At 74.2% G+C, this 57,201-nt stretch carries 56 protein-coding genes and 1 riboswitch (1 of these 57 only partly in view); of the genes, 50 read left to right on the top strand and 6 right to left on the bottom strand.

Annotated elements, in window-relative coordinates; all coding sequences use genetic code 11:
- The 4 genes from aspS to KJS59_RS19085 all read left to right on the top strand — a co-directional run.
- Positions 1–186, top strand: partial view of an aspartate--tRNA ligase gene (gene aspS, locus KJS59_RS19100; protein WP_213454285.1) — the 3' end only. Its footprint begins 1,623 nt before the window's first position; the window shows 186 of its 1,809 coding nt (coding positions 1,624–1,809); its start codon lies off the left edge, out of view; it ends in the stop codon at positions 184–186.
- Complete coding sequence (locus KJS59_RS19095) at positions 183–494, top strand: sugar nucleotide-binding protein (protein ID WP_213454284.1); 312 nt, start codon at positions 183–185, stop codon at positions 492–494. Before aspS ends, KJS59_RS19095 begins: the two co-directional genes overlap by 4 nt.
- A gap of 155 nt (positions 495–649) precedes the next feature.
- Entirely contained in the window at positions 650–856 is a 207-nt protein-coding gene (locus tag KJS59_RS19090) for a hypothetical protein (protein WP_213454283.1), read from the top strand.
- A 115-nt stretch (positions 857–971) separates the two neighbouring features.
- Positions 972–2,405, top strand: a complete 1,434-nt coding sequence (locus tag KJS59_RS19085; protein WP_213454282.1) for a replication-associated recombination protein A — start codon at positions 972–974, stop codon at positions 2,403–2,405.
- Positions 2,406–3,430: 1,025 nt separating this feature from the next.
- On the opposite strand, the gene KJS59_RS19080 is transcribed toward KJS59_RS19085, so the two are convergent.
- Positions 3,431–4,429, bottom strand: coding sequence for a hypothetical protein (locus KJS59_RS19080; RefSeq protein ID WP_213454281.1), 999 nt, complete (start codon positions 4,427–4,429; stop codon positions 3,431–3,433).
- Positions 4,430–5,695: 1,266 nt separating this feature from the next.
- Between KJS59_RS19080 and KJS59_RS19075 the strand changes: the two genes are divergently transcribed.
- From KJS59_RS19075 to nusB, 14 genes are all read left to right on the top strand, one after another.
- Positions 5,696–6,475 (top strand): hypothetical protein, encoded by a 780-nt coding sequence (locus tag KJS59_RS19075; RefSeq protein WP_283775805.1) that lies wholly within the window; start codon positions 5,696–5,698, stop codon positions 6,473–6,475.
- A gap of 210 nt (positions 6,476–6,685) precedes the next feature.
- Positions 6,686–7,153, top strand: coding sequence for a DUF948 domain-containing protein (locus KJS59_RS19070; RefSeq protein ID WP_213454280.1), 468 nt, complete (start codon positions 6,686–6,688; stop codon positions 7,151–7,153).
- A 45-nt stretch (positions 7,154–7,198) separates the two neighbouring features.
- The gene (locus KJS59_RS19065) at positions 7,199–7,492 is read left to right on the top strand and encodes a hypothetical protein (protein ID WP_213454279.1); all 294 of its coding nucleotides are present in this window, start codon (positions 7,199–7,201) and stop codon (positions 7,490–7,492) included.
- The gene (gene alaS, locus KJS59_RS19060; RefSeq protein ID WP_213454278.1) at positions 7,489–10,173 is read left to right on the top strand and encodes an alanine--tRNA ligase; all 2,685 of its coding nucleotides are present in this window, start codon (positions 7,489–7,491) and stop codon (positions 10,171–10,173) included. Before KJS59_RS19065 ends, alaS begins: the two co-directional genes overlap by 4 nt.
- Positions 10,174–10,302: 129 nt before the next feature.
- Positions 10,303–10,848, top strand: a complete 546-nt coding sequence (ruvX, locus tag KJS59_RS19055) for a Holliday junction resolvase RuvX (RefSeq protein ID WP_213454277.1) — start codon at positions 10,303–10,305, stop codon at positions 10,846–10,848.
- Positions 10,845–12,038, top strand: a complete 1,194-nt coding sequence (gene mltG / locus KJS59_RS19050; RefSeq protein WP_213454276.1) for an endolytic transglycosylase MltG — start codon at positions 10,845–10,847, stop codon at positions 12,036–12,038. Before ruvX ends, mltG begins: the two co-directional genes overlap by 4 nt.
- A complete protein-coding gene (locus KJS59_RS19045) occupies positions 12,035–12,892 on the top strand; it encodes a shikimate dehydrogenase (protein WP_376771208.1) in 858 nt (285 codons plus the stop codon). The genes mltG and KJS59_RS19045 overlap by 4 nt, the downstream gene beginning before the upstream one ends.
- 104 nt (positions 12,893–12,996) lie before the next feature.
- Positions 12,997–14,175, top strand: coding sequence for a chorismate synthase (gene aroC / locus KJS59_RS19040; protein ID WP_213454275.1), 1,179 nt, complete (start codon positions 12,997–12,999; stop codon positions 14,173–14,175).
- On the top strand, positions 14,175–14,681 hold the full coding sequence (locus KJS59_RS19035; RefSeq protein WP_213454274.1) for a shikimate kinase: 507 nt from the start codon (positions 14,175–14,177) through the stop codon (positions 14,679–14,681). Before aroC ends, KJS59_RS19035 begins: the two co-directional genes overlap by 1 nt.
- 85 nt (positions 14,682–14,766) lie before the next feature.
- Positions 14,767–15,744, top strand: a complete 978-nt coding sequence (locus KJS59_RS19030; RefSeq protein ID WP_213454273.1) for a helix-turn-helix transcriptional regulator — start codon at positions 14,767–14,769, stop codon at positions 15,742–15,744.
- 3 nt (positions 15,745–15,747) lie between these two features.
- The gene (gene aroB, locus KJS59_RS19025) at positions 15,748–16,824 is read left to right on the top strand and encodes a 3-dehydroquinate synthase (protein WP_213454272.1); all 1,077 of its coding nucleotides are present in this window, start codon (positions 15,748–15,750) and stop codon (positions 16,822–16,824) included.
- Positions 16,821–17,270 carry a type II 3-dehydroquinate dehydratase gene (aroQ, locus tag KJS59_RS19020; RefSeq protein ID WP_213454271.1) on the top strand — a complete coding sequence of 150 codons (450 nt, stop codon included), beginning with the start codon at positions 16,821–16,823 and terminating at the stop codon, positions 17,268–17,270. The genes aroB and aroQ overlap by 4 nt, the downstream gene beginning before the upstream one ends.
- 45 nt (positions 17,271–17,315) lie before the next feature.
- Positions 17,316–17,873, top strand: a complete 558-nt coding sequence (gene efp / locus KJS59_RS19015) for an elongation factor P (protein ID WP_213454270.1) — start codon at positions 17,316–17,318, stop codon at positions 17,871–17,873.
- 40 nt (positions 17,874–17,913) lie between these two features.
- Positions 17,914–18,324 (top strand): transcription antitermination factor NusB, encoded by a 411-nt coding sequence (gene nusB, locus KJS59_RS19010; RefSeq protein ID WP_213454315.1) that lies wholly within the window; start codon positions 17,914–17,916, stop codon positions 18,322–18,324.
- A 157-nt stretch (positions 18,325–18,481) separates the two neighbouring features.
- On the opposite strand, the gene KJS59_RS19005 is transcribed toward nusB, so the two are convergent.
- Positions 18,482–19,276: a ribosomal RNA small subunit methyltransferase A gene (locus tag KJS59_RS19005; protein ID WP_213454269.1), complete on the bottom strand. Its 795-nt coding sequence runs from the start codon at positions 19,274–19,276 to the stop codon at positions 18,482–18,484.
- 327 nt (positions 19,277–19,603) lie between these two features.
- Positions 19,604–20,092, bottom strand: coding sequence for a transcriptional regulator BldD (gene bldD / locus KJS59_RS19000; protein ID WP_213454268.1), 489 nt, complete (start codon positions 20,090–20,092; stop codon positions 19,604–19,606).
- A 362-nt stretch (positions 20,093–20,454) separates the two neighbouring features.
- Here bldD and pyrR point away from each other — a divergent pair, with 362 nt between their 5' ends.
- The 23 genes from pyrR to ribH all read left to right on the top strand — a co-directional run bounded on the left by pyrR (position 20,455) and on the right by ribH (position 46,151).
- A complete protein-coding gene (gene pyrR, locus KJS59_RS18995) occupies positions 20,455–20,979 on the top strand; it encodes a bifunctional pyr operon transcriptional regulator/uracil phosphoribosyltransferase PyrR (RefSeq protein ID WP_249714433.1) in 525 nt (174 codons plus the stop codon).
- Positions 20,976–21,899, top strand: a complete 924-nt coding sequence (locus tag KJS59_RS18990) for an aspartate carbamoyltransferase catalytic subunit (RefSeq protein ID WP_213454266.1) — start codon at positions 20,976–20,978, stop codon at positions 21,897–21,899. Before pyrR ends, KJS59_RS18990 begins: the two co-directional genes overlap by 4 nt.
- Positions 21,896–23,179 (top strand): dihydroorotase, encoded by a 1,284-nt coding sequence (locus KJS59_RS18985; RefSeq protein ID WP_213454265.1) that lies wholly within the window; start codon positions 21,896–21,898, stop codon positions 23,177–23,179. Before KJS59_RS18990 ends, KJS59_RS18985 begins: the two co-directional genes overlap by 4 nt.
- Entirely contained in the window at positions 23,176–24,351 is a 1,176-nt protein-coding gene (gene carA, locus KJS59_RS18980; protein WP_213454264.1) for a glutamine-hydrolyzing carbamoyl-phosphate synthase small subunit, read from the top strand. Before KJS59_RS18985 ends, carA begins: the two co-directional genes overlap by 4 nt.
- Positions 24,335–27,796 (top strand): carbamoyl-phosphate synthase large subunit, encoded by a 3,462-nt coding sequence (gene carB, locus KJS59_RS18975; RefSeq protein ID WP_213454263.1) that lies wholly within the window; start codon positions 24,335–24,337, stop codon positions 27,794–27,796. The genes carA and carB overlap by 17 nt, the downstream gene beginning before the upstream one ends.
- 9 nt (positions 27,797–27,805) lie before the next feature.
- A complete protein-coding gene (locus KJS59_RS18970; protein ID WP_213454262.1) occupies positions 27,806–28,816 on the top strand; it encodes a quinone-dependent dihydroorotate dehydrogenase in 1,011 nt (336 codons plus the stop codon).
- Positions 28,813–30,102 carry an adenosylmethionine--8-amino-7-oxononanoate transaminase gene (locus tag KJS59_RS18965; protein WP_213454261.1) on the top strand — a complete coding sequence of 430 codons (1,290 nt, stop codon included), beginning with the start codon at positions 28,813–28,815 and terminating at the stop codon, positions 30,100–30,102. The genes KJS59_RS18970 and KJS59_RS18965 overlap by 4 nt, the downstream gene beginning before the upstream one ends.
- A 46-nt stretch (positions 30,103–30,148) precedes the next feature.
- The gene (gene pyrF, locus KJS59_RS18960) at positions 30,149–30,985 is read left to right on the top strand and encodes an orotidine-5'-phosphate decarboxylase (RefSeq protein WP_213454260.1); all 837 of its coding nucleotides are present in this window, start codon (positions 30,149–30,151) and stop codon (positions 30,983–30,985) included.
- A 173-nt stretch (positions 30,986–31,158) separates the two neighbouring features.
- Positions 31,159–31,476, top strand: a complete 318-nt coding sequence (mihF, locus tag KJS59_RS18955; protein WP_213454259.1) for an integration host factor, actinobacterial type — start codon at positions 31,159–31,161, stop codon at positions 31,474–31,476.
- Positions 31,477–31,508: 32 nt separating this feature from the next.
- Positions 31,509–32,108 carry a guanylate kinase gene (gene gmk / locus KJS59_RS18950; protein WP_213454314.1) on the top strand — a complete coding sequence of 200 codons (600 nt, stop codon included), beginning with the start codon at positions 31,509–31,511 and terminating at the stop codon, positions 32,106–32,108.
- A 14-nt stretch (positions 32,109–32,122) separates the two neighbouring features.
- Complete coding sequence (rpoZ, locus tag KJS59_RS18945) at positions 32,123–32,389, top strand: DNA-directed RNA polymerase subunit omega (protein WP_213454258.1); 267 nt, start codon at positions 32,123–32,125, stop codon at positions 32,387–32,389.
- On the top strand, positions 32,386–33,639 hold the full coding sequence (gene coaBC, locus KJS59_RS18940; RefSeq protein ID WP_213454313.1) for a bifunctional phosphopantothenoylcysteine decarboxylase/phosphopantothenate--cysteine ligase CoaBC: 1,254 nt from the start codon (positions 32,386–32,388) through the stop codon (positions 33,637–33,639). The genes rpoZ and coaBC overlap by 4 nt, the downstream gene beginning before the upstream one ends.
- A 30-nt stretch (positions 33,640–33,669) precedes the next feature.
- Positions 33,670–34,863: a methionine adenosyltransferase gene (gene metK / locus KJS59_RS18935; protein WP_213454257.1), complete on the top strand. Its 1,194-nt coding sequence runs from the start codon at positions 33,670–33,672 to the stop codon at positions 34,861–34,863.
- 139 nt (positions 34,864–35,002) lie between these two features.
- Positions 35,003–37,030 carry a primosomal protein N' gene (locus KJS59_RS18930; RefSeq protein WP_213454256.1) on the top strand — a complete coding sequence of 676 codons (2,028 nt, stop codon included), beginning with the start codon at positions 35,003–35,005 and terminating at the stop codon, positions 37,028–37,030.
- 376 nt (positions 37,031–37,406) lie between these two features.
- Positions 37,407–37,979 (top strand): peptide deformylase, encoded by a 573-nt coding sequence (def, locus tag KJS59_RS18925; protein ID WP_213454255.1) that lies wholly within the window; start codon positions 37,407–37,409, stop codon positions 37,977–37,979.
- A 4-nt stretch (positions 37,980–37,983) separates the two neighbouring features.
- Entirely contained in the window at positions 37,984–38,925 is a 942-nt protein-coding gene (gene fmt / locus KJS59_RS18920) for a methionyl-tRNA formyltransferase (protein WP_213454254.1), read from the top strand.
- A complete protein-coding gene (locus KJS59_RS18915) occupies positions 38,922–40,394 on the top strand; it encodes an RsmB/NOP family class I SAM-dependent RNA methyltransferase (protein WP_213454253.1) in 1,473 nt (490 codons plus the stop codon). The genes fmt and KJS59_RS18915 overlap by 4 nt, the downstream gene beginning before the upstream one ends.
- A gap of 81 nt (positions 40,395–40,475) precedes the next feature.
- Positions 40,476–41,186, top strand: coding sequence for a ribulose-phosphate 3-epimerase (rpe, locus tag KJS59_RS18910; protein ID WP_376771205.1), 711 nt, complete (start codon positions 40,476–40,478; stop codon positions 41,184–41,186).
- Between the two features lie 2 nt (positions 41,187–41,188).
- On the top strand, positions 41,189–42,208 hold the full coding sequence (locus tag KJS59_RS18905; RefSeq protein ID WP_213454312.1) for a response regulator: 1,020 nt from the start codon (positions 41,189–41,191) through the stop codon (positions 42,206–42,208).
- Positions 42,209–42,276: 68 nt separating this feature from the next.
- Positions 42,277–42,426, top strand: a riboswitch (FMN riboswitch).
- Positions 42,427–42,566: 140 nt separating this feature from the next.
- Complete coding sequence (gene ribD / locus KJS59_RS18900; RefSeq protein ID WP_249714431.1) at positions 42,567–43,613, top strand: bifunctional diaminohydroxyphosphoribosylaminopyrimidine deaminase/5-amino-6-(5-phosphoribosylamino)uracil reductase RibD; 1,047 nt, start codon at positions 42,567–42,569, stop codon at positions 43,611–43,613.
- Complete coding sequence (locus KJS59_RS18895; RefSeq protein ID WP_213454251.1) at positions 43,613–44,209, top strand: riboflavin synthase; 597 nt, start codon at positions 43,613–43,615, stop codon at positions 44,207–44,209. The genes ribD and KJS59_RS18895 overlap by 1 nt, the downstream gene beginning before the upstream one ends.
- Positions 44,210–44,481: 272 nt before the next feature.
- Positions 44,482–45,684 carry a bifunctional 3,4-dihydroxy-2-butanone-4-phosphate synthase/GTP cyclohydrolase II gene (locus tag KJS59_RS18890; RefSeq protein WP_213454310.1) on the top strand — a complete coding sequence of 401 codons (1,203 nt, stop codon included), beginning with the start codon at positions 44,482–44,484 and terminating at the stop codon, positions 45,682–45,684.
- Positions 45,684–46,151: a 6,7-dimethyl-8-ribityllumazine synthase gene (ribH, locus tag KJS59_RS18885; protein ID WP_213454250.1), complete on the top strand. Its 468-nt coding sequence runs from the start codon at positions 45,684–45,686 to the stop codon at positions 46,149–46,151. The genes KJS59_RS18890 and ribH overlap by 1 nt, the downstream gene beginning before the upstream one ends.
- On the opposite strand, the gene KJS59_RS18880 is transcribed toward ribH, so the two are convergent.
- From KJS59_RS18880 to KJS59_RS18870, 3 genes are read right to left on the bottom strand one after another with little or no spacing between them, the layout of a single operon-like run.
- The gene (locus KJS59_RS18880) at positions 46,148–46,891 is read right to left on the bottom strand and encodes an amino acid ABC transporter ATP-binding protein (RefSeq protein ID WP_283775803.1); all 744 of its coding nucleotides are present in this window, start codon (positions 46,889–46,891) and stop codon (positions 46,148–46,150) included. The genes ribH and KJS59_RS18880 overlap by 4 nt on opposite strands.
- Positions 46,888–47,730 (bottom strand): amino acid ABC transporter permease, encoded by an 843-nt coding sequence (locus tag KJS59_RS18875; protein WP_249714417.1) that lies wholly within the window; start codon positions 47,728–47,730, stop codon positions 46,888–46,890. Before KJS59_RS18875 ends, KJS59_RS18880 begins: the two co-directional genes overlap by 4 nt.
- A complete protein-coding gene (locus KJS59_RS18870; protein ID WP_249714415.1) occupies positions 47,727–48,599 on the bottom strand; it encodes an ABC transporter substrate-binding protein in 873 nt (290 codons plus the stop codon). Before KJS59_RS18870 ends, KJS59_RS18875 begins: the two co-directional genes overlap by 4 nt.
- A 183-nt stretch (positions 48,600–48,782) precedes the next feature.
- Between KJS59_RS18870 and KJS59_RS18865 the strand changes: the two genes are divergently transcribed.
- The 9 genes from KJS59_RS18865 (at position 48,783) to pheT (ending at position 56,778) form a co-directional block, all read left to right on the top strand.
- Positions 48,783–49,046, top strand: coding sequence for a phosphoribosyl-ATP diphosphatase (locus KJS59_RS18865; protein WP_213454248.1), 264 nt, complete (start codon positions 48,783–48,785; stop codon positions 49,044–49,046).
- A 42-nt stretch (positions 49,047–49,088) separates the two neighbouring features.
- A complete protein-coding gene (gene hisG, locus KJS59_RS18860) occupies positions 49,089–49,934 on the top strand; it encodes an ATP phosphoribosyltransferase (protein WP_213454247.1) in 846 nt (281 codons plus the stop codon).
- Positions 49,935–50,116: 182 nt separating this feature from the next.
- A complete protein-coding gene (locus tag KJS59_RS18855; RefSeq protein WP_213454307.1) occupies positions 50,117–50,551 on the top strand; it encodes a PH domain-containing protein in 435 nt (144 codons plus the stop codon).
- Between the two features lie 337 nt (positions 50,552–50,888).
- Positions 50,889–51,530 carry a translation initiation factor IF-3 gene (infC, locus tag KJS59_RS18850; protein WP_213454306.1) on the top strand — a complete coding sequence of 214 codons (642 nt, stop codon included), beginning with the start codon at positions 50,889–50,891 and terminating at the stop codon, positions 51,528–51,530.
- A gap of 180 nt (positions 51,531–51,710) precedes the next feature.
- Entirely contained in the window at positions 51,711–51,905 is a 195-nt protein-coding gene (gene rpmI / locus KJS59_RS18845; protein WP_213454246.1) for a 50S ribosomal protein L35, read from the top strand.
- Positions 51,906–51,938: 33 nt separating this feature from the next.
- Complete coding sequence (gene rplT, locus KJS59_RS18840; RefSeq protein ID WP_213454245.1) at positions 51,939–52,331, top strand: 50S ribosomal protein L20; 393 nt, start codon at positions 51,939–51,941, stop codon at positions 52,329–52,331.
- Positions 52,332–52,377: 46 nt separating this feature from the next.
- Positions 52,378–53,217 carry a TrmH family RNA methyltransferase gene (locus KJS59_RS18835; protein ID WP_283775801.1) on the top strand — a complete coding sequence of 280 codons (840 nt, stop codon included), beginning with the start codon at positions 52,378–52,380 and terminating at the stop codon, positions 53,215–53,217.
- A complete protein-coding gene (gene pheS, locus KJS59_RS18830; protein ID WP_213454244.1) occupies positions 53,217–54,299 on the top strand; it encodes a phenylalanine--tRNA ligase subunit alpha in 1,083 nt (360 codons plus the stop codon). Before KJS59_RS18835 ends, pheS begins: the two co-directional genes overlap by 1 nt.
- Before the next feature lie 4 nt (positions 54,300–54,303).
- Entirely contained in the window at positions 54,304–56,778 is a 2,475-nt protein-coding gene (gene pheT, locus KJS59_RS18825; protein ID WP_213454243.1) for a phenylalanine--tRNA ligase subunit beta, read from the top strand.
- Positions 56,779–57,201 lie beyond the last annotated feature (423 nt).

Here is a 57,201-nt window from a genome sequence, read left to right as displayed (position 1 = left end):
GCCGATTCGATCCGCGAGGTCATCGCGTTCCCGAAGACCCGCGGCGGCTTCGACCCGCTGACCGGCGCCCCGACGCCGATCACCGCGCAGCAGCGCGCCGAGGCGGGGGTGGACGCCAAGCCCAAGCCCCCGGCCCCCGCCGCCGGCACCACCGGGGAGGCGGCGCCGGTCGAGATGACCCGGTGAGGCTGCTGGTCATCGGCGCGAGCGGCTACCTCGGCGGCGAGGTGGCCGCCCGCGCGGCGACCGCCGGCTGGGCGGTGACCGGCACGGCGTTTCGCGGCGCCGGCGTCCCGCTGGATGTCCGGGACGCCGCCGCCGTGCGCGAGCTGGTCGCGCAGGTGCGGCCGGACGCCGTCGTCAACACCGCCTACGCCGTCGACGATTGGGCGGTCACCGCCGACGGGCCGAGGTGGGGCGGATCGCTCCCGGCGAGGTCCGGCTGGACGTCTCGCTGGCCGGCCGCGTGCTCCGGAGCCGGCCGCGCGGGGTGAGCGAGGTGCTCGCCGGGCCAGCCTGATCGAGGTGCGGCCGATCGGTCCGGGGTGGCCGAGCCGCGGATCGGGTCCACGGTAGACGATTCGCGGCCCGGCCGGTGGGGTACTTCTCCCGGCGTCAGACATCCCTCTGCCACCCCTCGGAGGATTCGATGCTCGCCATGGCCGCCGCGATCGTCTTCGGCTTCGCGCTGCTGCTCGACCTGTTCAACACCCACCTCGGCGCGCCGGACCTGTTCAACTGGAACACCCTGGTGCTGATCGGCCTGTTCCTGCTCGCGCTGTACCTGGCCGGTGTCGGCGGCCGCGCCCGTACCGGCGGCCGCTGGTACCGGGGCCGCCGGCCGGGTCGCGGGTAAGCCCCGCTTCCGTTGGCGGATCCGTCCGGCACCGGGCCCTCGCGCCCGCCGAAGGACCCGGCCCGGTTTCGTCGCATTTCGGGCAGGCGGGGCCGGGCCGGTACTGTTCTGCCTGATGGACTCCGACGGCCTGTTCCCTCTCGCGGATACCGCGGCGCTGCGCACCGCGCCGCCCCCGCCCGCCGACGGCGCCTTCACCCCGCCGGGGCCGGACAGCCCGCTCGCCGTGCGGATGCGCCCGGCCAGCCTGGACGAACTGATCGGCCAGGATCACCTGCTCGCGCCCGGCGCGCCGCTGCGTCAACTGGTCACCGGCACGACGCCGATGTCGGTGATCCTGTGGGGACCCCCGGGTAGCGGCAAGACCACCATCGCGCACCTGGTCGCCACCGCCACCGACCGCCGGTTCGTCGCCATGTCGGCGCTGTCCGCCGGGGTCAAGGACGTGCGGGCGGTCATCGACACCGCCCGCCGCCAGCGCCGGTCCGGCGGCGCGCAGACCGTGCTGTTCATCGACGAGGTGCACCGCTTCAGCAAGACCCAGCAGGATTCGCTGCTGGCCGCCGTGGAGGACCGCACGGTCACGCTGCTCGCCGCCACCACGGAAAACCCATACTTTTCCGTCATCTCCCCGCTGCTGTCGCGCTGCGTGCTGCTCACCCTCCAGCCGCTCACCGAGGACGCCGTGCGCACCCTGCTGCGCCGGGCGGTGGCCGACGAGCGCGGCCTGGCCGGCTCGGTCCGGCTGGCGACCGAGGCCGAGGACCACCTGGTCCGGCTCGCCGGGGGCGACGTGCGCAAGGCGCTCACCGCGCTGGAGGCGGCGGCGTCCAGCGCGGCGGCCCAGTCCCGCCCCGAGATCGACGTGGCCACCGCCGAGCAGGCGGTGGACGTGGCCGCGCTGCGCTACGACCGGGACGGCGACGCCCACTACGACGTGGTCAGCGCGTTCATCAAGAGCATGCGCGGCTCCGATGTGGACGCGGCCCTGCACTACCTGGCCCGGATGCTGGTCGCCGGCGAGGACGCCCGGTTCATCGCCCGGCGCATGGTCATCTTCGCCAGCGAGGACGTGGGCATGGCGGACCCCACCGCGCTCAGCGTGGCCACCGCCGCCGCCCACGCGGTCGAGTACGTCGGGCTGCCCGAGGCGCAGCTCACCCTCGCCCACGCGGTCATCCACCTGGCCACGGCCCCCAAGTCGAACTCGGCCACCGCCGCGATCGGCAAGGCCATGGCGGACGTCCGCGCCGGCCGGGGCGGCCCGGTGCCGCGCCACCTGCGCGACGGGCACTACTCCGGCGCGAAGGGCCTCGGCCACGGCCTCGGCTACCGGTACCCGCACGACGACCCGCGCGGCGTGGTGGCACAGCAGTATGTTCCGGACGAACTCGTCGGCGTCGACTACTACGAACCCCGGGATCTGGGCGCCGAGCGCGCGGTCGCCGAGCGCCTCGGCAAGCTGCGCCGGGCGGTCCGCGGGGAGGGTCGGGTGAACGGCGGCGCCGCGGATGGGCGAGCTTCGGGGGCGAGCGAGGTGACGGCGTGACGGACACCAGCGGCGGCGGCCGCGGCAAGGGGCGCCGCTGGGGTCGCGGCGGTAAGCCGGACGGCCCGGAGGACGCGCCACCCGCCGAGGAGGTCAGCGGCGAGGAACTCGGCTGGCTGGCGGATCTGCGCAGCGCCAAGGAGAAGCGCGCTGAGATCGGCGACGGTGACGCCGGCGCCGCCTCCGCGTACGGCGGCCTGGGCGGCCTGGCGGACGAGCCGGACGACACACCCCTCCCCGGCGCGCCCCCGGGTGGACGGCGTGGCGGTGCCGGCCCCGCGCCGGCGCCGCCGGCCGGTGGACGGCGTGGCGGCGGTGGCCCGGCACAGGGGCCGCCGGCTGAGGGCCGGCACGGTCCGGAGCCGGTCTCCGGTGGTGGCTGGCGTAGCCCCGAGCCGGTGTCGGGTGCCGGGCGGCGTGGTCCCGAGCCCGCGCCCGGTGTCGGACGGCGTGGCCCTGGTGCCGTCGCACCGGTGTCCGGTGCTGGCCGGCACGGCTCCGACGCCGTGGCGCCGGTGTCACCGGGTGTTCCCCGGCACAGCGCACCCCCGGCACCACCCGGCCCCTGGCGCGACGAGGACGGCGTCCCCGGCCCGCGCGGTGCGGAGGGCGCCCCCGGCGGGCGGCGGCGCGGCGGCCCCGCGCCCGCCTCCTCCCCGCCCGGTGGGCGTGAAGCGATGGGCGGTCCCCGCCCGGTGTCGTCCCCGCCCGGTGGGCGTGGGGCGATGGGCGGTCCCCGCCCGGTGTCGTCCCCACCTGGTGGGCGTGGGGCGGTGGGTGGTCCGGGCGCGGTGTCGTCCCCGCCTGGTGGGCGTGGGGCGGTGGGTGCTCCCGGTCCGGTGTCGTCCCCACCTGGACCTCGCGGTCAGGGCGGCCCCGGCGGGTCGTGGGGCGAGGGCCCCGGGCGGCCGCCGTCGGATCCGCCCGGCCGGCTGGGCCAGAGCGGGCGCGCCTCCGCCCGCCCGCCGGCCCCCGACGAGCCGGTGGTCGTGCCGCGCACGGGCAACGCCCCGCCGCCGCCCGCGTCACCCACCTCCGACGCGTCCGGGGCAAGGGGCCGCGGCTTCGCCGCCGGCCGCCCCGACGGCCCTGGCCGTGCCGATCTTCCTGGCCCCGCCGGTGAGTCTGTCCGGCCCGAGTTTCCCGGCCGGCCGGACGCTCACGGCCGTCCTGGTGAGCTTGGCCGTCCTGGCGAGCACGGCCGTTCTGGTGAGCTTGGCCGTCCCGATGTACCTGCCCGGTCGGATGGTCGCGGTCGGGCCGAGGAACCGGGCCGGGCCGGTGCGTACGGCCGGCCCGAGGGGCCTAGGCGGCCCGACCTGCCCGGCCAGGGCCAAGCTGTGAGCAGGTCCGGCGGGGCCGGTGCGGCAGGCGGCCCGGGCCACGAATTTGATCGGCAAGGCGGCCCGGAGCCGGCCGCGGGAGCGCCCGGCCGGCACGGCCAGCCGGAGCGTGCCCCCCGGCAGGCGGGCGGGGGCCGCCACGGTCGGCCGGATCCCACCGCCGGGCCGAGTCCCGCCCTGGGGCCCGGGCCGGATCCCGGCGCCCCCGGCCCGGCGAGCGGTGGCCGCCACTCCCGCGCCGCCGGCGGCGATCCCGGCACCGGCCCGATCGGAGTTGGCCCCGCCGCCGGCATCCCCGCAGGCGGGCTCGGCGCTCGGCCCGGCGGCGGCCCGGTGGGCGGTGACCGAGCCGGTGGTGACCCGCCAGGTAGGGGCCGAGCCGGCGCTGGCGAAGCCGGCACCGCGGCCAGTGGTCGCCCGGCCGGCATCGGTCCAGCCGGCGTTGGTCCAGCCGTGAGTGGTCCAGTCGGTGGTGGTCCGGCCGGTGGTGGCCCGGTCGCTGATGGCCCGGTCGGTGGTGGCCCGGTCGGTGGTGCGGCCGGCGGTCGCCGAGGCGCCGGTGGTGAGGCCAGGGGCGGCCGTCGTGGCGCGCCGGGTCCGGTTCCGCCGCCGCCCGCCGGGCGGCACGGCGCCGCGCCCGCGTCGGTCGTGCCGGGTGGTCCGAACGCGGCCGGTGTGCACTCGCTGCCTGGGGAGCCGCCGCACCGTGTGCCGGGCGGTCCGAACGCGGGCGGTGTGCACTCGCTGCCTGGGGAGCCGCCGCACCGTGTGCCGGGGGGGCCGAACGCGGCCGGTACGCACTCGCTGCCCGGCGAGCCGCCGCACCGCGTGCCGGGCGGGGAGGCGGGCCGTGAGCGAGGCCAGATGCCGGGCCGCGAGCCGGGTCAGATGCCGCGCCAGGCGCCGGGCTGGTCAGCGGCGCAACACCGGCCGGGTCCGGAGGGCGGGCCCGTTGGGCTGGGGCGGCCGGGCGTCGAGGGTGATGGCCCCGGTCCGGAGCGCCCGGGCGGCGAGGGCCGCCCGGCGGGGCACGAGCGTTTCCGCTCCGAGGGGCGCCCGGCGCCGCACGAGCGCCCCGATCCGGAGGGCCGCCGCGCGCCACACGACCGTTTCGGCCCGGACGGGCACGGCCCCGACGACCGACGACCGGATGTCGGTCCGGGCCCGGCCGCGGACGGCCCACGCACACCGGCGCCGGGGCGTGGACCGACGCACACCGATGACGTGCCTGGCGGCAGGCGTCGCCCGGGCCTCTTGTCACCGTCGCCGGGTACCGGTCGTCCCGGCCCCGTCTCGCCGGCCGCTGGCGGGCCGCTTCGTCCCGGTCCGGTGTCCGGGGCTCCGGCCGGAGGAACGGGTGCTCCGGTTCCCGGACGCCCGGATGCCGGGCCGGCCGGCAGCGGCGAACCGGGCATCCACGCACCGCGCGGCTTCGCGTCGGCGCCGCCGGACGCGCCGGGCCGCACTCGCCCGCCGGCCGGCCACGACGGCCCGATGCCGGGCCGCACTCGCCCGTCGGCGGGTCCCGATGGCCCGATGCCGGGCCGTCCGGTCGGCCCCGATGGGCCGAGGTCCGGTCGTGCGCCCGCCGGCCCCGGTGGCCCGATGGCGGGGCATCCAGTGGCCGGTCCCGATGGCCCGAGGCCCGGTCGTGTGCCCGCTGGCCCCGATGGTGCGATCTCTGGCCGTCCGCCGGCGGGTCCCGATGGCCCGATGCCGGGCCGCCCAGCCGGCCCTGACGGGCCGAGGTCCGCCGCCCCAGACGGCCCCGTGCCGGGCCGTGTGCCCGCCGGGCGTGATGGCCACAGGTCAGGGTCCGACGAGGCCGGGCCGGGCGGGCCCGCCGGCAGGGCGGGTCGCGCGTCCGGGCCGGAGCCGGGGCCACGCCAGCCACGCCAGCCGCAGGAGCCACCGGCCCGCGCGGTAGCGGCGGCTGCCCCGCAGGCCGTGAGCGCGGTGGCCGCGGCGCCGGTCGCGGGTCGCCCGACCGAGGGCGGCGGCGAGGTTCGGCCCGCGTTCGCCGGGGGGGTCGAGGGCGGGCGGGAGGACGCCGCCACGGCCGGGCAGCGGTTGCGGGCCGCCCGGGTGGACCTGCGCCGGCAGTTGCGGGAGCAGAAGCGGCTGCGGATCGCCACCCTCGTCGCCGTGGCGCTGCTGCTGGCCGGGGCACTGCCGCTGTATTTCGCCATCCAGGCGGCGACCCGGGACCCGGTGCTGCGGTCGCTGGACGCCCTCTCGGTACCGGCCTGGGCCGAGGCGAACGTGCAGGACCGCACCAGCGGCAGCCGGTGGTGCTTCATCGAGTGCCGGTTCCGGGAGCGGACCGTGCAGTCCAGCCGCGACCCGAAGCAGACCGCGCCGGTGTACCAGGACGCGCTGGAACGGGCGGGGTGGGTGCGCTGGTCGGTGCAGGAGTGCCCGGGCGAGAAGGTGGACGGCTCGTTCACCTGCTGGCGGCGGGACGAGCTGACCCTGGACCTGTGGGTGCGCAAGCCGCAGTGCACCCAGGACCCGCTGGCCCTGCGCCCGACGGTCGCGCCGACGGACGGCGGCACGCCCGCCCCGCCGACCGACCCGAACTGCACCGGCTCGGTGATCACGCTCAAGGTCCGCAACTACATCGACGACGAGCGGCGCCACGGCCCCTTACCGGCCAACCAGCCCGGCCTGACCGGCGAGGTGCCGGACCCGCTGTTCACCGACCAGCCCACGCCCGGCCCGACGTAGGCGGTGCCCGGAGGCGGCCGCCGGGCGGGGCCGGGCGCGGTGCGTAACCGTGCCGGCCGGGGCCGGGATGACGCCGATTTCGGCCCGGATCGGCGGCGCCACCCGCGACACAGGCCCTAACCGCGCCGGAATCGGTCACGGACGGTAGGGTCATCAACGGCCGCGCCGGGGGATATGAGCGCGGCTGAATGGTCGACCTGAGGGGACACGGTGGACGGTGGACAGATCGCGGCGCTGATCGCGGCCGGCGCTTTCGTGATGCTCGTGCTCTTGCTGGCGGTGCCGATCCTGCGGCTGCGGCACACCGTGGACGCCGCGACCCGGGCGATCAACGACCTGAACGACCGCAGCGAGCCGCTGCTGGGGCAGGTCACCGAGTCGGTGGTGAACGTGAACACGGCACTGACCCAGGTGCACACCACCCTCGATGGGGTGAACCTCCAGCTGGCCAAGGTGGACACGGTGACCGGGCACGCGGCGCACGTCAGCGCGAACGTGGCGAACCTGGCGACGATCGTGACCGCGGCGGCGACGAACCCGTTGGTGAAGGTGGCCGCGTTCACGTACGGGGTGCGCAAGGCCGCCGTCGCGCGCCGGAACGCCGAGACCGAGCGCGAGGTGCGGGACGAACTCAAGCAGCGCCGCAAGGCCGGCCGCCGCGGCCGGGCCGCCCGGTAGGCCGCGCAGCGTCGACACGGCGGCGACAGGGAGAGGATGGCGGGCATGAGGCGGTTGCTGTGGCTGGGCATCGGGCTGGCCGTCGGGGCGCTGGTCGTGCGCAAGGTGGCGCAGAAGGCGCGGGTGTTCACCCCGGAGGGGATCGCCGGCTCGGTGCGGGAATCGACTGGCGGGGCCCTGGAGTCGCTGCGTAGCTTCGTGGATGACGTGCGCGCCGGGATGGCCGAACGCGAGGAGCAGATCCACACGGCGATCGCGGACGGCGTCATGTTCGACGAGGAAGACGACGAGGGGGAGCGCGACGGTCGCCACCCCGATCACCCGGAAGGTCTGCGATGAGAACGGCGGAGATCAAGCGACGGTTCCTGGCGCACTTCGAGGCCAATGGCCACGCCGTGGTGCCGTCCGCTCCGCTGCCCGCCATCGAGGACCCGAACCTGCTGTTCATCAACGCGGGCATGGTCCAGTTCGTGCCGTTCTTCCTCGGCCAGCGCACCCCGCCGTACGAGCGGGCGGCGAGCGTGCAGAAGTGCCTGCGCACGCCGGACATCGACGAGGTCGGCAAGACCAGCCGGCATGGCACGTTCTTCCAGATGAACGGCAACTTCTCGTTCGGGGACTACTTCAAGGAGCGGGCGATCCCGCTGGCCTGGGAGCTGAGCACGAAGCCGGTCGAGCGGGGCGGCTTCGGGATGGACCCGGAGCGGATCTGGGCGACGGTCTACCTCGACGACGACGAGGCGATCGAGATCTGGAAGAAGACCGGCCTGCCCGCGGAGCGGATCGTGCGCCGGGGCAAGAAGGACAACTTCTGGTCGATGGGCATCCCCGGTCCGGCGGGCCCCTGCTCCGAGCTGTACTTCGACCGTGGCCCGCAGTACGGGCCGGAGGGCGGCCCCGAGGTCGACGAGGACCGGTACCTGGAGTTCTGGAACCTGGTCTTCATGCAGTACGAGATCACCAACGTGGTCTCCAAGGAGGTGTTCGACATCGTCGGCGAGCTGCCGGCGAAGAACATCGACACCGGCATGGGCCTGGAGCGGATCGCCTCGATCATGCAGGGCGTCGACAACCTGTACGAGATCGACGAGGTCCGCCCGATCCTGGCCCGGGCGGCCGAGCTGACCGGCAAGCGGTACGGCGCGCAGTCGGGGCGCGCGGCCAGCCAGTCACACCCGGACGACGTGCGGCTGCGGGTGATCGCGGACCACGTGCGCACCGCGCTGATGCTCATCGGTGACGGGGTGACCCCGTCCAACGAGGGGCGCGGGTACGTGCTGCGCCGGATCATGCGCCGGGCGGTCCGGGCGATGCGGCTGCTGGGCTGGCAGGAGGGCCCGTCCCTGCCGGAGCTGCTGCCGGTCGCGCGGGACTGCATGGCGCCGTCGTACCCGGAGCTGGCGGAGGACTTCGACCGGATCTCCCAGTACGCGTACGGCGAGGAGGAGGCGTTCCTCACCACGCTGCGGTCGGGCACCACGATCCTGGACACCGCGATCAGCCAGACCAGGAGCGCGGGCGGGGGCAGCCTGTCCGGCGCGAAGGCGTTCCAGTTGCACGACACGTACGGCTTCCCGATCGATTTGACCCTGGAGATCGCGGCGGAGCACGGCCTGGACGTGGATCAGGCGGGCTTCCGCCGGCTGATGGCCGAGCAGCGGGCCCGGGGCAAGGCGGACGCGCAGGCGCGCAAGACCGGGCACGCGGACCTCTCGGCGTACCGGGGGGTGCTGGACGACGGCGGTCCGACGCACTTCACCGGGTACAGCGAGGTGACGCGCGAGTCGACGGTGCGCGCGCTGCTCAGCCGGGCGGGCGGTGAGCTGCGCGCGGCGGGCGAGGGCGACGAGGTCGAGCTGGTCCTGGACCACACGCCGTTCTACGCCGAGGGCGGCGGCCAGCAGCCGGACCAGGGCACGGTCACCGTGGGCGGTGGCGAGCTGGAGGTGTACGACGTCCAGCAGGTGGTGCCGGGGCTGATCGTGCACCGGGCCCGGGTGCTGCGCGGCGAGGTGCGCCCGGGGGAGTCCGCGTACGCCAGTATCGACGTGACCCGGCGCCGGGCGATCTCCCGGGCGCACACGGCGACGCACCTGGTGCACCAGACCATGCGGGAGTTTCTCGGCGAGTCGGCGACCCAGGCGGGTTCGCTGAACGCGCCCGGGCGGCTGCGGTTCGACTTCAACACGCCCGGCGCGGTCCCGTTCAGCGTGCTGAACGACGTTGAGCAGCAGGTCAACGAGGTGCTGCTGAGCGACCTGGAGGTCCGGGCGTTCGTCACCAGCCTGGACGAGGCGCGGCGGCTCGGCGCGATGGCGCTGTTCGGCGAGAAGTACGGCGACGAGGTGCGGGTCGTCGAGGTCGGCGACTACGCGCGGGAGCTGTGTGGCGGTACCCACGCGGCGCGTTCCGGCCAGCTCGGCCTCGTGAAGATCCTCTCCGAGGCGTCGATCGGTTCCGGGGTGCGCCGGGTGGAGGCGCTGGTCGGCATCGACGCGTTCAGCTACCTGGCCCGGGAGCACGTGCTGGTCTCCCGGCTGGCGGAGCTGTTCCGGGTGCCGAACGAGCAGGTGGCGGAGCGGGTCGAGCAGACCGTCGGCCAGCTGCGCGACGCGGAGAAGGAGCTGGAGAAGCTGCGCGCGCAGCTGGTGCTGGGCGGCGCGGCGGCGCTGGCGGCGCAGGCGAAGGAGCTGCGCGGCGTTGCCTTCGTGGGCACCGAGGCGCCCGAGGGGGCGGCCGGCAACGACGTGCGCACGCTGGCGCAGGAGATCCGCGGCAAGGTGGATCCGGCCCGGCCGGCCGTGGTCGCGGTGGCGGCCCGGGCGAACGGCAAGGCGTCGTTGGTGGTCGCGGTGAACCCGGCGGCGCGCCAGCGGGGCCTGGCCGCGGCGGATCTGGTCAAGGGCGCGCTGTCCGGTCGCGGCGGCGGCAACGCCGACCTGGCGCAGGGCGGCGGGCTGCCGGCGAACGAGGCGGCGAACCTGCTGCTGGCCGTGGAGAAGGCGGTCGCGGAGAGTTAGGGCCGCGTCCGGAATGGTCGCAATCATGGCCGGCGTCCCCCGGGACGCCGGCCATGTCGTGTCCGGTGCCGCCCCGGCTGATCGACGCTGGTCGCAGCGGCCGGCGGCGACGGTGGGTAAGGTGACCCGGTGAGCGACGGCGAGACCGGCTTCCGGCGCGGTGTGCGGCTGGGAGTCGACGTCGGACAGGTGCGGGTGGGCGTGGCGGTGTGCGATCCGGATGGGCTGGTCGCGACGCCGCTGGCGACGCTGGCGCGGGACCATCCCGAGCGGAACGGCCCCGCCCGGGACCGCACCGAACGGAATGGCACCGAACGGAATGGCACCGAACGGGACGGCGTGGACCGCGACGGTGCCGCCCCCACCGATATCCAGGATCTCGCCCGCCTGGTGGCGGAGCGGGAGGTCGTGGAGGTCGTGGTGGGCCTGCCGGTGAATCTCGCCGGGAGGGAGGGACCGGCGGCGGAGCAGGCGCGGGCCTACGCGAGGCGCCTGGCCGGGGCGATCGCCCCGGTGCCGGTCCGGTTGGCCGACGAGAGGATGTCGACGGCCGTGGTTAGTCGTAGGCTGTCCGAGCGAGGCGTCCGGGGTCGGCGCCAGCGTGCGGTGGTGGATCAGGCTGCGGCGGCGGAGATCCTGCAAGGCTGGCTAGACGCGCAGCGGAGGCGCACGTGACTATCGAGGAACTTGACCTCGCGTTCGAGGAGACCGGGGAGAAGGGTCGACACCGCCGACGCCGGCGCTCGGGCAAGAAGCGGGGACGCGGCCGTTCAGTAATGGCGTTGTTCATGGCTCTGGTGCTGCTCGGTGCCCTGGGCGGGGGCGTCTGGTACGGGTTCGACCGGATCCGTGGCTTTTTCGTCGCCCCCGATTACACCACAGCCGGTAGCGGTCAGGTGACCATTGAGGTCAAGAACGCGGATACCGCGACGGACATCGGGAACACCCTCGTCAAAGCCGATGTCGTCAAGAGTGCCGGGGCGTTCATCAAGGCGGCGCAGGGCAACCCGCTCAGCAAGAACATCCAGCCCGGCTTCTATCAGCTGCGGCACCAGATGCGGGCGGCGGACGCGCTCACCGCGCTGCTGGACCTGAAGAACAAGATCGTTTCTAAGGTGACGATCCCCGAGGGCGCCACCTACAAGGAGGTCTACGCGGCGCTGTCCAAGGCCACGAAGATTCCGGTGGCCGAGTTCGAGAAGGCCGGCAAGGACCCGATCGGCCTGGGCGTGCCCGAGTGGTGGTTCAACCGTACGGACAAGAAGCCGGCGAACAAGACCATCGAGGGCTTCCTGTTCCCGAAGACGTACGAGTTCCCGCCCGGCACCACGGCGGAGAGCGCGCTGAAGACGATCGTGGAGCAGTTCAATACCGAGATGGCCGATCTGGACTTCGTCAACGTGGTCCAGACACAGCGGCGCATCTCCCCGTACGAGGCGCTGATCGCGGCCTCCATCGCGCAGGCCGAGGCGCTCAAGGACGAGGACATGGGCCCCGTGGTGCGGGTCCTCTACAACCGCGCGTACACCGGCAAGTTCCCGTGCAGCTGCCTGGGCCTGGACAGCACGGTCAACTACTGGCTGAAGATCACGGGGAAGGGTGGCAAGGCGTCGGAGCACCTGTCCAAGTCCGAACTGCACAACCCGAAGAACCCCTACAACACGCACGACGTCGGGGGCATGCCGGTCGGCCCGATCGGCAATCCCGGCGTCGCCGCCCTGAAGGGCGCGATGAACCCCCCGCAGACGGACTACTACTACTTCGTGAGTATCGACACGAAGGGCACGATGGCCTACGCCAAGGACTACGCGGGGCACAAGGCGAACATCCGCAAGGCGTGCGACAACGGGATTCCCCTGTGCTGACGGCACCGGTCGACCGGCGGGCCGCGGTGCTCGGCAAGCCGGTCGACCACTCGCTCTCGCCGGTCATCCACAACGCCGGGTACGCGGCGGCCGGGCTCGCCGGCTGGTCGTACACGGCGATCGAGTGCGTGGAGGCGGAACTGGCCGGGCGGGTGGCGGCGCTCGGCCCGGAGTGGGTGGGCCTGTCCCTGACCATGCCGCTGAAGGAGGTGGCGCTCGCGGTCGGGGACGAGGTCTCGGCCACGGCGGCGGCGGTCGGGGCGGCGAACACGCTGGTCCACCGCGCCGATGGCACCTGGCTCGTGGACAACACGGATGTTCCGGGCATGGTCTCGGTCCTGTCCGTGGCCGGAGTGGAGCCGGGCCGGCACGTCACGGTGCTCGGCGCCGGCGGTACCGCGCGGGCGGCGTTGGCCGCGGCCGGCGCGCTGGGCGCGCCCGGCGTCACGGTGGTGGCCCGCCGCCGCCCGGCGGTCGAGGCGCTGCGCCCGGTCGCCGAGGCGGTCGGGGTGGACCTGACCGCCGCGCCGTGGGCGGACGCGCCCGCCCACCTGCGCGCCCCGGTGGTCATCTCCACGGTGCCGAAGGGCGTCGCCGACCCGCTCGCCGGCGGTGTCTCGTGGTCGCCCCGCGCGGTGTTCTTCGACGCCCTCTACGACCCGTGGCCCACCCCGCTGGCCGCGGCCGCGCGGGCCGCCGGCTGCCGCGTCGTCTCGGGGCTGGACCTGCTGCTGGCCCAGGCGCTCGGCCAGTTCGAGGCGTTTACCGGGCTCCCCGCGCCGGCCGGGGCGATGGCCGCGGCCCTGCGCGACGCGGCCGCCGCGCGCGGCGGCCCACCCGCCGCGGGCGGCTGAGGGGTCGCGTTCGGCTCGATGTCCCGGCCCGGCCGCCGCGTCCGAGGGGCGGGACGCCGCCGGCCGTGGCAGTGCCGGGGAGCACCCCGTGACAGACTGGTCGCGTGTTGCGCTGGTTGACCGCGGGTGAGTCGCACGGACCCGCGCTCGTGGCGATCCTGGAGGGCGTGCCCGCCGGCATCGCGGTAACGAGCGCCGAGATCGGTCGGGAGTTGGCCCGCCGCCGGCTCGGCTACGGCCGGGGCGCGCGGATGTCGTTCGAGCAGGACGCCGTCGAGGTGATCGGCGGGCTCCGGCACGGGCGCACGCTGGGCAGCCCGGTCGCGATCCGGGTGGGTAACTCCGAGTGGCCCAAGTGGCAGACCGTGATGGCCGCCGACCCGGTTGACCCGGAGGAGTTGGCCAGCCAGGCACGCAACGCCCCGCTCACCCGCCCCCGCCCCGGTCACGCCGACCTGGCGGGCATGCAGAAGTACGGGCACACGGACGCGCGGCCGATCCTGGAGCGGGCCAGCGCACGGGAGACGGCCGCCCGGGTGGCCGTGGGCACCGTGGCCAAGGCGCTGGTCGAGCAGGCGATCGGCATCCAGATCGTGTCCCACGTCGTGGAGTTGGGTCCGGTGGCGGTCAAGGCCGGGCTCCAGCCGCGCCCGGAGGACGCGGACCGGATCGACGCGGACCCGCTGCGCTGCCTGGACCCGGAGGCCAGCGCGCGGATGGTCGCCGAGGTGGACGCCGCGAAGAAGGACGCGGACACGCTCGGCGGCATCGTCGAGGTGCTCGCCTACGGGGTGCCGCCGGGGCTGGGCAGCCACGTGCAGTGGGACCGCAAGCTGGACGCCCGGCTCGCCACGGCGCTCATGTCGATCCAGGCGATCAAGGGCGTGGAGATCGGCGACGGGTTCACCCAGGCCCGGTCCCGGGGCTCGAAGGCGCACGACGAGATCGTCGCCACGGCGACCGGTGTGCGGCGGCTGACCGACCGCGCGGGCGGCCTGGAGGGCGGCATCACCACCGGCGAGCCGCTGCGGGTCAGGGCGGCGATGAAGCCGATCTCCTCGCTGAACCGGGCGCTGTCCACGGTGGACGTCGCGACCGGGGAGCCGGCCACCGCGATCAACCAGCGCTCGGACGTGTGCGCGGTCCCCGCCGCGGCCGTGGTCGCCGAGGCGATGGTGGCGCTGGTGCTGGCCGAGGCGGCGATCGAGAAGTTCGGTGGCGACTCGCTGGCCGAGCTGCGCCGCAACCACGCGGCCTACCTGGACGCCCTGGTGATCCGCTGATGGCCCCGGTCTGTGTGCTGGTCGGCGCGATGGGCGCCGGCAAGACATCGACCGGTACCGAGCTGGCCGACCTGCTCGGTGTCGAGTTCCGGGACACCGACGCGGAGATCGAACGGGTGGCCGGCAAGCCGATCCCGGAGATTTTCGTGGACGACGGCGAGGACCACTTCCGGGCGCTGGAGCGCGACACGGTCGCCGGTGCCCTGGCGGAGTTCGGCGGCGTGCTGGCGCTCGGCGGTGGGGCGATCCTGGCCCCGCAGACCCGGGCCGCGCTCGCCGGCCACCCCGTCGTGTACCTGTCGGTGGAGTTCGCCGACGCGATGAAGCGGGTCGGCCTGGGCGCCGGCCGGCCGCTGCTGGCGATCAACCCCCGGGCCACCCTCAAGCACCTGCTGGATCAGCGCCGCCCCCTCTACCAGGAGGTGGCGACGCTGACCGTGGTCACCGACGGGCGCACCCCGCAGGAGGTGGCCGCCGAGATCGCGGGAGCATTGAAAGCCGGGTAACTCCCGTTTGGCCTCCTCGCAACATCCGGGACCGGACCCTAAGATCCAATCCGGACGCCCCCGGTCCGAATGAGGAGTGTGGTCCGTGTCACATCCCGCGTCCCGGGTCCTGGCCATGCTGGAGCTGCTCCAGTTGCAGCACCGGCTCACCGGCAACGACCTCGCCGCCCGCCTCGGCGTGGACGAACGCACCGTCCGCCGGTACGCGACCATGCTCCAGGAGCTCGGCATCCCGGTCACCGCGGCGCGGGGCCGGTACGGCGGGTACCGGCTGGCCCCCGGGTACAAGCTGCCACCGCTGATGCTGACCGACGAGGAGGCGGTGGCCGTGGTGCTCGGCCTGCTCGCCGCGGAGCGGCTGGGCCTGGCGACCGAGGCGCCGGCGACCGCGGCCGCGCTCGGCAAGATCACCCGGGTGCTGCCGACCAGGCTCGCCGACCGGCTCGCCGCCGTGCAGGAGACCCTCGGCTTCACCCTGCACCGGCGCGAGGACCCGCCCCGCCCGGCCACCGCCACCCTGCTCGCGCTCGGCCAGGCCAGCCGCGAGCGGCGCCGGGTCGCCCTGACGTACCGGTCCTGGAAGGGGGCGCTGACCCTGCGCGAGGTCGACCCGTACGGCATGGTCTTCCACGCCGGGCGCTGGTACCTCACCGGGCACGACCACCGGACCGGCGAGACCCGCACCTTCCGGCTCGACCGGATCGTGTCGGTGGACGTGACCGAGGAGTTCTTCCCGTCCCCGCGCGGGTTCGACCCGGTCGCCCACGTGGTGCGCTCGCTCGCCGGCGTCCCGTACACCTGGGACGTCGAGGTGCTCATGGAGACCGACCTGATCCAGGCCCGGCGCCGGGTACCGGAGAGCCTGGTCACGCTGACCGAGACCGCGGACGGGGTGCTGCTGCGCACCCGGGCGCAGAGCCTGGACGGGATGGCGCAGATGCTCGCCAGCCTCGGCTGGCCGTTCACGATCCTGCGCCCGGACCAGTTGCGCGCGGCGCTCGCCCGGCACGCCGAGCGGCTCGCCGCGATCGCGGCCCGGCAGGGCACCCCGGTCTCGCATTAAGGTATGCGCGTGCAGCGGATCAGCGTGGGCGGCGACCGCCCGTACGAGGTGGTGGTCGGCCGCGACCTGCTCGGGGCCCTGCCGGGGCTGCTGCCCGGCGCGGCGCAGGTGGCCGTGGTGCATACGGCGCCGCTGAAGGGCCTCGCCGACGAGGTGGCCGCGGTGCTGCGCGGGGCCGGCGTCGCCCCGCTGCCGGTCGAGGTGCCCGACGCCGAGGCCGGCAAGAGCGCCGAGGTCGCCGCGCGCTGCTGGGACGAGCTGGGCGCGGCCCGGTTCACCCGCACCGACGCGGTGGTCGGCGTCGGCGGCGGCGCGGTGACCGACCTGGCCGGTTTCGTCGCGGCCACCTGGCTGCGCGGGGTGCGCTGGGTGCCGGTCGCCACCAGCCTGCTCGGCATGGTCGACGCCGCGGTCGGCGGCAAGACCGGCATCAACACCGCCGCCGGCAAGAACCTGGTCGGCTCGTTCCACCCCCCGGCCGGCGTGCTCGCCGACCTGTCCACGCTGGACAGCCTGCCCCCGGCCGACCTGGCCGCCGGCCTGGCCGAGGTGGTCAAGTGCGGCTTCATCGCCGACCCGGCGATCCTCGAGGCCATCGAGCCGGACCCCGCGGCCGCCGCCGACCCCCGCGGCGCCGTCCTGCCCGAGCTGATCGAGCGGTCGGTACGCGTCAAGGCGCGCGTCGTCGCGGACGACCTCCGCGAGTCGGGGCTGCGCGAGATCCTCAACTACGGGCACACGCTCGGCCACGCCATCGAGAAGGTCGAGGGGTACACGTGGCGGCACGGGCACGCCGTCTCGGTGGGGCTCGTCTACGCCGCCGCCCTGGCCCGGCTCGCCGGCCGGCTGGACGCCACCACGGCCGGGCGGCACCGCGCCGTGCTCACCGCGTTGGGCCTACCGGTGTCCTACCGCCCCGCCGCGTGGCCGGATCTGCTCGCCGCCATGCGCGTCGATAAGAAGGCGCGCGGCGCCCAACTGCGCTTCGTCGTGCTCGACGGGCTCGCCCGGCCGGGCATCCTCGACGGCCCCGGCGACGACCTGCTGCGCGCGGCCTATCAGGAGGTTTGCGCACCGTGAAGGTCTACGTGCTCAACGGCCCCAACCTGGGCCGGCTCGGCACCCGGCAGACGGACATCTACGGCACCATCTCGTACGCCGGCCTGGTCGACCTGTGCAGGGCCGCCGGCAAGGAGTTGAACCTCGACGTCGAGGTGCGCCAGACCGACGCCGAGCACGAGATGATCGCCTGGCTGCACCAGGCCGCCGACGAGCAGGCCACGGTCGTGCTCAACCCCGGCGCCTGGTCGCACTACTCGTACGCGCTGCGCGACGCCTGCGCCCTGCTGCGCGCCCCGCTCGTCGAGGTGCACATCTCCAACATCCACACCCGCGAGGAGTTCCGGCACCACTCGGTGGTCTCCGCCGTCGCCACCGGCGTGATCGCCGGCCTCGGCGTGGACGGGTACCGGCTGGCGCTGCTGCACGTCGCTGCCCGTTCGGGGCGGTCCGCCGACGACCGGTAGACTTGCTCGGTCTGGTTCCGGTTCACTCATCGATCAAGGCAGGTCATGGCCACGACGAACGACCTCAAGAACGGTCTGGTTCTCAATCTCGACGGCGAACTCTGGTCGGTGGTCGAGTTCCAGCACGTCAAGCCCGGCAAGGGCGGCGCGTTCGTGCGCACCACCCTGAAGAACGTGCTCAGTGGCAAGACCGTGGACAAGACCTTCAACGCCGGTACCAAGGTCGACACGGCCACCGTCGACAAGCGGACCATGCAGTACCTGTACGCCGACGGCGAGGACTACGTCTTCATGGATCTGGAGACGTACGACCAGATCACGGTGCCCGGCGGCACGGTCGGCGAGGGCGCCAGCTACCTGCTCCCGGAGGCCGAGGTCACGGTCGCCACGCACGAGAGCGTGCCGCTGTACATCGAGCTGCCGGCCAGCGTGATCCTCGAGATCACCTACACCGAGCCGGGCCTGCAGGGCGACCGCTCCACCGGCGGCAACAAGCCGGCCACGGTCGAGACCGGCGCCACGGTGCAGGTGCCGCTGTTCATCACCACGGGCGAGAAGATCAAGGTTGACACCCGGGACGGCCGTTACCTGGGTCGCGCGTGAGGCCCCGGGTCCGCTGATGCCGGAGGGTCCGAAGACATCCATGCCCGCCCGCCGCAAGGCGCGCAAGCGGGCGCTGGACGTGCTCTACGAGGCCGACCTGCGCGACCTCGACCCGGTGACCGTGCTCGCCGACTACGAACGCCGCCTCGACCAGCCCCGTCCCGAGCACATGGACTACGCGGTGGGCCTGGTCGAGGGCGTCGCCCGGTACCGCGACCGCATCGATGAGCTGATCTCCAGCTACGCCGAGGGCTGGACGCTGGACCGGATGCCGCCGGTGGACCGCAACCTCGCCCGGATCGCCGTCTACGAACTGCTGTACGTGGGGGAGATCGACGACCCGGTCGCGATCAGCGAGGCTGTCGAGTTGGCCCGCCAGCTCTCGACCGAGGACTCGCCCCGCTTCCTCAACGGCCTGGTCGCCCGCATCGCCGAGTACACCACGCACTGACCGAGGCCAACCCCCACCCGGTTACGAGATCTTGGTATCGACACGCCGGATTTCCGGCCAGATCCATACCAAGATCTCCCGCCGGGCCCTCCGCGGTGCGGGCGTCGGGCAGTTCCGGTATCGGCGGCGGGTGCCGTGTGCGTGCGGATGTCTGACGTTACTGGGTGTAGAGGCGGCGCCAGTCGGCGGCGGTGAGCGAGGCGACCGGGGCGTGGGGGTCGAGGCCGGCGGCGCGGGCGGGGGCGCGGCCGAGCAGCCGGCCGATCGGAGCCGCGGGCGTGCGGTAGGCGGCGGTGACCCCGCGCAGCAGCGCGGCGGACGGCGAGCGTTCGTACCGGTCCAGGCGGAGGACGACCGCGTTGATCGGCGGCGCCGGGCGGAACTGGTGCGCCGGGATGGTGCGTCCGAGCGTGAAGCGGTGGGCGAGCTGCCAGGTCAGCGGTTCCAGGCGGCCGGGGTGGTGCGCGGCGAGGCGGCGGCCGGCGGCGGCCTCGACCACCAGGTGGGCGCGGGCCAGCGCCGAGGGGTGCAGCCGGCGCAGCAGGGCGGTCGTCACGGCGAACGGGATGTTCGCCACCACCGAGAACGGGCGCCGGGGGAGCGGGATGTCGAGGATGTCCCCGGTGACCACCCGCACGTTGGGATGGTCCGCCAGCCGGGCCGCGAGGCGTTGGGCGGTGCGGGGGTCGCGTTCGACGGCGATGACGCGGGCGCCGGTGCGGGCCAGGGGGAGGGTGAGGGCGCCCAGGCCGGCCCCCAGGTCGAGGACGAGGTCCGGGGGTGCGAGGGCGGCCTCGGCGACCAGCCGGGCGGCGACCCGGTCAGCGAGGAGATGGACCCCGGCCGGGTTGAGCGGCCGCGGCGCGGACCGCCGTGAGGGCCGGTCCGCCGGCCGCGGCGAGAACCGGGCGGGCGGCCGGGGCGACGGTCGCGCGGGTCGCCGCGCGGACACGGAAGATCATGACCGTGCTCACAGTCGCTCCTCGCCGTTCGGATGATCCAACCCGGCCACGGTATGCGGCGGGCGGGCCGAACGCCACCGAATAACGCCGTCGCCGGATCATGCGGGCCGCGGTCGACGTCGCCGCCGGTTCGATGTGGCCGCCGGGTCGTGCGGGCCGCGGGTCGACGCGGCCCCGGGTCGTTGTGGCCATGGATCGATGTGGCTGCCGGGTTGATGTGGGCCGCGGGATACCGTGGCCACCGAATGTCCCCGGGTACGGCGACGGCCCGTGAACACACCGGGCGGTGTGCCCACGGGCCGTGACGGGAGCGCCGGTCAGGAGGCGAACAGCGCGCGCGGGTCCTCGACCAGCACGCCGGCCTCGTTCAGCCGCTCGATCAGGCCGGACGGGGAGGCGTCGTAGACGATGGCCAGGGCGCGCAGGTCGTCGGCGCGGATCGACAGGACGCGGCCGTTGTAGTCGCCGCGCTGCTGCTGGATCGCCTTGGCGTAGCGGGCCACGTACCCCAGCTCGTCCGAGGTCTGCTCGTAGAGCCGCTCCAGGTCCAGCACGATCTTGTTGGTGGGTTCGTGCCGCACGCCGCTGCCGTCGGGCAGCAGCTCCGCGACCGGGACCCGGTAGAAGTCGGCCAGCTCGGCCAGGCGCGAGACGGTCACCGCCCGGTCGCCGCGCTCGTACGAGCCGACGACGACGGCCTTCCAGCGCCCGTTCGACTTCTCCTCGACCCCCTGCAGGGACAGGCCCTGCTGCTGGCGGATCGAGCGGAGTCGGGCGCCGAGGGACTTGGCGTACTCAGAGGGCATTCGGACACTCCCAGTGGTGGCCTGGGGCTCTCCCCAGCATTCGCTACGGAGCGTAACGGTAGGGGGATTGCGTTCCGTGGTCAAGTGGTCGTTACCGCGCCGTTGCAAGATCGGCGCTTCGGACCGTTCCTGACTCACCGGTCAGCCAGCGCCCCGGACCGTACGGGTTCGGGCCTGGTAACCTTCGGTGCGGCCCGCGCCGGCCCCGGTGGGAACGGCAGGGCGGAAGACGTCCTTTAACGACCCGTCCCGTGAGGCGGGGAAGGAGGTCCGCGTTGGCCTACTCCAGCGCCGATCAAGACAGCACCGGGCAAGACAGCACGGATCAGGGCGGCACCGGTCAAGCCGGCGCCGGAAAGACGATTCTCGGCCCGCCCGACCTGCAACGAGTGATCGACCGGATCGCCCACCAGATCCTCGAGAAGACCCGGGGTGCCCGGCGCACGGTCCTGCTCGGGATCCCCACCCGGGGCGCGCCGCTGGCCCGCCGCCTGGCCGAACGGATCGCCGCCTTCGAGCAGTTGCGGGTTCCGGTCGGCACGCTCGACATCACCCTGTACCGGGACGATCTGCGCCTGCGGGCCGCCCGGGCGCTCGGGAAGACCGACATCCCCGCCGGCGGCATCGACGGCCAGCGGGTGATCCTCGTCGACGACGTGCTCTTCTCCGGGCGCACCGTGCGGGCCGCCCTGGACGCCCTGGGCGACCTGGGTCGCCCCGCCTCCGTGCAACTGGCCGTGCTGGTCGACCGGGGGCACCGGGAGTTGCCGATCCGCGCCGACTACGTGGGCAAGAACATTCCGACCGCGCTGACCGAGAGCGTCAAGGTGCTGCTGGCCGAGACCGACGGGCGCGACGAGGTGCGGATCCACGGAGGTACTCGATGATCGGGCATCTGCTCTCCGCCGGCGACCTGGACGCGCGGTCCGCGACGCTGATCCTGGACACCGCCGCCGAACTGGGGAACCTGGCCGGGCGCGAGGTCAAGAAGCTGCCCACGCTGCGGGGCCGGACCGTGGTGAACCTGTTCTACGAGGACTCCACCCGCACCCGGATCTCGTTCGAGGCGGCGGCCAAGCGGCTGTCCGCCGACGTCATCAACTTCTCGGCGAAGGGCTCCAGCGTCTCCAAGGGCGAGAGCCTCAAGGACACGGCGCTGACGCTCCAGGCGATGGGCGCGGACGCCGTGGTGGTCCGCCACCCCGCCTCGGGCGCCCCGCACCGGCTGGCGCACTGGGTGGAGGGGTCGGTGGTCAACGCCGGCGACGGCACCCACGAGCACCCGACCCAGGCGCTGCTGGACGCGTACACGATGCGCTCCCGGCTGGGCCGGCTGGCCGGGCTCCAGGTGGCGGTGGTGGGTGATGTGCTGCACAGCCGGGTCGCCCGCTCGAACGTGCTGCTGCTGACCACCCTCGGCGCGAAGGTCACCCTGGTCGGCCCGCCGACGCTCATCCCGGTGGACGTGGCCGCCGCCCCCGCGCCGGGCATCGCGGTCTCGTACGACCTGGACGCGGTGCTGCCCGCCTCGGACGCGGTGATGATGCTGCGGGTCCAGCGGGAGCGGATGGGCGACTCGTACTTCCCGTCGGCGCGCGAGTACGCCCGGCGGTACGGGCTGGACGGCGCGCGGATGCGCCGGCTGCCGGAGCACGCGATCGTGATGCACCCGGGCCCGATGAACCGGGGCATGGAGATCGCGCCCGAGGTGGCCGACTCGCCCCGCTCCACGATCGTCGAACAGGTCGCCAACGGCGTGTCCGTCCGGATGGCGGTCCTCTACCTGCTGCTGGGAGGCAAGGCGTGACCGCGTACCTGATCAGGGGCGCCCGGATCGTCGGCGGCGAGCCGACCGACCTGCTGGTGCGCGACGGCGTGGTCGCCGAGGTCGGCCCCGACCTGGCCGCCACCGGCGCCCAGGTGGTGGACGCCGGCGGGCTGGTCGCCCTGCCGGGCCTGGTGGACCTGCACACCCACCTGCGCGAGCCGGGCCGGGAGGACGCGGAGACGGTGGAGACCGGCAGTCGGGCGGCGGCGCTCGGCGGGTACACCGCGGTCTGCGCGATGGCCAACACCGACCCGGTGGCCGACACGGCCGGCGTGGTCGAGCAGGTCTACCGGTTGGGCCGCGCGGCGGGCCTGGTGGACGTGCAGCCGATCGGGGCGGTGACCGTCGGGCTGGCCGGCGGGCAACTGGCGGAACTGGGGGCGATGGCCTCCTCGGCCGCGGCGGTACGGATCTTCTCCGACGACGGGCACTGCGTCGCCGACCCGCGGCTGATGCGGCGGGCGCTGGAGTACGTGAAGGCGTTCGACGGCGTGATCGCCCAGCACGCGGAGGAGCCGCGGCTGACCCAGGGCGCGCAGATGCACGAGGGCGAGATGGCCACCCGGCTCGGGCTGACCGGCTGGCCGGCGGTGGCCGAGGAGGCGATCGTCGCCCGGGACGTGCTGCTCGCCGAGCACGTGGGCAGCCGCCTGCACGTCTGTCACGTCTCGACGGCGGGCAGCGTGGAGATCCTGCGCTGGGCCCGGCAGCGGGGCATCCGGGTGACCGCGGAGGTCACCCCGCACCACCTGCTGCTGACCGACGAGAAGGCGGTCGGGTACGACCCGGTGTTCAAGGTGAACCCGCCGCTGCGGACGGCCGCGGACGTGGCCGCGCTGCGGACCGCGCTCGCGGAGGGCGTCATCGACGTGGTGGCCACCGACCACGCCCCCCACGCGGTGGAGGACAAGGAGTGCGAGTGGGCGTACGCCCGGCCGGGCATGCTCGGGCTGGAGACGGCGCTGTCGGTCGTGCTCGGCAGCCAGGCGCTGGGGACCGACTGGAACGCGATCGCGGAGCGGATGTCCCGCCAGCCGGCGCGGATCGCCGGGCTGGTCGAGCACGGTCGCGACCCGGCGCCGGGCGCGCCCGCGAACCTCACGCTGGTCGACCCCGCCGCCCGGCGGGTGATCGACCCGGGGGAGAGCGCCAGCCGCAGCCGGAACACCCCCTACGCTGGGCTGACGTTGCCCGGCCGGGTGGTCGCGACGTTCCTGCGCGGCGAACCCACGGTGCTGGACGGGAAGGCGGTCCGGTGAGGCAGGCAAGGCGGCAGGACGCGATCCTGGTCCTCGAGGATGGGCGCACGTTCCACGGCGAGGCGTACGGCGCGGTGGGGGAGACGTTCGGCGAGGCGGTGTTCACCACCGGGATGACCGGCTACCAGGAGACGCTGACCGACCCGTCGTTCCACCGCCAGGTGGTGGTGCAGACCGCGCCGCACATCGGGAACACCGGCGTGAACGGCGAGGACGACGAGTCCGGCCGGATCTGGGCGGCCGGGTACGTGGTCCGCGACCCGGCCCGGGTCGGCTCCAACTGGCGGGCCACCGGCGAACTGGAGGAGCGGCTGCGCCGGGAGGGCGTGGTCGGCATCTGCGGCGTGGACACCCGCGCGCTGACCCGGCACCTGCGGGAGCGTGGCGCGATGCGGGTCGGCGTCTCCGGCACCGAGCCGGACCCGCGGGCGCTGCTGGAGCGGGTGCGCCAGTCGCCGCGGATGCTCGGCGCGAACCTGTCCACCGAGGTGACCACGCCGCGGCCGTACACGGTGGCCGCCGAGGGTGAGCGCCGGTACACGGTGGCGGCGCTGGATCTGGGCATCAAGCGGAACGTGCCGCGGCGGCTGGCCGCCCGCGGCGTCACCACCCACCTGCTGCCGGCGACCTCCACCCTGGAGGAGATCCTGGCGGTCGGCCCGGACGCGGTGTTCTTCTCGCCGGGCCCGGGCGACCCGGCCGCGGCCGACCATCCGGTGGCGCTGGCCCGCGCGGTGCTGGAGCGGGGGATCCCGCTGTTCGGGATCTGCTTCGGCAGCCAGATCCTGGGCCGGGCGCTCGGCTTTGACACGTACAAGCTGAGGTACGGGCACCGCGGCGTCAACCTGCCGGTGCTGGACCGGCTGACCGGCAAGGTCGAGGTGACCAGCCACAACCACGGGTTCGCGATCACCTGGCCCAACCACGCCGATCTGCGCGGCCGCGCCTCGGGCAGCGTCGCCGAGGGCGACATCATCGAGACGGACTTCGGTGCCGTCGAGGTCAGCCATGTGTGCCTCAACGACGACGTGGTCGAGGGGCTGCGGGCGCGCGACGTGCCCGCGTTCACGGTCCAGTACCACCCGGAGGCGGCGGCCGGCACGCACGATGCCGACTACCTCTTCGACCGCTTCGTAGAACTCGTTGAGGGTAAGCATGCCAAAGCGCACTGACCTGCAGCACGTCCTGGTGATCGGCTCGGGGCCGATCGTGATCGGGCAGGCGTGCGAGTTCGACTACTCCGGCACCCAGGCGTGCCGGGTCCTGCGGGCGGAGGGGCTGCGGGTCAGCCTGATCAACTCCAACCCCGCCACGATCATGACGGACCCGGAGTTCGCCGACGCCACCTACGTCGAGCCGATCACCCCGGAGTTCGTCGAGCTGGTGATCGCCCGGGAGAAGCCGGACGCGCTGCTGCCCACGCTGGGCGGGCAGACCGCGCTGAACACGGCGGTCGCGCTGCACGAGGCCGGCGTGCTGGACAAGTACGGCGTGGAGCTGATCGGCGCGAACATCGACGCGATCCGCCGCGGCGAGGACCGGCAGCTGTTCAAGGAGATCGTGGCCCTCGCCGGTGCTCGCACCGGCCTGATGGACCCGGCCGGTGGGGGCGATCTGACTCCTCGCTCGCGGGTCTGCCATTCGATGGACGAGATCCGGGAGACCGTCGCCGAGCTGGGCCTGCCGGTGGTGATCCGGCCGTCGTTCACGATGGGCGGCCTGGGCTCCGGCATGGCGCACACGCTGGCGGATCTGGAGCGCATCGCCGGTGCAGGGCTGGCCGCGTCGCCGGTGCACGAGGTGCTCATCGAGGAGAGCGTGCTCGGCTGGAAGGAGTACGAGCTGGAGCTGATGCGCGACCGCAACGACAACGTGGTGGTCGTCTGCTCGATCGAGAACGTGGACCCGATGGGCGTGCACACCGGCGACAGCGTCACCGTGGCGCCGGCGATGACCCTGACCGACCGGGAGTACCAGCGGCTGCGGGACCTGGGCATCGCGGTGCTGCGCGAGGTGGGGGTGGACACCGGCGGCTGCAACATCCAGTTCGCGGTGCACCCGGAGACCGGGCGCCTGGTGGTGATCGAGATGAACCCGCGGGTGTCCCGGTCCAGCGCGCTGGCGTCCAAGGCGACCGGCTTCCCGATCGCCAAGATCGCCGCGAAGCTGGCCATCGGGTACACCCTGGACGAGATCCCGAACGACATCACCCGGAAGACCCCGGCGGCGTTCGAGCCGGCGCTGGACTACGTGGTGGTGAAGATCCCGCGGTTCGCGTTCGAGAAGTTCCCCGGCGCGGATCCGGAGCTGACCACGACGATGAAGTCGGTCGGTGAGGCGATGAGCCTGGGCCGCAGCTTCCCGGAGGCGCTGAACAAGGCGCTGCGGTCGATGGAGACCAAGGCGACCGGCTTCTGGACCCGGCCGGACCCCACGGACTCGCTGGCGCAGACCCTCGCCGCGCTGCGGATCCCGCACGACGGGCGGCTGTACACGGTGGAGCGGGCGCTGCGCCTGGGCGCCACGGTCGAGCAGGTGGGCGAGGCGAGCGGCGGCTTCGACCCGTGGTTCCTGGACCAGATCGCCGGGCTGGTCGAGCTGCGCGGCCAGATCGAGGCGGCGCCGGTGCTGGACGCGGCCCTGCTGCGCCGCGCCAAGCGGGCCGGCCTGTCGGACGGGCAGCTCGCCGCGCTGCGCCCGGAACTGGCCGGTGAGGACGGCGTGCGGGCGCTGCGCCACCGGCTGGGCGTCCGGCCGGTCTACAAGACGGTCGACACCTGCGCCGCCGAGTTCGCCGCCCAGACGCCGTACCACTATTCGGCCTACGAGGGGTACACCGCGGACGACGCCGAGACCGAGGTGGCCGGCAGCGACCGGCCGAAGGTGATGATCCTCGGTTCCGGGCCGAACCGGATCGGGCAGGGCATCGAGTTCGACTACTCGTGCGTCCATGCGGTCATGGCGCTGCGCTCCGCTCCCGTCCCGGGCTCTGCCGGCCCTGGGGGCTCACCTTCCCCGGGATTTGCCGGCTCTGGAGACTCAGCCGGCTTCGAGACCGTGATGGTCAACTGCAACCCGGAGACCGTCTCCACCGACTACGACACCGCGGACCGGCTGTACTTCGAGCCGCTGACCTTCGAGGACGTGCTGGAGGTCTGGCACGCGGAGGATTCGTCCGGCCGGGCGGCCGGCGGACCGGGGGTGGTGGGCGTGATCGTCCAGTTGGGCGGGCAGACCCCGCTGGGCCTGGCGCAGCGGCTGAAGGACGCGGGGGTGCCGGTCGTCGGCACCAGCCCGGAGTCGATCGACCTGGCCGAGGACCGGGGGGCGTTCGGCGCGGTGCTCGCCGCCGCGGGGCTGCGGGCGCCCGCGCACGGCACGGCCACCAGCTTCGACGAGGCCAAGGCCATCGCCGACGAGATCGGGTACCCGGTGCTGGTCCGCCCGTCGTACGTGCTCGGCGGGCGGGGCATGGAGATCGTCTACGACGACGCCACGCTGCGCGGGTACATCGGGCGGGCCACCGAGATCTCCCCGGAGCACCCGGTGCTGGTCGACCGGTTCCTGGACGACGCGATCGAGATCGACGTGGACGCGCTGTGCGACGGCACCGGCGAGGTGTACCTGGGCGGGGTGATGGAGCACATCGAGGAGGCCGGCATCCACTCCGGCGACTCGTCCTGCACGCTGCCGCCGATCACGCTGGCCTCCTCGCACCTGGTGGAGGTGCGCCGGTACACCGAGGCGATCGCCCGCGGGGTGGGCGTGCGCGGGCTGCTGAACGTGCAGTACGCGCTCAAGGACGACACGCTGTACGTGCTGGAGGCCAACCCGCGGGCGTCCCGCACGGTGCCGTTCGTCTCCAAGGCGACCGCGGTGCCGCTGGCCAAGGCGGCGGCCCGGATCATGCTCGGAGCCACGATCGCCGACCTGCGCGCCGAGGGGTTGCTCCCGCCGGCCGGGGACGGCAGCACGCCGGGGCCGGCGCAGCCGGTCGCGGTCAAGGAGGCGGTGCTGCCGTTCAAGCGGTTCCGCACGCCGGCCGGGCGGGGCGTCGATTCGCTGCTGGGCCCGGAGATGAAGTCCACCGGCGAGGTGATGGGCATCGACACCGCCTTCGGCCGGGCGTTCGCCAAGTCCCAGGCCGCGGCGTACGGGTCGCTGCCGACCAGCGGCCGGATCCTGGTGACGGTGGCGAACCGGGACAAGCGCGGGATGATCTTCCCGATCAAGCGGCTGGCCGACCTCGGCTTCGAGATCATCGCCACCGCGGGCACCGGCGAGGTGCTGCGCCGGCACGGGATCTCCTGCGAGATCGTCCCCAAGCACTACGAGGTCGGGAAGGGCGGGGCGGGCGGCGACGAGGAGCGCCACGCGGTCGCCCTGATCGCCGCCGGCGAGGTCGGTCTGGTGATCAACACGCCGCAGGGCTCGGGGGCGGCGGCCCGCTCCGACGGGTACGAGATCCGCAGCGCGGCGGTGACCGCGGACATCCCGTGCATCACGACCGTGCCCGGCGCGGCGGCCGCGGTGATGGGCATCGAGGCGCTGATCCGCGGCGAGCTGGTGGTCCGGCCGCTGCAGGAGTTGCACGCCGCCCTGCGCGCCGGGCGCTAGGGGCCGGTGGTGATCTTCGAGCGTACCGTCCGCCCGGCGCTGTTCCGGATCGGTGGCGGGGACGCCGAGGCGGCGCACGAGTGGACGCTGCGCCGCCTCGCCGCGCTCTCGGGGTACCCGGCGGCGCTCGCGGCGCTGCGCGCCCGCTACGCGGTCCGCGCCCCCCGGCGGGTCTTCGGCGTCGACTTCCCGAACCCGGTCGGGCTGGCCGCCGGGGTGGACAAGGACGGTGCCGCGCTGGCCGCCTGGCCCGCCCTCGGCTTCGGCTTCGTCGAGGTCGGCACGGTCACCTGGCACCCGCAGCCGGGCAACCCCCGGCCGCGGCTGTTCCGGTTGCCCCCGCAGCAGGCGGTCGTCAACCGGATGGGGTTCAACAACGCGGGTGCCCGGGCGCTCGCCGACCGCCTGGCCGCCCTGCCGCGCCCGCTGGGCGTGCCGCTGGGCATCTCGCTGGGCAAGTCCAAGCGGACCCCGATCGAGGCGGCCGTGGACGACTACGCGGCCTCGTACAACGTGCTGAGCCCGTACGCGGACTACATCGCGGTGAACGTGTCCTCGCCGAACACGCCGGGCCTGCGCCAGTTGCAGGATCGGGCGCTGCTGGACGAGTTGCTCGCCGCGCTGCGGGTGGATCCGGCGACGCAGCCGCCGCCGATCCTGCTGAAGATCGCCCCGGACCTGACCGACGAGGCGATCGGCGACGTGCTCCAGGTCTGCCAGGACCACGGGGTCGCGGGCATCATCGCCACCAACACCACGCTGGGCCGGCCGGGCATCCCGGGCCCGACCCCGCCGGGCGGGCTCTCCGGGCGCCCGCTGGCCGACCGGGCGCGCGAGGTGGTGGCGTTCGTGCACCGGCAGACCGGCGGCCGGCTGCCGATCGTCGGCGTCGGCGGGATCGTGGACCCGGACGGCGCGGCGAAGATGTTCGACGCCGGCGCGTCGCTGGTGCAGCTCTACACCGGCTTCATCTACCGGGGTCCGGCGCTGGTCCGGCAGGCGGTGCGGCGGTCGCGATGAACGATTCCCGGCCGTTCGATCTGCGGGCGCTGGACCGGGCGCACGTGTGGCACCCGTACTGCCCGATGCCCGGCACCCGGCAGCCGCTGGTGGTGGAGTCCGCCGCGGGGGTCCGACTGCGGCTGGACGACGGGCGGGAACTGGTCGACGGGATGTCCTCGTGGTGGGCGGCGATCCACGGGTACCGGCACCCGGTGCTGGACGCGGCCGTCACCGACCAGCTCGGGCGGATGAGCCACGTGATGTTCGGCGGGCTGACCCACGAGCCGGCGGTCCGGCTGGCCCGCACGCTGGTGGACATCACCCCCGCCGGCCTGGAGCACGTGTTCCTCTGCGACTCGGGCTCGGTGAGCGTGGAGGTCGCCATCAAGATGTGCCTCCAGTACTGGCGCTCGATCGGCCGGCCGGGCAAGCGGCGCCTGGCCACCTGGCGCGGCGGGTACCACGGCGACACGTTCCACCCGATGAGCGTCTGCGACCCCGAGGGCGGCATGCACCAGTTGTGGGCCGGGGTGCTGCCCCGGCAGGTGTTCGCCGGCCCGCCGCCGGACGGCTTCGACGCCCCCGCCGACCCGGCCTACGTGGCCGCCCTCGCGGACGCGCTGGCCCGGCACGCCGGCGAACTCGCGGCGGTGATCGTGGAGCCCGTCGTGCAGGGCGCCGGCGGGATGCGGTTCCACAGCCCGGAGTATCTGCGGGTGCTCCGGGCGCTGTGTGACGAACATGACATTCTGCTCGTCTTCGACGAGATCGCGACCGGCTTCGGCCGCAGCGGCGCGCTGTTCGCCGCCGACCACGCCGGGGTGACCCCGGACGTCATGTGCCTGGGCAAGGCGATCACCGGCGGGTACCTGAGCCTGGCCGCCGCCCTGTGTACGCCCCGGGTGGCCGAGGGCATCTCCCGGGGCGAGGTGCCCGTGCTGGCGCACGGGCCCACGTTCATGGGCAATCCGCTGGCCTGTGCGGTCGCTAACGCCGCCATCGGGCTGCTGCTGGCCGGGGAGTGGGCCACGGAGGTCAAGCGGCTGGAGGCGGCGCTGGCGGCCGGCTTGGCGCCGTTGCGGGGCACGCCCGGGGTGGCCGACGTGCGGGTGCTGGGCGCGATCGGCGTGGTCCAACTGGACCACGAGGTGGACATCGGGGCGGCCACCGAGGCCGCTGTGGGCGCCGGGGCGTGGCTGCGCCCGTTCCGGGACCTGATCTACACGATGCCGCCGTACGTGACGGCTGACGCGGATCTGGCGGTCATCGCCGCCGCCGTCCGCGCCGCCGCCGCGGCGGGCTGAGCGCCGCGGACTGACCACAGCGGACCGACCACAGGGAGTTGCACGGATGGAGAGCTTCGGTACCCGGTTGCACGCCGCCCTTGCCGAGCGGGGCCCGCTGTGCGTGGGCATCGACCCGCACACCGCCCTGCTCGAGGCGTGGGGGCTGCCCCGGGACGTCGACGGCCTGACCAGGTTCTGCCGGGTCGTGGTGGACGCCCTCGGCGCGCGCGTAGCGATCTTCAAACCGCAGTCGGCGTTCTTCGAACGGTACGGCTCCCGGGGGATCGCGGTGCTTGAGTCAACTATCCGACAGTTGCGAGATTGTGGCGCGTTGGTGTTGCTTGACGTTAAGCGTGGTGATATTGGCTCGACCATGGTCGCGTACGCGGCTGCGTACCTTGACCCATCCAGTCCGTTGTATGCGGATGCGATTACCGTCAGCCCTTTTCTGGGTGTCGGTGCCCTGGCGCCCGCCTTCGACGCGGCGGCCGCGCACGGCGGCGGGGTGTTCACGCTGGCGCTGACCTCCAACCCCGAGGGCCCCGAGGTGCAGCGCGCCACCCGGCCCGACGGGCGCACCGTTGCGCAGGCGGTCATCGATGAGATATCCCAGCTCAACGGGGGTGCGCAGCCGCTGGGCAGCTACGGCGTGGTGGTCGGCGGGACGGTCGGCGACACCGGCCACGACCTGTCCCGACTGGGTGGTCCCGTGCTCGTGCCCGGGCTCGGCGCGCAGGGTGGCGACCCGGCCCGGCTGCGCGCGGTGCTCGGTGCCGACCTCGCCGGCGTGGTCCCCTCGTACTCCCGCGAGGTGCTCTCGGCCGGCCCGGACCCGGCCGCGCTGCGCGCGGCGGCCGACCGGGTGTTGGCCGCCTGCCGCGCGGGACTGACCCATCGGTAATGATCGCGGGGCCGTCACGATTGACCGCGCGGAGCGCGGCGGCGTTGCCGAAACCGGCGCTGACCGCTAGTTTTCCCCGCGCTGGGCAGCGGCGCAACGGGTTGCCCAGCCACACCATGTTTCACAACAGGCGTCGGCCCCTTACCGACGCGATAGGGACCTGAGGAGAACTGGTGCCGCTCCCGTCACTGAGCCCCGAACAGCGTGCCGCAGCGCTGGAGAAGGCCGCGGAGATCCGCAAGGCTCGCGCTGAGCTGAAGGAGCAGCTCAAGCAGGGCAAGACCACCCTCGCCGCCGTGCTCGACCGGGCCGAGTCCGACGACGTCGTCGGCAAGCTGAAGGTGTCGGCCGTGCTGCAGGCGATGCCCGGGATCGGCAAGATCCGGGCGACCCAGATCATGGAAAAGCTGAAGATCGCCGACAGCCGCCGCCTGCGTGGCCTCGGCGAGCAGCAGCGCAAGGCACTGCTTGCGGAGTTCGCCGCGAGCTGATCAACCGGCTCGTGTAGAAACAAGCGGTGAGCATGGTTGACGACGCGCGCCCGGCTGCTCGGCTCACTGTCCTGTCCGGCCCCTCCGGTGTCGGCAAGGACAGCGTGATCGAGCTGATCCGGGCGCGCTCGCCCTGGGTCTGGCTGTCCGTATCCGTGACGACCAGACCCATGCGCGACTACGAGGTCGACGGCGTCCACTACTACTTCGTGAACCGCAGCCAGTTCGAGCGGATGATCGCCGCGGGCGAGCTGCTGGAGTGGGCCGAGTTCGCGGGCAACATGTACGGCACCCCGCGCGGCGCCGTGCAGGGCCGGCTGCGCGCCGGCCAACCCGTATTACTGAAGATCGACCTGCAGGGCGCCCGGCAGGTGCGGGCCGCGATGCCCGGGGCGCAGCTGGTCTTCCTGGCCCCGCCGAGCGTCGAGGAACTGCGCCGCCGGCTGATCGGCCGGGGCACCGACGACGAGGAGACCATCCGCCGCCGGCTGGCGCACGCGGACGAGGAACTGGCGGCCGAACCGGAGTTCGACCACACTATCGTCAACGACTACGTCGAGCGCGCCGCGGAAGAGCTGGTAGGCTTGCTCGGTTCACCGATCCTGACTCCCGCCCGCCCAGCCAAAGATTAAGAAGGTTTGCTCCCGTGGGGACCATCGCCAACCCGGAAGGCATCACCAACCCGCCGATCGACGAGCTGTTGGAGAAGACGAGCTCCAAGTACGCCCTGGTGATCTTCGCCGCCAAGCGCGCCCGCCAGGTGAACGCGTACTACAGCCAGCTCGGCGAGGGCCTGCTGGAGTACGTCGGTCCGCTGGTGGAGACCACGCCTCAGGAGAAGCCGCTGTCGATCGCGCTGCGGGAGATCAACGCCGGCCTGCTAACGGCCGAGCCGATCGAGGGCGCCAGCTGACCGGTACGCCGCGGATCGTCCTCGGCGTCGGCGGCGGCATCGCCGCCTACAAGGCGTGCGAGTTGCTGCGGCTGTTCACCGAGTCCGGGCACACCGTGCGGGTGGTGCCCACGGCGTCCGCGCTGCGCTTCGTGGGCGCGCCGACCTGGGCCGCGCTCTCCGGTCAGCCGGTCGCCGAGGACGTGTGGTCCGATGTGCACGAGGTGCCGCACGTCCGCCTCGGTCAGGACGCGGACCTGGTCGTGGTCGCGCCCGCCACGGCGGACCTGCTGGCCAGGGCCGCCCACGGGATGGCCGACGACCTGCTGACCAACACGCTGCTCACCGCGCGCTGCCCGGTCGTGTTCGCCCCGGCCATGCATACCGAAATGTGGGAGCACCCGGCCACCGTGGCCAACGTCACGACGCTGCGCTCGCGGGGCGCCGTGGTGATCGAACCGGCCAGCGGCCGGCTCACCGGTGCCGACACCGGCAAGGGCCGCCTGCCCGACCCGGCCGAGATCTTCGCGCTGGCCCGCCGGGTGCTCACCCGCGGCGCCGCCGCCCCGGATCTGGCCGGCCGGCACCTCGTGGTGACCGCCGGCGGCACCCGCGAGCCGCTGGACCCGGTCCGCTTCCTGGGTAACCGGTCGTCGGGCAAGCAGGGGTACGCCTTCGCCCGGGCCGCGGTCGTCCGGGGCGCGCGGGTCACGCTGATCGCCGCCAACGTCGCGCTGCCCGACCCGGCCGGCGCGACCGTCGTGCGGGTCGGCACCACCGGGGAGTTGCGCGCGGCCACCCTGGCCGCGGCCGGGGCGTCGGATGCGGTCGTAATGGCCGCCGCGCCGGCCGACTTCCGGCCCCGCGCGGTCGCCGAAAATAAGATCAAAAAGGTGGACGGCGCGGCGCCGCCGGTCCTCGAACTGATCGAGAACCCGGATATCGCCGCCGAACTGGGCGAGCGTAAACGCCCCGGCCAGGTGCTCGTGGCATTCGCCGCCGAGACCCGGGACGCGCTGGCGCACGGCCGGGCCAAGCTGTCCCGCAAACGCGCCGACATGATCGTGATTAACGACGTCGGTGCCGGGAAGGCGTTCGGTCGGGACACCAATGCCGCGATCGTGGTCACCGCCGACGGCGCCGAGATCACCCTCGGGGAACGGGACAAGGAGGAGTTGGCCGACGCCGTCCTCGATCTGGTCGCTGAGCGCTTGGGGACGGGTACCGACCCGTCCGGGACCGCTAGACTGCCGGCCGACGAGAAAATGTAGGACCCCCGAGAACGCCATTTAAGGAGCGCTGTGGCACGCCGCCTGTTCACCTCCGAATCGGTCACGGAGGGCCACCCGGACAAGATTGCCGACCAGATCAGCGACGGCATCCTCGACGCGCTCCTGGCGCAGGATCCGCGCAGCCGGGTCGCCGTGGAGACGCTGATCACCACCGGTCAGGTACACGTGGCCGGCGAGGTCACCACCCAGGCGTACGCGGACATCCCGGCGATCGTCCGCGAGACGATCCTGGGCATCGGGTACGACTCGTCCAAGAAGGGCTTCGACGGCGCGTCCTGCGGCGTCAGCGTCTCGATCGGCGCCCAGTCGCCGGACATCGCGCAGGGCGTGGACTCGGCGATCGAGCTGCGCGCCGGCGAGTCGGAAAGCGCGCTGGACAGCCAGGGCGCCGGCGACCAGGGCATGATGTTCGGCTTCGCCTGCTCCGAGACGCCCGAGCTGATGCCGCTGCCGATCGCGCTCGCGCACCGGCTGGCCCGCCGCCTGTCCGCGGTGCGCAAGGACGGCACCATCCCCTACCTGCGCCCGGACGGCAAGACCCAGGTCACCATCGAGTACGACGGGCTGCGCCCGGTCCGGCTGGACACGGTCGTGGTCTCCTCGCAGCACGCCGCGGACATCTCGCTGGAGTCGCTGCTCACCCCGGACGTGCGCGAGCACGTGATCGCCCCGGAGCTGGAGGGCCTCGGCCTGGCCACCGAGGGGTACCGGCTGCTGGTCAACCCGACCGGGCGGTTCGAGATCGGCGGCCCGATGGGCGACGCCGGCCTGACCGGCCGCAAGATCATCGTGGACACCTACGGTGGTTACGCCCGCCACGGCGGCGGCGCCTTCTCCGGCAAGGACCCGTCGAAGGTGGACCGCTCCGCGGCGTACGCGATGCGCTGGGTGGCCAAGAACGTGGTCGCCGCAGGGCTGGCCGAGCGGTGCGAGGCCCAGGTCGCGTACGCGATCGGCAAGGCCAAGCCGGTGAGCCTGTTCGTCGAGACGTTCGGCACCGAGAACGTCCCGGTCGAGCGGATCGAGGCCGCGATCGCCGAGGTGTTCGACCTGCGCCCCGCCGCGATCATCCGCGACCTGGACCTGCTGCGCCCCATCTACCAGCGCACCGCCGCCTACGGGCACTTCGGCCGGGAACTGCCGGAGCTGACCTGGGAGCGGACCGACCGCGCCGCCGACCTGAAGTCCGCGGCCGGCGCCTGACCGGCAAGATGGGCGGGTGACCTCAGCGTCTCCCGCCCTCCCCGGCCTGCCGGCGCCCCCAACGCCCGAGCCCTCGGCCGGCGCCGCGGACGCTGCGGGGGCTCGTGCCTCGGGCGGTGCTCGGGCGTCCAGCGGCCCTGTGGGGGCTCGTGCCTCGGGCGGTGCTGGCGCCGCGGGGGCCCGCGCCTCGGGCGGCGCGAAGCGTAAGCGTGGTGACCGGCAGCCGGCCGAACGGCTACCGGTCGCGCGCGTCTGCGTCGACGTGCCCCTCGCCCACCTCGATCGGCCGTTCGACTACCGGGTGCCGGCCGACCTCGACGAGGCGGCCCGGCCCGGCGTGCGGGTCCGGGTCCGCTTCGGCGGGCAGCTCGTGGACGGCTGGCTGCTGGACCGGGTGGAGTCCTCGGAGCTGCCCAAGCTGTCGTACCTGGAGCGGGTGGTCTCGCCCGAGCGGGTGCTCACCCCGGAGGTGGCGGCGCTGTCCCGGGCGGTGGCCGACCGGTACGCCGGCAGCCTCGCCGACGTGCTGCGCCTGGCGGTCCCCCCACGGCACGCCCGCACCGAGTCGGCCGCCGCGCCTTGCGAACCGCCCGGCCCGGCCCCGTCGATCGATTCCTCGCGCTGGGCGCGGTATCCGGCGGGTGCCGCGCTGCTGCGTGCGCTGGAAGACGGGCGCGCGCCCCGGGCCGTCTGGTCGGCGCTGCCGGGGGAGGAGTGGCCGGCCCGGCTGGCCGAGGCCGCCGCCGCCACCGCACGCGGGGGTCGCGGCGCCGTCCTCGTCGTCGCTGATAACCGGGACCTCGACCGCCTCGACGCCGCGCTCGCGAGCACACTCGGCCCCGGCCGGCACGTCGCCCTCTCCGCCGCGCTCGGCCCCGCCAAGCGGTACCGGGCGTTCCTGGCCGCCGCGCGGGGCGGCGCGACCGTCGTCGTGGGCACCCGGGCCGCCATGTTCGCCCCCGTCCCCGACCTGGGGCTCGTGGCCATCTGGGACGACGGTGACGACCTGCACGCCGAGCCCCGGGCGCCGTACCCGCACGCCCGCGAGGTGCTGCTCACCCGCGCCCAGCTCGCCGGGGCGGCGGCGCTGATCGGCGGGTACGCCCGCACCGCCGAGGCGCAGCAGCTCATCGAGACCGGCTGGGCGCACCCGATCGCCGCCGACCGCGAGACGGTCCGCCGGTACGCCCCGGCCGTGGCGCCCACCGGCGACGATGCGCAGCTGGCCCGCGACCCGGGCGCCGTCACCGCCCGGCTGCCCAGCGTCGCCTGGCAGGCGGCCCGCTCCGCCCTGGCCGCCGGCGCGCCGGTGCTCGTCCAGGTGCCCCGGCGGGGCTACCTGCCCGCCGTCTCGTGCGCCGACTGCCGCGCCCCGGCCCGCTGCCCCCACTGCTCCGGGCCGCTGCAACTCGGCTCCGCCGGCGCCACCGCGGGCTGCCGCTGGTGCGGCCGGGCCGCCACCGCGTACGCCTGCCCGGCCTGCGGCGGCCGCCGTCTCCGCGCGGCCGTCACCGGCGCCCGCCGCACGGCCGAGGAACTGGGGCGTGCGCTTGCCGGGGTGCCGGTCCGCACCTCCGGCCGGGACGAGATCCTGACCTCGGTGCCGGCCGCCCCGGCGCTGGTGGTCGCCACGCCCGGCGCCGAGCCCGTGGCGGCCGGCGGGTACGGCGCGGTCCTGCTGTTGGACGCCTGGGCCCTGCTCACCCGCGCCGATCTGCGCGCCACCGAGGAGGCCCTGCGCCGCTGGCTCGCCGCCGCCGCCCTGGCCCGCCCCGCCCGTGACGGCGGCCGGGTCGTCGTGGTCGCCGACGGCTCCCTGCCCACCGTCCAGGCCCTGCTCCGCTGGGACCCGGTCTGGCTGGCCGCCCGCGAACTCGCCGAACGCCGGGAACTGGGCTTCCCGCCGGCCGCCCGGGTCGCCACCCTCACCGGCGCCCCGGACGCGGTCGCCGACCTGCTCGCCGCCGCCCGGCTGCCGGCGGCGGCGCAGCTACTCGGCCCGGTCCCCGCCCCGGCCGCCCCGGAGCAGGAACGCATGCTGATCCGGGTCCCGCGGGGGCAGGCCGCGGCGCTGGCGAGGGCACTGCACGAGGCGGTCGGCGTCCGCACCGCCCGCAAGGCCGCCTCCCCGGTCCGGGTTCAGATCGACCCGCTTGACCTGCTCTAGCGGCACCAAGGCGGGCGTGCGGTCCATGGCCGGAGCGAGCGCCGCCGAGTTGGCCGACCAGCGGGAGCGGTGCGGGCCGTGGGGAGATGCTGGTAGACCGCCGGCCCTGGCGGACGCCCTGGTTGACGACTGATCGGTGGGCGATGCGCGCGAGTGGAGCTGAGCGGCGACCCGCACTGGCCCGCGCCGGGGTCACCTTCTCGTCGAGGTGCTGTCGGTGAGGAATACCTCCTATCCTCCTAGGACGCCTTGCGGTGTGTGGCGGCGGCGACTCGGGCGGGCTCAACGCCGGCCGGCGAGCCGGGGACACGGCCAGGGCGGTCGGCAAGGGGCACACATAGACTGGGCGGGTTGACCCGCCGTTCGAGGAGCACGTGTGACCGTCCAGCCCATCCGCCTGTTCGGCGATCCGGTTCTGCGCATACCCGCGGAGCCGGTCGTGGACTTCGACAAGGAGCTGCGGCGGCTGGTCGCGGACCTGACCGAGACGATGCGGGACGCGGAGGGCGCGGGGCTGGCCGCGCCGCAGCTCGGTGTGGGGCTGCGGGTGTTCACCTTCGACGTGGACGACGTGGTGGGGCACCTGGTGAACCCGGTGCTGGAGTTCCCGGACGAGGAGGAGCAGGAGGGCCCGGAGGGCTGCCTGTCCATCCCGGGGCTGTACTTCGACACCAAGCGCCGGCAGAACGTCGCCGCGAAGGGTTTCAACGAATACGGGGACCCGGTGCAGCTGGTCGGCACCGGGCTGATGGCGCGCTGCGTGCAGCACGAGACGGACCACCTGGACGGCGTGCTGTTCGTGGACCGGCTGGACCCGCAGGCGCGCAAGGAGGCGATGAGGGTGATCCGCCAGGCGGAGTGGTACGACCCGGCGGCACCGCCGACCGTGAAGGTGAGCCCGCACGGGCTCGGCCCGGCGGCGGGCAGCCCGTTCGGCCTGGGTGGCTGATCGGGTGCGGCTGGTTTTCGCCGGTACGCCGGCTGTCGCGCTGCCCGCGCTGGCGGCGGTCGCCGCGTCCCGGCACGAGTTGGTGGCGGTGGTGACGCGCCCGGACGCGCCGGCCGGGCGGGGGCGGCGGCTGGTCCGGTCGCCGGTGGGCGCCTGGGCGGACGAGCACGGGGTGGAGGTGCTGACGCCGGCCAGGCCCCGGGAGCCGGAGTTCCTGGAGCGGCTGCGGGCCCTGGCGCCGGACTGCGCGCCGGTGGTGGCGTATGGCGCCCTGGTCCCGCAGGTGGCGCTGGACATCCCCCGGCACGGCTGGGTGAACCTGCACTTCTCGCTGCTGCCGGCGTGGCGGGGCGCGGCGCCGGTGCAGCACGCGGTGCTGCACGGGGACGAGATCACCGGGGCGAGCGTGTTCCGGCTGGCGGCCGGGCTGGACACCGGCCCGGTGTACGGGACGGCGACCGAGGCGATCCGCCCGCGGGACACCTCGGGTGACCTGCTGGAGCGCCTCGCCGGGTCGGGCGCGGGGCTACTCGTGGCGGTGCTGGACGCGATCGAGGACGGCACGGCGCAGGCCGAGCCGCAGCCGCTGGACGGGGTGTCGCTGGCGCCGAAGGTCACCGTGGAGGACGCGGAGGTGCGCTGGTCCGAGCCGGCGTTCGCGGTGGACCGGCGGGTGCGGGCGTGCACGCCGGCGCCCGGCGGGTGGACCACGTTCCGGGGTGAGCGGCTGAAGCTGGGTCCCGTGACGGTGCTGGCCGACGGGCCGGAACTGAAGCCGGGTGACCTGCTGGTGGAGCGGAACCGGGTGCTGGTCGGCACCGGGACGGTGCCGGTGGTGCTGGGCGAGGTCCGGGCGGCCGGCAAGAGGGCGATGCCGGCGCCGGACTGGGCGCGCGGGCTGCGCCTGGGCGCCGATCCGGCCGCGTCGCGGGAGAGCCTCGGATGACCGGTCACTTCGCCGAGCGCCCCCGGGGTTCGGGGCGCCCGCGGCGGCTCGGTGGCGGGCCGGGTGGTCCGCGTGATCCGCGCCCGGGCCGGGCGCCGCGGGCCGGCCGGCCACCGGCGGACCCGGCGCGGCAGGCGGCGTACGAGGCGCTCGCGGCGGTGCACCGGGACGGCGCGTACGCGAACCTGGTGCTCCCGGACATCCTGCGGGACATGCGGTTGCAGGGCCGGGACGCGGCCCTGGCCACCGAGCTGACCTACGGCAGCCTGCGGGCGCTGGGCACGCTGGACGCGATCCTGGCGAAGGCGGCCGACCGGGCGGTCGACCGGATCGATCCGCCGGCCCGGGACGCGCTGCGCATCGGTGCGTACCAGTTGCTGTACACGCGGGTACCGGCGCACGCGGCGGTCTCGTCGGCGGTGGATCTGGTGCGCTCGGTGGCTCCGGGTGCGGTCGGGTTCGCCAACGCCGTGCTGCGGTCGGTGGCGGGGCACACGTTCGAGGAGTGGGTGGCGCTGGTCGCCCCGGCCGAGGCGGACGACCCGGTGGGGCACCTGTCGATCGCGTACAGCCACCCGCAGTGGATCGTGCGGGCGTTCGCGGAGCCGCTCGGCGGGGACCTGGACGAGGTCCGCCGGCTGCTGATCGAGGACAACGAGCGGCCGCCGGTGCATCTGTGCGCCCGTCCGGGGCGGGCCGACGCGGCGGAGCTGGCCGACGAGGTGGGCGGTGCCCCCGGCGCCTTCAGCCCGTACGCGGTGTATCTGACCGGCGGCGCGCCGGGCGACCTGCCGGCGGTGGCCGAGGGGCGGGCGCACGTGCAGGACGAGGGCTCGCAGCTCGTGGCGGTGGCGCTGGCCGACGCCGCGCTGGACGGCCCGGACGCGCGCTGGCTGGACCTGTGCGCCGGCCCGGGCGGCAAGTCGGCGCTGCTGGGCAGCCTGGCGGCGCTGCGCGGGGCGCGAGTGACCGCGGTCGAGGTGGCCGAGCACCGGGCCCGGCTGGTGGAGGGCGCGGTCCGCGGGCTGCCGGTGACCGTGCTGCACGCGGATGGCCGGGATGTGGGGCGCGAGCCGGAGCTGCCCGAGGGGGCGTTCGACCGGGTTCTCGTGGATGCGCCGTGTACCGGCCTGGGTTCGCTGCGCCGGCGTCCGGAGTCCCGCTGGCGTCGGCAGCCGAGTGACCTGCCGCCGCTGACCCGCCTGCAGCGGGAACTGCTGGCGGCGGCGATCCGCGCGGTGCGTCCCGGCGGGCTGGTGGCGTACGTGACGTGCTCGCCGCACGTGGCCGAGACGCAGGTGACGGTCACCGAGACGGCGCGCCGGGCGGCGCACCCGGTGGACCTGGTCGATGCCCGGCCGTTGCTGCCGGCGGGCATGCCCGGCCTGAGTACCGGGCCGACCGTCCAGTTGTGGCCGCACCGGCACGGCACCGACGCGATGTTCCTGGCCCTGTTGCGCCGCACCTGATCAGCGCGCCGCGCCCGCCCCGCCATCGCATGATCGCCGGACGGGGTGGGTTGCGGCGGGCCGGCTTCGTACACTGGCGCGGTGATCGCCGCACCGCTCGTCATCGCGCCCAGCATCCTCGCCGCCGACTTCGCTCACCTGGCCGATGAGGCCCGGGCCGTGGCGGGCGCCGCGGACTGGCTGCACGTGGACGTCATGGACAACCACTTCGTGCCGAACCTGACGATCGGGTTGCCGGTGGTGCAGAGCCTGCTGAAGGCGTCCGAGCTGCCGTTCGACGTGCATCTGATGATCGAGCGGCCGGCCCGGTGGGCGCCGTCCTACGCGGAGGCGGGCGCGTACAACGTGACGTTCCACGCGGAGGCGTGTGCGGATCCGGCCGCGCTGGCGAAGGATCTGCGGGCGGCGGGCTCGCGGGCCGGGCTGGCGATCGACCGGGACACCCCGGTGGAGGGGTATCTGGAGCTGCTGCCGCACTTCGACACCCTGCTGATCATGACGATCAAGGCCGGTTTCGGCGGGCAGGCGTTCCTGCCGGAGATGCTGGCGAAGGTGCGCGCCGCCCGGCGGCATGTGGACGCGGGCCACCTGGAGGTGCGTATCGAGGTGGACGGGGGCATCGCCGCCGACACGATCGCCGCGGCGGCGGCGGCGGGCGCCGACGCGTTCGTGGCCGGCACGGCGGTGTACGGCGCCGACGACCCGGCCGAGGCGGTCCGCCGCCTGCGGGCCCGGGCCGCGGCGGCGGCCGGTGGAACGGGGGCCGCGGGGGGCCCGGAGGTCGGGCGGTGACCATCGAGCCGGGCGGGGAGAAGGTCGACCTGATCCTGGTCGTCGACGACGACGCCGACATCGCCCGGTTCGTCGAGGTGAACCTGCGCCTGCACGGGTTCGACGTGCGGATCGCCTCGGACGGCGTGCACGCCCTGGAACTGATCGGGCACGAGCGCCCGGACCTGGCTGTGGTCGACCTGATGATGCCGCGGATGGACGGTCTGGAACTGACCCGGCGGCTGCGGGCGGACCCGATGACCTCCGCGCTGCCGATCATCATGCTGACCGCGAAGGGCCTGACCGTGGACAAGGTCAACGGCCTGACCGCGGGTGCGGACGACTACCTGGTCAAGCCGTTCGACACGCTGGAACTGATCGCCCGGGTGCGCTCCACGCTGCGGCGCAACCAGGAGTTCCGGGAGGTATCCCCGCTGACCGGGCTGCCCGGCAACACCCGCATCCTCCGGGAGATCGGGGACCGGGTGCGCAGCGGCGCCGACTATGCGGTCTGCTACCTGGACATCGACCGGTTCAAGACGGTGAACGACGCGTACGGGTTCATGCGGGGCGACGAGTTCATCAGCGCGCTGGCCAGCAGCCTGCACCGGGCGGTGGTGTCGGTGGGGCTGCCGCCGGCGTTCCTGGGCCACGTCGGTGGCGACGACTTCATCGCCGTGTGCACCCCGGACCAGGTGCGCCCGCTGACCGAGGCCGCGGTGATCGACTTCGAGCGGTCCGCCGACGACCTGTACGACCCGGCCGACGCCAAGCGCGGCTACCTGGAACTGACCGACCGCCGGGGCAACGTGCAGCGGGCCAACCTGGTGACGCTCTCGGTCGGGGTGGCGCTGTCCACGGCCCGGGGGTTCGCCGACCCGCGCGAGGTGATCGCGGTGTCATCGGAGATGAAGAAGGTGGCCAAGACGCAGCCCGGTTCGTTCGTGGCGGTGGACCGGCGCCGTTCGGTGGAGGAGGAGGATCCGGCGGCGCCGTACCCGCGCCGGCCCGAGGAGCCCGCGCCGCCCCGGCCGGTGCTGTGACGGCGGTCGCTTCCCGAGGCGGTCGCGTCCGGGCGCCGGGCGTGTCAGACTCTTGCTATTAACCCACCACGCGCTGGCGGGATCGGTGAAATTCCGAACCGGCGGTGATCTCCGGGGCAAACGCCCGGGGCAGCCCGCGACCCGGTCATAGCCAATGGCCGGTGGATCCGGTGAGATTCCGGAGCCGACGGTCACAGTCCGGATGGGAGACAGCGCGCGGACGGTCGGGGCCCGTCGCGGCGTCGCGCCGCCCGTTCCGCCCATGCCCCCGTCGCCCCGCGAGCGCGCAGGTCGAGCGCGGGCGGCACGGAGGGCGGCAGTGACCGAGGGCGGCGCCGGAGTTCCGGTCGGTGAGGCGATGGCGCGTGCCATCGCGCTGGCCTCCCGTGGACTGGGTTCCACCAGCCCCAACCCCGTCGTCGGCTGCGTGCTGCTGTCCGCCGCCGGCGCCGTCGTCGGCGAGGGCTTCCACGCGTACGCGGGCGGGCCGCACGCGGAGATCGTGGCGCTGGCGCAGGCCGGCGAGCGGGCCCGGGGCGGTACCGCGGTGGTCACCCTGGAGCCCTGCAACCACACCGGCCGGACCGGTCCGTGCACCCGGGCGATCATCCGGGCCGGGATCGCCCGGGTGGTGATCGCCGTGACCGACCCGAACCCGCTCGCGGCCGGCGGCGTGGACGCGCTGCGGGCCGCCGGCGTCGAGGTGGTCACCGGGGTGCGCGCCGAGGAGGCGGAGGCCGGCAACCTGGCCTGGCTGACCGCGGTGCGCCGGGGCCGCCCGTACCTGATCTGGAAGTACGCGGCGACGCTGGACGGGCGGTCGGCGGCCGAGGACGGCACCAGCATGTGGATCACCTCCGAGGCGGCCCGGATGGACGTGCACCAGTTGCGCGGCACCGTCGACGCGGTGATCGCGGGGGTCGGCACGGTGCTCGCCGACGACCCCCGGCTGACCGCCCGCAACCTGCGCGACGGCACCCTCGCGATCCGTCAGCCGATGCGGGTCGTGGTGGACAGCCGGGGCCGCACCCCGCGGGACGCGCAGGTCCGGGACGCCGTCGCGCCGACCTGGATCGCCACCGTCGCCGAGGTCGGCGCCGGCCCGGACGGCCGGGTCGACCTGGTCGCGATGCTGGCCGAGCTGTACCGGCGGGGTGTGCGCGCCGCGCTGCTGGAGGGCGGTCCCACGCTGGCCGGCGCGTTCCTGGCCGCCGGCCTGGTGGACAGGGTCGTCGGGTACGTGGCGCCGAAGGTGCTCGGCGGTGGCCCGCCGGCGCTGGCCGGTGCCGGCGTGCGCACGATCGCCGACGCGATCGACCTGGACGTGACCGAGGTGACCCGGGTCGGGCCGGACCTGCGCCTGGTCGCCGTGCCGCGGCCCAAGGCCCGCAAGGAGGAGTCCTGATGTTCACCGGCATCGTGGAGGAGCTGGGCGAGCTGGTCCGGCTGGACTGGCACGGCGAGGGCGGGGTGCTGGCCGTGCGCGGTCCCCTGGTCGCCGCCGACGCCCGGCACGGCGACTCGATCGCGGTCAACGGCGTCTGCCTGACCGTGGTCGGCGTCGATGGGGAGACCTTCGAGGTCGACGTGATGAAGGAGACCTTCGACCGCAGCACGCTGGGCGCGTTGGGCCCGGGCGACCCGCTGAACCTGGAGCGCGCGGCCACCGTGCGGACCCGGCTGGGCGGGCACATCGTGCAGGGCCACGTGGACGGCGTCGGCACGGTGCTGTCCCGCACGCCGGGGCAGCGGTGGGAGGACGTGGCCGTCGCGCTGCCGCCGGGGCTGTCCCGGTACGTGGTGGAGAAGGGCTCGATCACGGTGGACGGGGTATCGCTGACCGTGGTGTCGGTGACCGACGAGGCGTTCACGGTCAGCCTGATCCCCACCACCCTGGAGCTCACCACGCTCGGCCGGCGCGAGGTCGGCGGGCTGGTCAATCTGGAGGTCGACGTGATCGCCAAGTACGTGGAGAAGCTGGTGGCGGGGGTGCGGTCGTGAGCGCGAGGAACGCCCGGAGCACGCTGGCGGGCGGTTGCGGAGGAAGTACCGCAGTCGCGAACGAAAGGCGGGCACTGTGAGCGCGAGGAACGCCCGGAGCACGCTGGCGGGCGGTTGCGGAGGAAGTACCGCAGTCGCGAACGAAAGGCGGGCACTGTGAGCGCGAGGAACGCCCGGAGCACGCTGGCGGGCGGTTGCGGAGGAAGTACCGCAGTCGCGAACGACAGGCGGGCACCGTGACCGCGCCGCAGGACGCGCCGGAGCGGACCGGGCTGGACCCGATCGAGCGCGCCATCGCCGCCATCGCCGCCGGGAAGCCGATCGTCGTCGTCGACGACGAGGACCGGGAGAACGAGGGCGACCTGATCTTCGCCGCCGAGCTGGCGACGCCGCAGCTCATGGCGTTCATGGTGCGGTACACGTCCGGGTACGTGTGCGCGCCGGTCACCGAGGCGGAGGCGGACCGCCTCGAGTTGCCGCCGATGTACCACACCAACCAGGACCGGCGCGGCACCGCGTACACGGTGACGGTGGACGCCCGGGAGGGGGTCACCACCGGCATCTCGGCGGCCGACCGGGCGCACACGATCCGGCTGCTGGCCGACCCGTCGACCAGCCCGACGGACCTGGCCCGCCCCGGCCACGTCGTGCCGCTGCGGGCGCGCAACGGCGGCGTGCTGCGCCGTGCCGGGCACACCGAGGCGGCCGTGGACCTGTGCCGGCTGGCCGGCCTGCGCCCCGCCGGGGTGCTGTGCGAACTGGTCAACGACGACGGCACGATGATGCGCCTGCCGGACCTGCGCCGGTTCGCCGCCGAGCACGGGTTGGCGCTGGTCAGCATCGCCGATCTGATCGCCTACCGGCGCCGGGCCGACCGGCGGGTGGAGCGGGTGGCGCAGGCGCGCATCCCGACCGAGTACGGGGTGTTCACGGCGGTCGGCTACCGGGCCACCGACGACCCGAACGAGCACGTCGCCCTCGTCTACGGCGAGCTCGGGGACGGGCGGGACGTGCTGGTCCGGGTCCACTCGGAGTGCCTGACCGGCGACGTGCTGGGCTCGCTGCGCTGCGACTGCGGGCCGCAACTGCGCGCGGCGATGGCGCGGGTGGCGGCCGAGGGCCGCGGGGTGGTGCTGTACGTGCGCGGCCACGAGGGGCGCGGGATCGGCCTGCTGCACAAGCTTCAGGCGTACCAGTTGCAGGACCAGGGCCGGGACACCGTGGACGCGAACCTCGACCTGGGTCTGCCGGCCGACGCCCGGGACTACGGCACCGGCGCGCAGGTCCTGTACGACCTGGGCATCCGCACGATGCGGCTGCTCACCAACAACCCGGCCAAGCGCGCCGGCCTGGAGGGGTACGGCCTGCAGATCGTCGGGCGGGAGGGGCTGCCGGTCCGCCCGCACCCGGAGAACGTGCGCTACCTGCGTACCAAGCGGGACCGGATGGGACACCTGATCGAGGGGCTGGCCTGATGGCGGGGTTCGGCGAGCCGGAACCGTCCACGGTCGACGCGTCCGGGCTGCGGGTCGGGGTGGTCGCCACCCGGTGGCATGGCGAGCTGACCGACCACATGCTGGACCGGGCGGTCGCGGCGGCGAAGGCGTGCGGCGTGACCGACGTCGTGGTGAGCCGGGTCGCGGGCTCGGTCGAGCTGCCGGTGGTGGCGCAGGCCCTGGCGCAGCGCTGCGACGCCGTCGTGGCGCTGGGTGTGGTGGTCCGGGGCGCCACGGCGCACTTCGACTACGTGTGCAAGTCGGTCACCGAGGGTCTGACCCGGGTGGCGCTGGACGCCCGGGTACCGGTCGCGCACGGCGTGCTGACGGTCAACACGGTCGAGCAGGCCCGGGACCGGGCGGGCCTGCCGGGCTCCGCCGAGGACAAGGGCTGGTCCGCGACGGTCGCCGCCCTGGAAGCCGCCCTGGCCATCCGCGCCCTCTAGAGCCGCCCCGCCTCGATGATGCGGCGCAGGAACTGGCGGGTGCGCGGCTGGACCGGGTCGCCGAGGACCTGCTCGGGCGGGCCCGATTCGAGCACCGCGCCGCCCTCCAGGAAGCACACCCGGTCCGCGACCTGGCGGGCGAAGCCCATCTCGTGGGTGGCCAGCACCATGGTCATGCCGGTCGCCTTCAGGTCGCGGATCATCGTCAGCACCTCGCCGACCAGTTCCGGGTCGAGGGCGGACGTGACCTCGTCCAGCAGCATCAGCCGCGGCTCGTTGATCAGCGCCCGGACGATCGCGACCCGCTGCTGCTGGCCGCCGGAGAGCCGGTCCGGGTAGGAGCGGGCCCGGTCGGCCAGGCCCACCCGGCCGAGCAGGTCGAGCGCCTTCGCCTCCGCCTCGGCCCGGTCCCGCCGGTGCACCCGGCGCGGGGCCAGCGTGATGTTGTCCAGCACGGTCATGTGTGGGAACAGGTTGTACGCCTGGAACACGATCCCGATCCGCTGCCGCACCCGGTCCGGGTTCACCCGCGGGTCGGTGATGTGCTCGCCGTCCAGGTGGATCGTGCCGTCGTCGATCCCCTCCAGCAGGTTCACGCAGCGCAGCAGGGTGGACTTGCCCGAGCCGGAGGCGCCGATCAGCACCACCACCTCGTGTTCCGCCACGGTCAGGTCCAGGTGGTTCAGCACGGTGTGGCCGCCGAACCGCTTGGTCACGCCCCGGCACTCCAGCACGCTCATCCGGTCTGCCGCCTCGCCGCTCGCAGGGTCACCCAGTCCGTCACGGCGATCAGCGGGATCGCCAGCAGCACGAACAGCACGCCCGCGACGATGTACGGGGTGAAGTTGGCGTGCTCGGCGGTGGTGATCTGCGCCGCGCGGACCGCGTCGATCGGGCCGGCCAGGGAGACCAGACCCACATCCTTCTGCAGCGCCACGGTGTCGTTGAGCAGCGGCGGCGCCACCCGCCGGACCGCCTGCGGCAGCACCACGTGGCGCATCGTCTGCCGGTAGGTCAGCCCCAGCGACCGGGCGGCGGCGAGCTGGCTGGGGTGCACGGACTCGATGCCGGCCCGGAACACCTCCGCCAGGTACGCGCCGTACGTGATGACCAGCGCCGCCCCGCCGAGCACCAGCACGCTCGGGGTGCCCTGCAACCGCAGTCCCGGCACGCCGAAGGCCAGTACGTAGATGACGATGATCAGCGGCATCCCGCGGAACCCGTACGTGTACCCGGTCGCCAGCGCCCGCACCGGGAAGAACACCGGGCCGCGCAGCGTGCGCAGCACCGCCACGAGCAGGCCGAGCGCGAGCGCCGCGACCGCGCAGAACACCAGCAGTCGCAGGTTCAGCCACAGCCCGTTCAGGACGGCCGGGAACGCGTCCCGGGCCACCGCGCCGTCCAGGAACGACGCGCGGACCCGCTCCCAGCCGGGCGAACCGGTCACCCCGACGACCAGGAGGATGCCGAGCACCCCGGTGGACGCGGCGGCGATCAGGACGGAGCGGACCGTCTGCCGGCGCCGGTAGGCGATCCGCTCCCGCTGTGCCGCGCTGACCGGGCGGTCCTCGGTGATCACGTCAGTTCTTTGGCGCCCGCCACCTGGGCGAGCCACTTCTTCTCCAGGTCGGCGAGGGTGCCGTCCCGGCGCAGGTCGTCCACGGCCTGGGTGACGCAGCCGGTCAGCCCGGAGCCCTTGTCCAGCACCAGGCCGAACTGCTCCGGCACGCCCACCTGCGGCAGCTGGCCGACGATCACCGAGTTCTCGAGTTCGGCGGCGGTCATGTAGAACGCGGTCGGCAGGTCCAGGACCAGGCCGTCGATGGTGCCGTTCTCGAGCGCCTTCTTCGCGTCGTCGTTGTTGTTGAAGACCTGCGGCGAACCGGCCGGCTTGATCACGTCGGTGATCGCCCGGTAGCTGGTCGTGCCGACCTGCGCGCCGAGCTTGGCGCCGGTCAGGTCGGCCAGCGTGGCCGCATTGGCGATCTTGCTGCTCTTCGGCGCGATCACGGCCTGCCGGACCAGGTAGTACGGCCCGGAGAAGTCCACCGCCTTGCGCCGGTCGTCGGTGATCGAGAACTGGTTGATGTCGAAGTCGTACGCCTTCGGCCCGGGCGCGATGGCGTTGTTGAACGTCACCCGTGTCCAGGTGACGTCGCCCGGGGCGTACCCGAGCTTCCCAGCCACCGCGTAGGCGACGGCGGACTCGAAGCCCTCGCCGTTTTCGGGCTTGTTGTCCCGGAACCAGGGCTCGTACGCGGGCTCGTCGGTGCCGATCGTGAGCTTGCCGGCGGTCCGGGTGGTCAGGCTCTGCTTGGTGCACGCGGCGGCTTGGTCGCCGGCGTCGGCGCTCGCGCCGACGGTGGGGTCATCGTCCTGGGGTGCGCACGCGGTGAGCGTCGCCAGCAGGGCGGCGGCGGCCAGGGCGGCGGCGGATCGGGGGGTCATGGCGCACAGCATAGGGGCTACCGATGCGCACGCGACCAGGGGAAACCGGTGACGGTGCCGGGCGTCATACCGGCCGTTCGCCGTGCGCCCGGCCGGTCGAATACAAGATCAAGGTGGGTTGGGCCACGACCGGCCGCCCCCGGTGACCCCCCGCCGCCGGTGCGGCTGACAGAATCGGTACCCGTGAAGACGTTCGACGAGCTGTTCGCCGAGCTCCAGGCCAAGGCCGCGGCGGGCACCCCGGGCTCGGGCACGGTCGCGGCGCTGGAGCGCGGCGTGCACGCCATCGGCAAGAAGGTCGTCGAGGAGGCGGCCGAGGCGTGGATGGCGGCCGAGCACGAGGGCCCCGAGCGGGCCGCCGAGGAGATCTCCCAGCTGCTCTACCAGGCGCAGGTGCTGATGCTCGCCAGCGGCCTGGAGCTCAAGGACGTCTACCGACATCTGTGACCTCTCGTCCCGGCCCGTCCCCGCCCAGAGAGGTTCCACCCCATGATCCGCATCGCCATCCCCAACAAGGGCACCCTGTCCGGACCCGCCGCCCAGATGCTGCGCGAGGCCGGTTACCGGCAGCGCACCGACGACCGCGACCTGGTCTGCCGCGACGAACCCAACGGCGTCGAGTTCTTCTACCTGCGCCCCCGCGACATCGCCACCTACGTCCGCTCCGGCGACCTGGACCTCGGCGTCACCGGCCGGGACCTGCTCGTCGACGCCGGCAACCCGGCCCGCGAGCTGCTCGACCTGGACTTCGGCGGCGCCACCTTCCGGTTCGCCGCCCGCCCCGAGACCCTCTCCACCCTGGACGACCTCGCCGGGCGGCGGATCGCCACCGCGTACCCGGGGGTGGTCGAGCGGTACCTGGACGAGCACGGCGTCAAGGCCGACCTGATCCGTCTCGACGGTGCGGTCGAGAACGCCGTCCACCTCGGCGTCGCCGACGTCATCGCCGACGTGGTCGCCACCGGTGCCACCCTGCGCCAGGCCGGGCTGGTCCCGGTGGGCGAGCCCATCCTGATCTCGTCCGCGGTGCTGGTCGGCCGCGACGCCGCCCCGGACCACGGCCCCATCGCCCAGCTCATCCGCCGCCTCCACGGCGTCCTGGTGGCCCGCCGGTACGTGATGCTCGCCTACGACGTGCGCGCCGACCTGCTGGAGCGCGCCAGCGCGCTCACCCCCGGCATCGAGTCCCCGACCATCTCCCCGCTGCACCGCGAGGGCTGGGTCGCCGTCCAGGCCATGGTTCGCCACGCCGACGTGCACCGGATCATGGACGAGCTGTACGACCTGGGTGCCCGGGCCATCCTGGTGACCAACATCCACGCCTGCCGGCTCTAGCTGTCCGGACGATCCGGCGCGTTGCCGGGTCGTCGCCTGGGCCTCGCCGCGTTTCGACCGATCCTCCCGAAACGGGCGCTGGGCCGGTGCTTACGCTGGCGTCCTCTAGGCTGGGGGCCGTGGTGGCATCGGCTTCGACCTCGACAGTGCCGGCCATCCGGATCCGGCCCCGCCGGATCCGGATGGTCTGCTGGGCCCTCGCCGCGGTGACGGTGGTCTTCTTCAGCGGCATCGCCACCGCCCTGCACGGCTCCACCGGCGACGGCAGGGGCGTCTTCCAGCGCGGCGACCAACTCGCCATGATCGGCCTGGGTGTGCTCATCGCCGCCGGCATCCTGCTGTTCACCCGCCCCGCCGCGGTCGCCGACGAGCGCGGCATCCGGATCCGCAACGTGGTCGGCGGCTACGACCTGCCCTGGAGCGTGGTGCGCGCGGTCTGCTTCGACCGGGGTGCGTCGTGGGCCAGCCTCGAACTGGTCAACGACGACACCGTCACGATCCTCGCGCTCCAGTCGGTCGATAGGGAGTACGCCGTGGCGGGCGTGCGGGCCCTGCGCGCCCTGCACGCGGCCTCCTCGGCGCCGCAGCCCGTGCCGGAGTCGGCACCGGGTTCGTAGCCCGGCCGCGCGCCCGCGGCGTGTCGGAGTGGGGGTGCGCTGGGGGGTTTCGGCCGAGAGCTGATAGGGTTACCGGGTCGACCAACGCTGTCCTGGTAACGGGGTGGCGGGAAAAGCGGAGCGCCTGCTCCCACCCGAGTCGCTTCCGGCGGCCGGGTCCGGTCAGCGCGGTTGGGGCGGTCGCCCCGCCCGCGTCGGGCGCGGCTTACGTGCCCGGGCCGGTCGAGCAGGCCCTGGCGGATGCCGGGGCCTTCCGCTTTTCTCCGACCGCGGCGCGCGAGCGCGCGGTGGTGGCTGGTCGGCGCACCGCCAGACGTAACGAAATCGAGGAGGCCCCATCAGCGTCGAGCCACGCGTCAACGAGCAGATCCGGGCACGGGAGGTCCGGCTGGTCGGTCCGGAGGGTGAGCAGGTGGGCATCGTTCCGCTGGAGCGGGCCCTGCAGCTGGCCGCCGATGTCGACCTGGATCTGGTCGAGGTTGCGCCCATGGCACGCCCGCCCGTCTGCAAGCTCATGGACTTCGGCAAGTTCAAGTACGAGAGCGCGCTGAAGGCGCGGGAGGCCCGGCGGAACCAGCAACAGACCGTCATCAAGGAGATGAAGCTCCGGCCGAAGATCGACTCACACGACTACGAGACCAAGAAGGGTCACGTGGTCAGGTTCCTCAAGGCCGGGGACAAGGTCAAGGTGACGATCATGTTCCGGGGTCGCGAGCAGAGCCGCCCGGAGCTGGGGCGCCGGTTGCTGGACCGGCTCTCGCAGGAGATCTCGGACCTGGGGTTTGTCGAGGCCGCGCCGAAGCAGGACGGCCGCAACATGATCATGGTGATCGCGCCGCACCGGGCGACGAAGGCGGCCGCCACGGCGGCGCTGGAGGACCGGGCGCGGGTGCGGGGAGCCGAGCGGGAGGCCGGACGGGTCGCCGAGCCGGCCAGTCCCGAGCCGCCCGCGGCCGCCGCCACCGGCGCGGTCGAGTAACACCGAGCGGCCGAGCGCGCGGCGTAGCCGGACGAGCCCGGCGGCCGGGGAGGAAACGGCCGGCCGGCGCGGTCGGACGACGGGCGGGACCGGAGGGGTGAGCGACCTCGCCGGTGCCGCTGACACGAGCACCGCCGACGGCGAGCCCGCCGTCGGCGGATGACAGGGAGATCGTTTCAGATGCCGAAGATGAAGAGCCACACCGGCATGGGCAAGCGGGTCAAGGTGACCGGGCGTGGCAAGCTCATCGTTGAGCAGGCGGGCAAGCGCCACCTGCTGGAGGGCAAGCCCTCCACCCGGACCCGCCGGCTGACCGGCACCGTCGAGGTGGCCAAGGTCGACCGCAAGCGGGTCAAGAAGCTGCTGGGCCGCTGAGCGCGCGCCACCTTCGACTAAAGGAGTTCTGACGTGGCACGCGTGAAGCGGGCGGTCAACGCCCAGAAGAAGCGCCGCACCCTGCTGGAGACCGCCAGCGGCTACCGGGGTCAGCGCTCCCGGCTGTACCGCAAGGCCAAGGAGCAGGTGCTGCACTCGATGCAGTACGCCTACCGGGACCGCCGGGACCGCAAGGGCGACTTCCGCCAGCTGTGGATCACCCGGATCAACGCGGCGGCCCGGGCCAACGGGATCACCTACAACCGGCTGATCCAGGGCCTGCGCCTGGCCGGCGTGGAGGTCGACCGGAAGATCCTGGCCGACCTGGCGGTCACCGACGCCACCGCGTTCACCGCGCTGGTCGAGGTGGCCCGGGCCGCGGTCGCGGCCGAGGGCACCGGCGGCGCGGCGGCGCAGGCGGCCTGACCGGCACCCGGTCCGGATCACGGTGCAGCAGCACGATCGACCCGGGGTGGCTCCGTACACCGTGCGGACCCCCCGGGTCGTCGCTGCCCGGCGCCTGCACCGCCGCCGCGAGCGGGACGAGGCGTGCCGGTTCCTGGCCGAGGGCCCGCAGGCCGTCCGCGAGGCGCTAGGCCGCCCGGGGTTGGTCCACGAGCTGTTCGGTACGGGCGCGGCGCTCACCCGGTACGCGGAGATGGTGGACGCGGCGCGCGGCGGCGGCGTGCCGGTGAGCCGGGTGACCGACGACGCGCTCGCCGCGCTGGCGGAAACCGTGAACCCGCAGGGGTTGGTGGCCGTCTGCGCGCACCTCGACGTGCCCCTGCGGCAGGCCGACACGGGCCGGCTGACCGCGGTCCTCGTGGAGATCCGGGACCCGGGCAACGCCGGAACGGTGCTGCGTACCGCCGACGCGGCCGGTGCCGGGGCGGTGGTGTTCGCCGGGGAGGCGGTTGACCCGTACAACGGCAAGGCCGTGCGGGCCAGCGCCGGCAGCCTGTTCCACCTGGACGTGGTCCGCGAACCCGACCCGGTCGCGGCGATCCGGCAGCTGCGGGACACCGGCCTGACCGTGCTCGCCGCCACCGGCCACGGCGACGCGGATCTGGACGTGCTCGCGGACGGCGGCGGGCTCGACGGCCCCACGGCGTGGCTGTTCGGCTCGGAGGCGCGCGGGCTGCCCGAACCGGTGCTCGCCGCCGCCGACGCGCGGGTGCGGGTCCCGATCCACGGCCGGGCGGAGAGCCTGAACCTGGCGGCGGCCGCCGCCGTCTGTCTGTACGCCTCGGCGAAGGCGCAGCGGGGCGCGCCCCGTACGATGTTCCGGTCGCCCGCCACGGGAGTGAGCTGATGACGTACCGCAACGACCCGTACGACCCGAAGCAGGCCGCCATGCTGGCCCAGGACGCCTTGGACGACGCCGTCGCCGAGGCGGAGAAGGCGTTCGCCGGCGCGTCGGACCTGGACGCGCTGGCCGCCCTGCGCCCGTCGCACCTGGGCGACAAGGCGCCGGTGGCGCTCGCCCGGCGGGAGATCGGCTCGCTGCCGCCCGCGGCGAAGGCGGAGGCCGGCAAGCGGGTCAACGAGGCCCGCCGCCGGATCGAGGGCGCCTTCGCGGCCCGGCAGGAGGATCTGCGCGCCGAGCGGGCCCGCCGGATGCTGGCCGAGGAGCGGGTGGACGTCACCCTGCCGTGGGACCGCCGCCCGCGCGGCGCCCGGCACCCGCTGACCACGCTCATGGAGCGGATCGAGGACCTGTTCGTCGGCATGGGGTACGAGGTCGCCGAGGGCCCCGAGGTCGAGCTGGAGTGGTACAACTTCGACGCGCTGAACATGGCGCCGGACCACCCGGCCCGCACCATGATGGACACGTTCTTCGTGGCCGCCGCCGAGGTGGGCGCGGGGGAGTCGGGGCTGGTGCTGCGCACGCACACCTCGCCGGTGCAGGCGCGCACGATGCTCACCCGCGAGCCCCCGATCTACGTGGTCTGCCCGGGCCGGGTCTACCGGACCGACGAGTTGGACGCCACCCACACGCCGGTGTTCCACCAGGTGGAGGGGCTGGTCGTCGACCGGGGCATCACGATGGCCCACCTGAAGGGCACGCTGGACCACTTCGCCCGGCAGATGTTCGGCGCCGACGCGCGGACCCGGTGGCGGCCGTCGTACTTCCCGTTCACCGAGCCGTCCGCCGAGTTCGACCTGTGGTTCCCCCAGCACCGGGACGGCCCGCGCTGGGTGGAGTGGGGCGGCTGCGGCATGGTCAACCCGCGGGTGCTGCGGGCCTGCGGCGTCGACCCGGATGAGTACTCCGGCTTCGCGTTCGGGATGGGCATCGAGCGCACGCTGATGTTCCGGCACGGCGTGGCGGACATGCGGGACATGGTCGAGGGGGACGTGCGGTTCAGCCGCGCGTTCGGCATGGAGGTCTGACGCGATGCGGGTACCGGTGTCCTGGCTGCGCGAGTTCGTGGCCGCGCCGACCGACCCGGCGACGCTGGAGCCGGCGCTGGTCCGGGTCGGCCTGGAGGTCGAGGAGATCACCGATCTGGCCTCGACGGTCACCGGGCCGCTGGTGGTCGGCCGGGTCGTGCGGATCACCGAGCTGACCGGGTTCAAGAAGCCGATCCGGCACTGCCTGGTGGAGGTCGGCGAGGCCGAGCCCCGTTCGATCGTCTGCGGCGCCACGAACTTCGCCGAGGGCGACCTCGTCGTGGTGGCGCTGCCCGGTGCGGTGCTGCCGGGCGGCTTCGCGATCGCCAGCCGCAAGACGTACGGTCAGCTGTCCGACGGCATGATCTGTTCGGGCCGGGAGCTGGGGATCAGCGAGGATCACGCCGGCATCCTGGTGCTGCCGGCCGGCCCGCGGCCGGGCGAGGACGCGCGTCCGCGGGTGGGGCTGGACGACGTGGTGGTGGAGTTGAACATCACCCCGGACCGCGGGTACTGCTTCTCGGTGCGCGGCATCGCCCGCGAGCTGGCCCACTCGCTGGGCCTGCCGTTCACCGACCCCGCCTCCCGGTACGCCCCGGCCGTGGCGACCGAGCGGCCCGCGTACCCCCTGCGGGTCGAGGACACGGTCGGCTGCGACCGGTACTACGGGCGGCTGGTGCGCGGCACCGACCCGCTGGCGCCGTCGCCGGAGTGGATGCGCCGCCGGCTCACCCAGGCCGGGGTGCGCGCGATCTCGCTGGCGGTGGACATCACCAACTACGTGATGCTGGAACTGGGCCAGCCGATGCACGCCTTCGACGCGGGGGCGCTGCGCGGCGAGGTCGTGGTCCGGCGGGCCCGGCCCGGGGAGCGGCTGACCACTCTGGATGGTCAGGAGCGCGCCCTGGACCCGGGGGACCTGGTCATCGCCGACGACAGTGGCGTCATCTCGCTCGCCGCGATCATGGGCGGTCGCACGACCGAGGTCTCGGACGCGACCACCGACGTGCTGTTCGAGGCGGCGCACTGGGATCCGGCGACGGTGGCCCGCGCCGCCCGCCGGCACCGGCTGCCCAGCGAGGCGAGCAAGCGCTTCGAGCGGGGCGTGGACCCGGTGCTGCCGCCGATCGCCGCCGCCCGCGCGGTCGCCCTGCTGGTCGAGTACGGCGGCGGCGAGGCCACCCCGGAGGTCCTGGACATCGACCACCGCCGCCCGGCGGCCACGATCACCCTGGAGGAGAGTCTGCCGGCGCGCCGGGCCGGCGTCCCGTACCCGCCGGAGCGGGTGGTGGCGCTGCTGGCGGAGGTCGGCTGCGCGGTCGCCCCGGCCGGGGACCGGCTGGAGGTCACCCCGCCGACCTGGCGGCCCGACCTGACCGACCCGGCGGACCTGGTCGAGGAGGTCGTGCGGCTGGACGGGTACGACCGGGTGCCGAGCCTGCTGCCGCTGGCGCCGGCCGGGCGGGGGCTGACCCGGCAGCAGCGGCGCCGTCGCACGGTCGGCCGGGCGCTGGCCGAGGCGGGCTACACCGAGGCGCTCAACTACCCGTTCGTCGGCCCGGCCGACCTGGCGGCGCTGGGGCTGCCGGCCGACGACCCGCGCCGCGCGGTGCTCCGGCTGGTGAACCCGATCTCCGAGCAGGAGCCGGCGCTGCGTACCTCGCTGCTGCCGCCGCTGCTGGCCACCCTGCGTCGCAACGTCGGCCGGGGCCAGCGGGAGGTGGCCCTGTTCGAGCTGGGTGCCGTCTTCCGCCCGCGGCCCGGCGTCACCGGCGTCCCGCCGCGCATGGGCGTGGAGGAGCGCCCGACGCCGGCTCAACTCGCCACCGCCGAGGGCTTCGTTCCGGAGCAGCCGTGGCACGCCGCCGTGGTCCTGGCCGGGGACGTGGAGCCGGCCGGCTGGTGGGGCGGGGGCCGCCCGGCCGGCTGGGCGGACGCCGTGGAGGCGGCCCGCACGGTGCTCGCCGCGGCGGGTATCGCCGCCGGCCGGGTCGAGGTGGCCGCGGCCGAGTACGCGCCCTGGCATCCCGGCCGGTGCGCCGAGATCCGGGTGGACGGGCGCGCCGTCGGCCACGCTGGCGAGCTGCACCCGGCGGTCTGTGCGTCGGCGGAGCTGCCCCGGCGCACCTGCGCGATGGAGCTGGATCTGGACGCGGTCCCCCTGGCCGAGGTGGTCGCCGCCCCGGCGATCTCCGCGTTCCCGCCCGCGCTGATCGACGTGGCCCTCGTGGTCGGCGCCGAGGTGCCGGCGGCGAGCGTGCAGCGGGCGCTGGCGAGCGGCGCCGGCGACCTGCTGGAGGCGGTGCGCCTGTTCGACGTGTACGCCGGCGCCCAGGTGGGCGAGGGGCGCAAGTCGCTGGCGTACAAGCTCACGTTCCGCGCGCCGGACCGGACGCTGACCGTGGAGGAGGCGGTGGCCGCCCGGGACGCCGCGGTCGCCGAGGCGGCCCGCGCGGTCGGCGCCTGCCTGCGGGGCTGACCGCGCCACCGGCCATATCCCGATTTCCCGAGTCCTCATCATCTGACACAAGATCGACGGCCGGGCGGTTGGCCGGTCCGCCGGCAATCGTCCGCGCTGTCAACTACCGGGTACCGAACCACCGGGCCGCCGCCCGGCCGCGGCCTGCCGTGATAGCACAGGCGGAGTGGGCCTGCGCCGAGGGCGGGTCACCGTTCGCATCCACGCGAGGGTGCCCTTCTGGCGCGTGGTGCTCCCGTGCCACACGTTATCCTGACCGCTATTGCGAAGCGGGCAGCCGCCGCGGTCAAGGACGAACCGGAGAAAAGGGAGAGCCATGGCCAACGGGGGCGGCTTCAGCCGCGACGCGGTCATCGTCGGCGGTTGCGGCCGAGTCGGCCTGCCGCTCGGCATCGCGCTCGCCTCGCGAGGGCTCGCGGTCAC

Origin of the sequence: Rhizomonospora bruguierae (assembly GCF_018397995.1) — a bacterium.
Classification (GTDB): Bacteria; Actinomycetota; Actinomycetes; order Mycobacteriales; family Micromonosporaceae; genus Rhizomonospora; species Rhizomonospora bruguierae.
Note: the sequence above shows the minus strand (reverse complement) of the source record. Positions and strands in the feature narration are given on the sequence as shown.

Coding starts and splice junctions, on each gene's coding strand:
- efp (WP_213454270.1), top strand. CDS start 17,316: ATGGCCACGACGAACGACCTCAAGAACGGTCTGGTTCTCAATCTCGAC.
- gmk (WP_213454314.1), top strand. CDS start 31,509: ATGGTTGACGACGCGCGCCCGGCTGCTCGGCTCACTGTCCTGTCCGGC.
- pyrF (WP_213454260.1), top strand. CDS start 30,149: ATGGAGAGCTTCGGTACCCGGTTGCACGCCGCCCTTGCCGAGCGGGGC.
- pheS (WP_213454244.1), top strand. CDS start 53,217: ATGACGTACCGCAACGACCCGTACGACCCGAAGCAGGCCGCCATGCTG.
- KJS59_RS18915 (WP_213454253.1), top strand. CDS start 38,922: ATGACCGGTCACTTCGCCGAGCGCCCCCGGGGTTCGGGGCGCCCGCGG.
- KJS59_RS18880 (WP_283775803.1), bottom strand. CDS start 46,891: ATGAGCGTGCTGGAGTGCCGGGGCGTGACCAAGCGGTTCGGCGGCCAC.
- rpmI (WP_213454246.1), top strand. CDS start 51,711: ATGCCGAAGATGAAGAGCCACACCGGCATGGGCAAGCGGGTCAAGGTG.
- alaS (WP_213454278.1), top strand. CDS start 7,489: ATGAGAACGGCGGAGATCAAGCGACGGTTCCTGGCGCACTTCGAGGCC.
- KJS59_RS18895 (WP_213454251.1), top strand. CDS start 43,613: ATGTTCACCGGCATCGTGGAGGAGCTGGGCGAGCTGGTCCGGCTGGAC.
- aroB (WP_213454272.1), top strand. CDS start 15,748: ATGCGCGTGCAGCGGATCAGCGTGGGCGGCGACCGCCCGTACGAGGTG.
- KJS59_RS18870 (WP_249714415.1), bottom strand. CDS start 48,599: ATGACCCCCCGATCCGCCGCCGCCCTGGCCGCCGCCGCCCTGCTGGCG.
- hisG (WP_213454247.1), top strand. CDS start 49,089: ATGATCCGCATCGCCATCCCCAACAAGGGCACCCTGTCCGGACCCGCC.
- KJS59_RS18990 (WP_213454266.1), top strand. CDS start 20,976: ATGATCGGGCATCTGCTCTCCGCCGGCGACCTGGACGCGCGGTCCGCG.
- carB (WP_213454263.1), top strand. CDS start 24,335: ATGCCAAAGCGCACTGACCTGCAGCACGTCCTGGTGATCGGCTCGGGG.
- bldD (WP_213454268.1), bottom strand. CDS start 20,092: ATGCCCTCTGAGTACGCCAAGTCCCTCGGCGCCCGACTCCGCTCGATC.
- KJS59_RS19090 (WP_213454283.1), top strand. CDS start 650: ATGCTCGCCATGGCCGCCGCGATCGTCTTCGGCTTCGCGCTGCTGCTC.
- nusB (WP_213454315.1), top strand. CDS start 17,914: ATGCCCGCCCGCCGCAAGGCGCGCAAGCGGGCGCTGGACGTGCTCTAC.
- KJS59_RS19035 (WP_213454274.1), top strand. CDS start 14,175: ATGGCCCCGGTCTGTGTGCTGGTCGGCGCGATGGGCGCCGGCAAGACA.
- pheT (WP_213454243.1), top strand. CDS start 54,304: ATGCGGGTACCGGTGTCCTGGCTGCGCGAGTTCGTGGCCGCGCCGACC.
- ribH (WP_213454250.1), top strand. CDS start 45,684: ATGGCGGGGTTCGGCGAGCCGGAACCGTCCACGGTCGACGCGTCCGGG.
- KJS59_RS18965 (WP_213454261.1), top strand. CDS start 28,813: ATGAACGATTCCCGGCCGTTCGATCTGCGGGCGCTGGACCGGGCGCAC.
- KJS59_RS19065 (WP_213454279.1), top strand. CDS start 7,199: ATGAGGCGGTTGCTGTGGCTGGGCATCGGGCTGGCCGTCGGGGCGCTG.
- ribD (WP_249714431.1), top strand. CDS start 42,567: ATGGCGCGTGCCATCGCGCTGGCCTCCCGTGGACTGGGTTCCACCAGC.
- KJS59_RS18855 (WP_213454307.1), top strand. CDS start 50,117: ATGGTCTGCTGGGCCCTCGCCGCGGTGACGGTGGTCTTCTTCAGCGGC.
- KJS59_RS19085 (WP_213454282.1), top strand. CDS start 972: ATGGACTCCGACGGCCTGTTCCCTCTCGCGGATACCGCGGCGCTGCGC.